38 protein-coding genes, 1 tRNA gene and 1 pseudogene are annotated in these 41958 nt (G+C 39.5%); 33 read left to right on the forward strand and 7 right to left on the reverse strand.

The window, feature by feature from the left end; all coding sequences use genetic code 11:
- The first annotated feature begins 291 nt into the window (after positions 1-291).
- The gene (locus JOD45_RS13480) at positions 292-783 is read left to right on the forward strand and encodes a DUF2062 domain-containing protein (RefSeq protein WP_380897314.1); all 492 of its coding nucleotides are present in this window, start codon (positions 292-294) and stop codon (positions 781-783) included.
- Between the two features lie 20 nt (positions 784-803).
- Here JOD45_RS13480 and JOD45_RS13485 read toward each other — a convergent pair.
- Positions 804-899 (reverse strand) — tRNA-Sec (locus JOD45_RS13485).
- Positions 900-1163: 264 nt separating this feature from the next.
- Between JOD45_RS13485 and JOD45_RS13490 the strand changes: the two genes are divergently transcribed.
- The gene (locus tag JOD45_RS13490) at positions 1164-2009 is read left to right on the forward strand and encodes a DUF72 domain-containing protein (RefSeq protein ID WP_205004464.1); all 846 of its coding nucleotides are present in this window, start codon (positions 1164-1166) and stop codon (positions 2007-2009) included.
- A 410-nt stretch (positions 2010-2419) separates the two neighbouring features.
- Here JOD45_RS13490 and JOD45_RS13495 read toward each other — a convergent pair whose 3' ends face one another.
- From JOD45_RS13495 to JOD45_RS13510, 4 genes are all read right to left on the reverse strand, one after another.
- Complete coding sequence (locus tag JOD45_RS13495; RefSeq protein WP_205004428.1) at positions 2420-3430, reverse strand: acyltransferase family protein; 1011 nt, start codon at positions 3428-3430, stop codon at positions 2420-2422.
- A 93-nt stretch (positions 3431-3523) separates the two neighbouring features.
- Complete coding sequence (locus JOD45_RS13500; RefSeq protein WP_205004429.1) at positions 3524-4276, reverse strand: DUF421 domain-containing protein; 753 nt, start codon at positions 4274-4276, stop codon at positions 3524-3526.
- A gap of 81 nt (positions 4277-4357) precedes the next feature.
- Positions 4358-6286 (reverse strand): N-acetylglucosamine-specific PTS transporter subunit IIBC, encoded by a 1929-nt coding sequence (gene nagE, locus JOD45_RS13505; RefSeq protein WP_205004430.1) that lies wholly within the window; start codon positions 6284-6286, stop codon positions 4358-4360.
- An 18-nt stretch (positions 6287-6304) separates the two neighbouring features.
- The gene (locus tag JOD45_RS13510) at positions 6305-7036 is read right to left on the reverse strand and encodes an SIS domain-containing protein (protein WP_205004431.1); all 732 of its coding nucleotides are present in this window, start codon (positions 7034-7036) and stop codon (positions 6305-6307) included.
- A gap of 302 nt (positions 7037-7338) precedes the next feature.
- On the opposite strand from JOD45_RS13510, the gene nagA reads away from it, so the two are divergent.
- The 19 genes from nagA (at position 7339) to JOD45_RS13605 (ending at position 28694) form a co-directional block, all read left to right on the forward strand.
- A complete protein-coding gene (gene nagA / locus JOD45_RS13515) occupies positions 7339-8493 on the forward strand; it encodes an N-acetylglucosamine-6-phosphate deacetylase (protein WP_205004432.1) in 1155 nt (384 codons plus the stop codon).
- 23 nt (positions 8494-8516) lie between these two features.
- On the forward strand, positions 8517-9266 hold the full coding sequence (gene nagB / locus JOD45_RS13520; protein ID WP_205004433.1) for a glucosamine-6-phosphate deaminase: 750 nt from the start codon (positions 8517-8519) through the stop codon (positions 9264-9266).
- Between the two features lies 1 nt (position 9267).
- Positions 9268-9993, forward strand: coding sequence for a GntR family transcriptional regulator (locus JOD45_RS13525; RefSeq protein WP_205004434.1), 726 nt, complete (start codon positions 9268-9270; stop codon positions 9991-9993).
- 247 nt (positions 9994-10240) lie between these two features.
- Complete coding sequence (locus tag JOD45_RS13530; RefSeq protein ID WP_205004435.1) at positions 10241-10693, forward strand: MarR family winged helix-turn-helix transcriptional regulator; 453 nt, start codon at positions 10241-10243, stop codon at positions 10691-10693.
- An 80-nt stretch (positions 10694-10773) separates the two neighbouring features.
- Positions 10774-11250 (forward strand): flavin reductase family protein, encoded by a 477-nt coding sequence (locus JOD45_RS13535; protein ID WP_205004436.1) that lies wholly within the window; start codon positions 10774-10776, stop codon positions 11248-11250.
- A 90-nt stretch (positions 11251-11340) separates the two neighbouring features.
- Positions 11341-12255, forward strand: coding sequence for a 2,4-dihydroxyhept-2-ene-1,7-dioic acid aldolase (gene hpaI / locus JOD45_RS13540; RefSeq protein WP_380897320.1), 915 nt, complete (start codon positions 11341-11343; stop codon positions 12253-12255).
- Positions 12256-12304: 49 nt separating this feature from the next.
- Positions 12305-13807, forward strand: coding sequence for a 5-carboxymethyl-2-hydroxymuconate semialdehyde dehydrogenase (gene hpaE / locus JOD45_RS13545; RefSeq protein ID WP_205004439.1), 1503 nt, complete (start codon positions 12305-12307; stop codon positions 13805-13807).
- A 15-nt stretch (positions 13808-13822) separates the two neighbouring features.
- A complete protein-coding gene (gene hpaB, locus JOD45_RS13550; protein WP_205004440.1) occupies positions 13823-15298 on the forward strand; it encodes a 4-hydroxyphenylacetate 3-monooxygenase, oxygenase component in 1476 nt (491 codons plus the stop codon).
- A 36-nt stretch (positions 15299-15334) separates the two neighbouring features.
- The gene (gene hpaD / locus JOD45_RS13555; protein ID WP_205004442.1) at positions 15335-16321 is read left to right on the forward strand and encodes a 3,4-dihydroxyphenylacetate 2,3-dioxygenase; all 987 of its coding nucleotides are present in this window, start codon (positions 15335-15337) and stop codon (positions 16319-16321) included.
- A 78-nt stretch (positions 16322-16399) separates the two neighbouring features.
- Positions 16400-17410, forward strand: coding sequence for an asparaginase (locus JOD45_RS13560; protein WP_205004443.1), 1011 nt, complete (start codon positions 16400-16402; stop codon positions 17408-17410).
- 12 nt (positions 17411-17422) lie between these two features.
- Positions 17423-18118, forward strand: coding sequence for a copper homeostasis protein CutC (locus JOD45_RS13565; RefSeq protein WP_205004444.1), 696 nt, complete (start codon positions 17423-17425; stop codon positions 18116-18118).
- Between the two features lie 495 nt (positions 18119-18613).
- Positions 18614-20092, forward strand: coding sequence for a CoA-acylating methylmalonate-semialdehyde dehydrogenase (gene iolA / locus JOD45_RS13570; RefSeq protein WP_205004445.1), 1479 nt, complete (start codon positions 18614-18616; stop codon positions 20090-20092).
- Between the two features lie 238 nt (positions 20093-20330).
- Positions 20331-21152: a 5-deoxy-glucuronate isomerase gene (gene iolB / locus JOD45_RS13575; RefSeq protein ID WP_205004446.1), complete on the forward strand. Its 822-nt coding sequence runs from the start codon at positions 20331-20333 to the stop codon at positions 21150-21152.
- Positions 21153-21173: 21 nt separating this feature from the next.
- The gene (iolC, locus tag JOD45_RS13580; protein WP_205004447.1) at positions 21174-22151 is read left to right on the forward strand and encodes a 5-dehydro-2-deoxygluconokinase; all 978 of its coding nucleotides are present in this window, start codon (positions 21174-21176) and stop codon (positions 22149-22151) included.
- Between the two features lie 24 nt (positions 22152-22175).
- Entirely contained in the window at positions 22176-24086 is a 1911-nt protein-coding gene (iolD, locus tag JOD45_RS13585) for a 3D-(3,5/4)-trihydroxycyclohexane-1,2-dione acylhydrolase (decyclizing) (protein WP_205004448.1), read from the forward strand.
- 17 nt (positions 24087-24103) lie between these two features.
- The gene (iolE, locus tag JOD45_RS13590) at positions 24104-25000 is read left to right on the forward strand and encodes a myo-inosose-2 dehydratase (RefSeq protein ID WP_239549280.1); all 897 of its coding nucleotides are present in this window, start codon (positions 24104-24106) and stop codon (positions 24998-25000) included.
- Positions 25001-25016: 16 nt separating this feature from the next.
- Positions 25017-26051: a bifunctional inositol 2-dehydrogenase/D-chiro-inositol 1-dehydrogenase gene (gene iolG, locus JOD45_RS13595; protein WP_205004449.1), complete on the forward strand. Its 1035-nt coding sequence runs from the start codon at positions 25017-25019 to the stop codon at positions 26049-26051.
- Between the two features lie 162 nt (positions 26052-26213).
- On the forward strand, positions 26214-27068 hold the full coding sequence (gene fba, locus JOD45_RS13600) for a class II fructose-1,6-bisphosphate aldolase (RefSeq protein ID WP_205004450.1): 855 nt from the start codon (positions 26214-26216) through the stop codon (positions 27066-27068).
- Positions 27069-27242: 174 nt separating this feature from the next.
- Positions 27243-28694, forward strand: a complete 1452-nt coding sequence (locus JOD45_RS13605; protein WP_205004451.1) for a sugar porter family MFS transporter — start codon at positions 27243-27245, stop codon at positions 28692-28694.
- Positions 28695-28985: 291 nt separating this feature from the next.
- Here JOD45_RS13605 and JOD45_RS13610 read toward each other — a convergent pair whose 3' ends face one another.
- Positions 28986-29144, reverse strand: coding sequence for a hypothetical protein (locus JOD45_RS13610; protein ID WP_205004452.1), 159 nt, complete (start codon positions 29142-29144; stop codon positions 28986-28988).
- A gap of 339 nt (positions 29145-29483) precedes the next feature.
- On the opposite strand from JOD45_RS13610, the gene JOD45_RS13615 reads away from it, so the two are divergent.
- From JOD45_RS13615 to JOD45_RS13645, 7 genes are all read left to right on the forward strand, one after another.
- Positions 29484-29846, forward strand: coding sequence for an RlpA-like double-psi beta-barrel domain-containing protein (locus JOD45_RS13615; RefSeq protein ID WP_205004453.1), 363 nt, complete (start codon positions 29484-29486; stop codon positions 29844-29846).
- A 75-nt stretch (positions 29847-29921) separates the two neighbouring features.
- Positions 29922-30971 (forward strand): hypothetical protein, encoded by a 1050-nt coding sequence (locus tag JOD45_RS13620; protein WP_205004454.1) that lies wholly within the window; start codon positions 29922-29924, stop codon positions 30969-30971.
- Between the two features lie 39 nt (positions 30972-31010).
- Positions 31011-31226 carry a hypothetical protein gene (locus JOD45_RS13625; RefSeq protein ID WP_205004455.1) on the forward strand — a complete coding sequence of 72 codons (216 nt, stop codon included), beginning with the start codon at positions 31011-31013 and terminating at the stop codon, positions 31224-31226.
- Positions 31227-31648: 422 nt separating this feature from the next.
- The gene (locus JOD45_RS13630; protein ID WP_205004456.1) at positions 31649-33145 is read left to right on the forward strand and encodes a sugar ABC transporter ATP-binding protein; all 1497 of its coding nucleotides are present in this window, start codon (positions 31649-31651) and stop codon (positions 33143-33145) included.
- A gap of 1 nt (position 33146) precedes the next feature.
- On the forward strand, positions 33147-34142 hold the full coding sequence (locus tag JOD45_RS13635) for an ABC transporter permease (protein WP_205004457.1): 996 nt from the start codon (positions 33147-33149) through the stop codon (positions 34140-34142).
- A gap of 33 nt (positions 34143-34175) precedes the next feature.
- Positions 34176-35138 carry a sugar ABC transporter substrate-binding protein gene (locus JOD45_RS13640; RefSeq protein ID WP_205004458.1) on the forward strand — a complete coding sequence of 321 codons (963 nt, stop codon included), beginning with the start codon at positions 34176-34178 and terminating at the stop codon, positions 35136-35138.
- A gap of 279 nt (positions 35139-35417) precedes the next feature.
- Complete coding sequence (locus JOD45_RS13645; RefSeq protein ID WP_205004466.1) at positions 35418-36428, forward strand: LacI family DNA-binding transcriptional regulator; 1011 nt, start codon at positions 35418-35420, stop codon at positions 36426-36428.
- Positions 36429-36631: 203 nt separating this feature from the next.
- On the opposite strand, the gene JOD45_RS13650 is transcribed toward JOD45_RS13645, so the two are convergent.
- Complete coding sequence (locus JOD45_RS13650; RefSeq protein ID WP_205004459.1) at positions 36632-36937, reverse strand: DUF3784 domain-containing protein; 306 nt, start codon at positions 36935-36937, stop codon at positions 36632-36634.
- A 410-nt stretch (positions 36938-37347) separates the two neighbouring features.
- Between JOD45_RS13650 and JOD45_RS13655 the strand changes: the two are divergent.
- The 5 genes and pseudogenes from JOD45_RS13655 to JOD45_RS13675 all read left to right on the forward strand — a co-directional run bounded on the left by JOD45_RS13655 (position 37348) and on the right by JOD45_RS13675 (position 41798).
- Positions 37348-38644: pseudogene (locus JOD45_RS13655) on the forward strand (APC family permease).
- 7 nt (positions 38645-38651) lie between these two features.
- The gene (locus JOD45_RS13660) at positions 38652-39197 is read left to right on the forward strand and encodes a bifunctional transcriptional activator/DNA repair enzyme AdaA (protein ID WP_380897317.1); all 546 of its coding nucleotides are present in this window, start codon (positions 38652-38654) and stop codon (positions 39195-39197) included.
- A 290-nt stretch (positions 39198-39487) separates the two neighbouring features.
- A complete protein-coding gene (locus tag JOD45_RS13665) occupies positions 39488-40264 on the forward strand; it encodes a YhfC family intramembrane metalloprotease (protein ID WP_239549281.1) in 777 nt (258 codons plus the stop codon).
- A gap of 495 nt (positions 40265-40759) precedes the next feature.
- Complete coding sequence (locus JOD45_RS13670) at positions 40760-41272, forward strand: hypothetical protein (protein ID WP_205004462.1); 513 nt, start codon at positions 40760-40762, stop codon at positions 41270-41272.
- 250 nt (positions 41273-41522) lie between these two features.
- Positions 41523-41798: a coiled-coil domain-containing protein gene (locus JOD45_RS13675; RefSeq protein WP_205004463.1), complete on the forward strand. Its 276-nt coding sequence runs from the start codon at positions 41523-41525 to the stop codon at positions 41796-41798.
- The last annotated feature ends 160 nt before the right edge of the window (positions 41799-41958 follow it).

Here is a 41958-nt window from a genome sequence, read left to right on the forward strand (position 1 = left end):
TTGTTTCTCGTCAATTCAAGTGTAAAGGATTAAGGAGCTTGCGTGTATTTTTTTGTTTTAATTTTTCTCATACCCCAACAAATATTGTAGAGCCTATTTTTAGTTAGATATCATTTTAACGATTTAAAAAAGGTTTTTGTATTAAAAGCTTTTTTGGTATTGTAGGTTATAATAGAAAGGACTATAATTTGTTTCTGCTTTATTTAGATGAGGTTGTTGCGGGGGAGTGTTTTTGTGAAAAAAAGAGGTAAAAAGTATAATATATACCAGAGGTTCTATAGAAGTTTTAAATTGAATTTTATCAAGCTCTTGCGCTCGCCAGGAGGGGCTAAAAAAGTTGCTTTAGGATTTGCCATTGGATTTGGTTTAGAAATGTTAGTGATTTCAACGGCTTGCTTAATATATATTCTCTTGTTTCCGTTGGTTAAATTGGCCCGCGCCTCACTTCCAGCCGCAATTATTGGCAACGTCATAGGAAAATTAACATTTCTCCCAGTGCTGCTTATCCCATTTGCAAAAAAAATCGGTGCTTTTGTTTATCCGATTAATAATGGCAACGACAACGTTCAGGAACACTCATTATTGGACGTTTTAGAAGGTGACTTTTCTGTTATTAAAGATCTGCTTCACGGGGGCATGCATATATTAATTGGCATGACGATCTTTGGCATTATCTTTGGGGTTATTTCCTACTACATTATAAGTTATCTATATAATAAAGAGAGAGAAAGACGAATGACAAAGAAACGGAGTAAGACGAAGAGGAATATTTCAATGCATTAAAAAATGAAATAAAGGGTTAGTGGCGGGGCTGTGTGGGAATCGAACCCACCAGAGACGTCACGCGCCTCCCACAAGTTTTGAAGACTCAGGCAAGCACCAGCTACGCGACCAGCCCCGTATGTCAGGGTTCTGCAAAAATATTTTTCAGAAAAAAACTTAGGGAACTTGGCCATATCCCCCGCAAGGTTAAGTATAGATTAGAATCCCAAGAACGACAAGGGGCTGAGCCGTTGAATTTAAGAATGGAAGTGCCGCATCATTCTAGAGAGAGGAAGAAAAGGCTCCTCCTGCTTAAAAGCAAAGGCTTGTGCTTAGGGGAATGTATGTTGAATCAATCATTGAAATATCGGAGTATGGTGTTGAAAGGAAGGTTTGAAGCAGTGATCTACATTGGTTTGACAGGCTGGGGCGATCATGACAGCTTGTATGAGGAACCGATAACAAAAGCAACAAAGCTCGAAATGTACGCTAGTCACTTTCCGGTCGTCGAGTGTGATAGTTCCTTTTACGCCATTTTACCGGAAAATAGCTATGTAAAGTGGATCAAGGAAACGCCCGAAACATTTTCGTTTATTGTTAAAGCCTATCAAGGAATGACAGGGCATGCCCAACATGACATCCCTTATAAAACGATTGGCGATATGTTTGAAGCTTATATTGCTTCCATTCAGCCATTAATCGAAGCCGACAAATTAACGGCTGTTCTGTTTCAATACCCGCCGTGGTTTAATTGTACGAAGGACCACATTGCTTTATTAAGATATACAAGACATAAAATGGGCGATATACCTGTTGTTTTAGAATTTCGGAATCAATCATGGTTCAAGGGGCCGATGAAGAAAAAAACACTCGCATTTATGAAAGAAGAAGGGTGGATACATAGTATTTGTGATGAGCCGCAAGCGGGCGAAGGCTCTGTCCCAATCGTTTTAGAATCTACAAATTCTGATAAGACAATCGTTAGAATGCACGGCAGGAATATTGCCGGATGGGAAAATAAAGGGCAGCCTAACTGGCGGGATGTTCGATACCTATATCGCTATAATTATCAAGAGTTAAAAGAATGGCAGGAAAGATTACAAGTGCTGCAAAAGAAAACAAAGGATATCTATGTTATTTTTAATAATAATTCCGGCGGCGATGCAGCCGACAACGCAAAGATGTTAATGACGCTGCTGGACATTGATTATGAAGGATTGGCTCCAAAACAATTGAATCTTTTTTAAGCGCATGTTTTTTATTTATGGGTTTAAAAACTCACCTGAACTGCCCTCTGTCAAGTGACAGTGTAAATAATAAAAAATGATCTAAGCGGCTTTAGCTCTATATTCTTCCATAGGGCTGAGGCCGTTTAGTCGTTTTTGATATCTATCGTGGTTGTAAAATTGAACTCATCGCAACAGAAAGTTCTCTGAAAGTCTCGTATTTATGTAAATAATATTTCGCACATTTGAGGCTCCTCAATAAAGATGCCATTGGTTCATTTTCAATACACCTAGCGCGTGACATACTATGCGTATCTCAGGAATGCGCTATAAGATCTTTTAGACATAAAAATAGCGCCCCTCAGGCATCAAGATTTTATTTTTAATCTATCTGCCAAGGGGAGCCAAATCATTCTCTCCAGGCGGGTTTTTTATTGCGATCTGGTGAATGTATTATTGCGTTTTATCTGCGGGAGCTTAAGTTCAACGAGCGGTTTTGCAAATTCCCGCACCGGCTTGCTGGCCAGCAATAAAACAATGACAATGGACAGAATGAACAAGGCAACATATTGGCTTTTATGGCCGATGCTATTGTAATAAGGGCTTAAATTGATCGTCTTAATAAAGAATCCATGCAACAGGTAAACATAAAGGGTATTTTGCCCAAGTTTAGTAAAGGATTTCTTTGTCTTTGGCATTAAAGCCATCACGCAGAATGTCGTCAGGAATGAACCGGCATAGAAGACTAATCGGAAAATGCCATCGGTCCAAGTCTTAATGCCCATATCCGCATAAGAGCTGTCGCCAAGAAGCCACTCGGTCCAAGCATCCGGGAATACAAAGTAGCAAATCATAAAGATACCGGCAAGAATTGGAACGGCGGCAAATTTATTCACCGATTTTCGAAGTTTAACAAAATGTTCATTTTTAAGAAGGTAGCCGAGATAGAAAAACGGGAAGAATACGAATGTTCTTTCAATGCTTAAATAAGATCCGAATACGTCAAAGTAACCGATGGCGGCACCAAGCAAGATTGCGACAGGAAATCCGTATTTTCCTAACTTTGAAAATGGAATGATCGCTAAATGCCAGAAAAATATACTAATTAAGAACCAAAGCGACCAGTGCGGATCAAGCAGCGTTAATTTAAGGTGATCATCGTAGCCTGTAAAATAATAGTAAAATGAATAAATCACTTGGAAGATAAAATAGGGTATTAAAGTCCGTTTAATTGTTTTTTTAATATATCCCGGTTTATTAAATCCTTTGCAAAAATATCCGGAGATAAGGATGAAGGCCGGCATGTGAAATAAGAAAATGAATATATACAAAGCAAATAATATATGATGGTTGTTCTTTAATGGACTGATGATATGACCAAATACAACCAGTAATATTAAAATGAATTTTGCATTATCGAAATAAAAATCACGTTTACCCAATCATTATCCTCCTTTCAAGTTGTCTTGATTCGAACATCACAACCAATTATTTCGAAAAATTTTTTAACATATTGACGGTCTGAGAGCAATTTATCAGCTGTACGTCACGTCTTTTTGATCCACATAGAGATGGTTTTGATCATCGATTTGACATAGAATAATATTTTCAATACTCGTATAGCCATTGGCTTTCAAAAGTGTTTTCAGCCAATCTTCGCTTTTATGCAGGGCATCCAGGGAATCTTTAATGATCTTGCCGTCTATCACTAAATTATAAGCAAGCCCTCGCCCTTTTACATTGATATTTAAGTCCTTTTTCGTTGCACTCATCGCCGAAGGATGTTTGAGAACAGATAACGTCCCGTCTGTTTCCACTATGGCGGCATCTACTTCATCGATGTAGAAAGTGTCTTTCTTTCTTAGCATCATAAGCAGATCGTTAACATTAAGCTTGATTTTTCTTAATTGATCTTCTAATATTTTTCCTTTTCTTATCACTATAGTAGGTTCTCCGTTGACAACTTTTCGAATGATAAGGTGTTTCATGACGGCATGCCCTAAAATAAATGACAAAAAGGCAAATAACGATATCGATAGCATCGTTTTTAAAACCCCTAAATCAGGGGTCATGATACTGCTTCCGACAAGGGCTCCCAAAGAAATGCCCGCGACATAATCAAAAACAGTCATTTGTGAAATGAGTTTTTTGCCAAGGATTCTAGTCCAGATAAAAAGGGTAATAAAAATGATAATTGTACGGCTTAAAATGTCTATATAACCCATTATAAATTCATTCCCAGTCTTTAGAATGTTTAATCTTACTATTGTATTACAATATTTTTTCATCTTTATTAAAGGTTTATACAAAAAGGGGCGCCAAAAAGTCAGTTGCCTTGACTTTTTGGCGCCTTTGCCTCTAATCGAGCTTTACTTTATATCAATAATGTCTTTTTCACCAAAGTTGACCTTGCCTGTTTTATTCAATTTAATCTCTTTACCTTCCGGCAGGTTTGTAAATACAATAGGTGTCACGACTGAAGGAACTTTTTCTTTAATGCCTTGCAAGTCAAACTTCATCAGCTTTTGCCCTTGCGTAATATTTTCTCCTTCTTGTACTAATAGATCAAATCCTTCACCTTTTAGATTTACCGTGTCTAAACCAACATGGATCAAAATTTCCAATCCATCTTCTGATTCTATGCCGATGGCGTGCTTAGTAGGGAAGAGCGTTTTAATTGTACCGTTAACTGGTGAAACGAGTTCACCTTCTTCAGGGTTTACAGCAAATCCATCACCCATCATTTTTTGCGAGAATACTTGGTCAGGCACTTCGCTGATCGGCATTATCTCACCTTTCAGCGGTGAAGCTATTTGATTCATATCGACACAGGTTTCGCTGTCTGCATCTGTGTTTTCTATATTTTCATTTTCAGTCTCATTAGCTTTTGTTTCAAGCTGTGACGGATCAAACCCGGATTGTACAAGGCGCTTCATCGCATCAGCGACAAATTCAACACTTGTACCGACGATGATTTGCAAGTTTGTTTTATTTAATTTAACAACACCGCGTCCGCCGTGGCGTTTAATCGCAGCTTCGTCGGCAAGACTTGAATCTTTAACATTTAAGCGAAGGCGGGTTGTACAGTTATCAATATTTGTAATGTTGTCGCGTCCGCCGATATCGCTTAAGAAACGGGCTGCCATCACTTCATATTTATCATCCATGTTGACGCCTGCCAGTGCTTCTTCATTGCCCTCTGTATCTTCTTTCTCGTCATCTCGTCCCGGTGTCTTTATGTCCATGATTTTGATTAAGAAATAGAAGACGATAAAGTAAATAACAGCATATACAATACCTACCAGAAGCAGAAGCAATGGTTTTTGCGCAATCCCGAAATTAAGAACATAGTCAATAGCGCCTGCAGAGAAGCCAAAGCCGTCATGAATGCCCAAAAGGTACGTGATAGCCATTGAGCTGGCTGTTAACAATGCGTGAACACCATAAAGAACCGGGGCGATAAACATAAACGTAAATTCAATCGGCTCTGTAACACCAGTCAGAAATGCGGTTAAAGCAATCCCTGCAAAAAAGCCTGTCACTTCTTTTCTCCGTTCCGGTTTGGCAGCTGCTATCATTGCAAAACAAGCCGCAGGCAAACCAAACATAAAAATTGGGAAGAAACCAGCTAGTAGAAGCCCTGCGTTCGGATCGTGAGCAAAAAATCTGTTAATCTCACCGTGAACGCCATGGTAATCTCCAAAAACAAACCAGATGAAACTATTAAGTACATGGTGAAGGCCTAATGGAATTAATAATCGGTTGAGGAGACCGTAAATAGCGGCTCCAACAGAACCTGCATCAATAATCCAGTTGCCGACAGCATTAATTGCATTTTGGACATATATCCAAAAAGAACCAAAAATTAAGGCTAAGATTAACATCGTTACAGCGGTTATGATTGGAACAAACCGTCTGCCGCCGAAGAAAGACAGCCAGTCAGGCAATTTAATATCATGAAATCGATTATATAAGAGACCGGCGACAACCCCTGTAATAATACCGCCTAAGACATCCATATTAATATCTTTGTTAATGGCATGAACACCAGCGGTTAAAACAAAATAGCCAACCACGCCGGCTAAAGCGGCTGCGCCATTATTATCTTTGGCAAAGCCAACCGCAATGCCTATCGCAAAAATAAGTGCAAGATTAGTAAAGACAGCCTGGCCGGCATCCATGATAAATTTAATATTGAGTAAATCAGGCTGGCCAAGGCGGAGAAGAATAGCGGCCGCAGGCAAAACAGCGATTGGCAGCATCAGCGATTTACCGATTTTTTGTAAGAAGCCTAACATTAATCATATCCCCCCAAATTAAGACAAGTTCGGAATTCTGTCCTTATATTTTGTAATTAAATGTTGATTATGCGCATCAGCGCCCTTAATATTTCCGCTCATAAAAATCGGCGGCTTAAGGTTTTCATCAGCAAGATAATCAATCGCTTCTACAATAATGCAGTTAATGATGGTTGTTCCAATAACGGTTGAAGTCGGTCCAAAAGCTTGTCCGATCCGCTCGTCTTTTATAATCGCATCTCCCGGCGCTGAGTGATTATCGATAACGAGATCAGCAATTTCATACAATTTCTTTTTCGAATGGTGCCTTGACTCCGATTGTTTAGAATAAGCTGCGGATGTTAAGGCGATCACCCGGGCCCCTTTATTTTTGGCATAAAGCGCTGCATCAATTGGGACCCCATTAATGCCAGATGTTGAAACAACGATGAATACATCATTTTTGTTAATGTCATACTTTTCGAGATAGGGCTGGATGAAATCGTTTTGCCTTTCGAGCTGAGATGATCGTGCAGCCCCTTTATGGAGCATTAAATCTTCAATAAGTATCGGATGAACGGGAACTAAACCGCCGGCACGATAAAAGATTTCTTCGCCTATAAGATGAGAATGCCCGCAGCCGAAAATATGAATCAAGCCGTTGTTTTTTATAGAATCTGCAATATATTTTGCGGCTTTCTTTAAGGTTGATTCGTCATTTTTTACTTGCTGTAACAACTCTTCAATACAGGAAAGATATTGATTAAGCATATAATCCTCCTTTCAAAGCGAGTCACATTTTTTTAAACAAATGAGGAAGAATATAGAACTATATTCATGGTCACTTTGACACCGCTTACTTAAACGTATATTATCATAAAGGAATATAGATGTCTATACCAACGAATTTTAAAATGATAATATATATAAGTGTGATAATCATGGATAATTCTGTTATAATCGTCCCGTTTTTTTCAATTTTAAAAGGTTTGGGTGAATTATAGATGTCTAGACAACATAATATTATAGTGCTACGATAAAATAAACGAGGTTAATGGATAGGGGGAATAACCATGCTCATCAAAGGTTTGAAAATCTTTAAAGAAAATGAAGTTATTGATAAAGGATACATCGAAATATCAGGCGGGAAAATAAAAGATATCGGTGAGCAGTGTCAAATAAAAGACAATGAAACAATAAGTTTTCCGGAAACCTATAAATGTCTGCCAGGAATGATTGATGTCCATATCCATGGTGCAAACGGATCGGATACAATGGATGCGACCCCCCATGCGTTAGAAAATATTGCCCAAACATTGCCCAAAGAAGGCACAACGAGCTTCCTGGCTACCACAATTACACAGGAACATTCAGCAATTGAACGGGCTTTGGAAAATGCCGGAAAGTACATTAACGACCAACCGGATGGAGGTCAAGCTGAAGTTGTCGGTATTCACCTTGAAGGACCGTTTATCAATCCCGAGAAAGCTGGTGCTCAACCCCTTGAATATATCATAGAAGGGGATATTTCTCTTTTCAAAAAATGGCAAGATATGTCGAACGGCAATATTCGTCTTGTCACACTGGCTCCGGAAAGAAAGAATGGTTTAGCGTTAATTAAATATCTGAGCGAAAACCAAGTAACAGCATCTATAGGCCATTCAAACGGCACGTATCACGATGTTGACCAAGCGATTAAAGCCGGCGCAACACATGTTACACATTTGTATAACGGTATGAAAGGCCTTCATCACCGCGAACCGGGCGTTTTAGGGGCAGCGCTTTTGCGTCATGAATTATATGCGGAAATGATTGTTGATGGTTTGCATATTTGCCCGGAAATGGTCGATCTTGCTTACCGGCAAAAGGGCAGTGACCGGACGGTTCTTATTACGGATGCCATGAGGGCAAAATGTATGAAGAACGGCATTTATGACCTAGGCGGCCAAGATGTTCGTGTTGAAGACGGCAAAGCGACTCTAGCGAATGGCTCGCTTGCCGGAAGTGTATTAGAAATGAAACAAGCTATAAAAAATATTTTGGCGTATACAGATGCGACGCTGGTTGATGTAATGAAAATGGGAGCTGTCAATCCTGCGATCCAATGCGGTGTATTTGATAGAAAAGGAAGCGTTGAAATCAATAAAGACGCCGATCTCATTATTTTAGATGAAAATAATGATCTTGTGATGACGATTTGCCGCGGGGCGATTGCTTATCAACGATAATTTATAATAGAGGGTGAGTTGAAATGAAGATTATTCAAGCAGAAAATTACAAGGACCTTAGCGAAAAAGCGGCTAAGTTTATTATAGATTACGTTCGGAATAAGCCTGATTTGGTGCTCGGTTTAGCGACAGGCGGCACACCGGAAGGCACTTATGAATATATGGTCGATGATTTTAAAAAGAATAAAACGACATATAAAGATGTAAAATCAGTCAATTTAGACGAATATGTCGGTCTTTCTCCAGAAAATCCAAATAGTTATCATGCTTACATGTATAATCATTTGTTTAAGCATATTGATATTCCAGAAAACCAACGCAATATTCCCAATGGTGCAGCTGATGATCTCGAAGCTGAGTGTAAACGGTACGATCAGCTGATCGCATCATTAGGCGGCGTTGATCTCCAATTATTAGGCATTGGCCACAATGGACATATTGGTTTTAATGAGCCGGGAACATCTTTTGAAAAAAGAACCCACCTTGTTGAGTTAACAAGATCAACAAGACGGGCGAATGCAAGATTTTTCAACACCATTGATGAAGTGCCGACGCACGCGCTGACAATGGGTATTAAAGCCATCATGGAAAGTAAACATATCCTCTTGATTGCTTCAGGCAAAGGTAAAGCTGAAGCGATGAGAAGATTAATCTGTGAAGAAAATATCAGTGAAGATTTTCCAGCATCCAGCCTGCAAGATCATTCTCATGTTACAATAATAGCAGACAAAGAAGCGCTTTCACTTGCTTACAACTATGAAAGGAGAGCATGAGATGATCGATCGCGAGTCGCCAGTGCCAATTTATTACCAAATAGAAGAATATATCAAGCAACTAATCGAAACAGAAGCACTTAATCCTGGTGACGCCATTCCTTCCGAAAGAGAATTTACTGAGCAATTTAAAGTCAGCCGGATGACAGTAAGACAAGCTATTACCAATTTGGTGAATGAAGGTTATCTTTTTAGGCAAAAAGGCAAAGGAACATATGTATCCAATCAAAAAATAGAACAAACGCTTCAAGGATTAACAGGCTTTACTGAAGATATGAAAAAAAGGGGACTGAAGCCAGGCAGCAAAATTTTAGATTTTAAATTGGCTCCCGCAGAATTAAGTGTTGCCAAGCAATTATATATCAATGAACATGATCCTGTATATGAAATAAAAAGGATTCGTCTCGCGGATGATTTGCCGATGGCTCTCGAAATGTCATATCTTCCTGCGAATCTTATTAAAGGATTAACAGAAGAAATTGTTAACAACTCCCTTTATGAATATATAGAAGATAACCTTCAGCTGAAAATTGACTATGCGACTCAAGTTATAGAATCTTCACTGTCACACGAGGATGAAGCAAAGCTTTTGCAAATCCCTAAAAATGCACCGATTCTTTTAATCCAAAGACAAACTTTTCTAGATAACGGCCAGCCTTTTGAATTAGTAAAATCTAAATATCGCGGCGATCGCTATAAATTTGTCGTTGATATGAAGAGAGTGTGATTGGAAGAGGGCTGTCCATTTCTAAAATGAAGCAAGTGGAGAAAATGAATTGTTTTTCTCCACTTGCTTTTTTCCTTCATCAATTGATGGGCTAATCCCGGTCCCAATTCGGGAATAAGCTCCCGCGTTAAATTCTGATATATCAATATTATCTATTTTAAATAAATTAATAAAATAGTTTGACAAATAAAGATGTTAAGCATATAATTGTCTTAACAAGTAAATATCAAATAAAAGAGGGTTAACGATGTTTAATTCACTTGATGTATCGATTGGTTACCCTACAGTATTAACAGGCCGCAGAATTGTGCACTTTCTATATAGCCATCTGCGTCTGTATGATATTACACCGGAACAATGGACGATATTAAGATACTTAGGGGGTCAAGACGGCATAACACAAAAAGAACTGTCGCAGAAATCAGGGAAAGACCAGGCAACTGTCACACGAATCTTGGACATATTGGACCGCAAAGAACTTATCGTACGCCAATCTAATGCCAGCGACAGACGGTCGTTTTTAGTTTATTTGACTGAAGAAGGGAAAGCGCTTCGGGATACAATTGAACCGATCATGCAAGAAATATACGAGAAAGTGTTTAATGGCATACCTGAAGAAAAGCTGGAAATATTCCTAGAAGTATTAAATCAAGTGAACGAAAATTTAGAGTATGAATTAGAAAAGCAAACGGTCAGATAATTTTAAAGCGCTTTCCGGCTGCTGCGATTTAAAAAGTTTAAGTTCTTTATTTCTTTTTGATATTTAAGGAGGTTAACCGAATGGACGATCGGACTTTTAGAGATGCAATGGGGAAATTTGCTACAGGTGTGACGGTTATTACAACGGTTTTGGGAGATGAAGTTCACGGCATGACGGCGAATGCATTCATGTCTGTTTCGCTCAACCCGAAACTCATTACGGTATCTATTGACGAAAAAGCCCACATGCTTAAGAAACTGGTGCAATCCGGCAAGTTTGCTGTAAGTATTCTTTCTGAAGATCAGATAGAAATGTCAATGCATTTCGCCGGACAAAAGGAAAAACAAGACGTCGAATTCGATTGGATTTCCGGCGTTCCCGTCATCAAGAATGCTTTAGCCAATATTATTTGCGATGTTTATGATACTCACAAAGCCGGAGACCACACTTTATTTATTGGAGAAGTGATGGATCTGAATATCTCTCAAGGCAACCCGCTTACTTTTTACAGCGGAAAGTACGGCAGAAATTTGCTTAATCAAGGGCAAGCGGTTTAATTGAAGGGAGTGATTAACAGCAGCGGGTAATCATCCATTGTCGAAACACTTTTAACTCAAAAACTATATATAAAGGAGATGATGAATTTGATCGATCTTAAAACGGCACGCGAAAAACTTAGAGGTTCAATTGCGCCGATTATCACGCCGTTTGATGAGAACGGTGAATTCGATCAAAGCACTTTTGAATCATTGATTAACTGGCATATTGAAAGCGGTTCCCACGCTATTTCTGTAACAGGAACAACTGGAGAACCAAGCTCTTTAACAATAGAAGAACGTGAAAAAGTCATGGAAACAGCTATCAAGGCAGCCAAAGGCCAAGTACCGGTTGTTCCGGGAACCGGGTCTACAAACCATAAGGAAACACTTCACTTAACTCGTCTTGCTCAAGAAATGGGCGCAGACGCAGCACTCGTTATCGTACCTTACTACAATAAACCTTCGCAGCATGCCCTGTACAAACATTTTAAAACGGTTGCAGATTCAGTAGATATTCCCATCATTGTATATAACATCCCAGGAAGAACAGCGGTAAATATGGACGTTAAAACATTGGCCAGATTGAATGAAGATTGTCCTAATATTATTGGAGTGAAAGAATCAAATAAAGACTTTGAACACGTGAACCGCGTGTTGTTGAATTGCGGAAAGGATTTTCTTCTCTACTCAGGCATTGAGCTGCTTTGTTACCCAATGCTTGCGATTGGCGGGGCCGGGTCTATCAGCGCAACAGCAAACATCGTCCCAGACAAAGTGGCAGAATTACATAATGCATGGTTTGAAGGCGACGTGAAGCGGGCGCAAGACTTACATTATGAATTAATGCCTTTAAATGATGTCTTGTTCAAAGATACAAATCCTGCACCGCTGAAAGCTGCTCTTGGCATGATGGGTAAAATCACGCCAAAACTGCGTTTGCCGATGGATTTGCCGACAGAAGAACTGCAATCGGAAATTCGTTCAGTTTTGTCAAATTATGTAGATTTATCTGTTAAACAATAATAAAACAGAAATCTTTTAGAAATTAAATCAAGAGGAAAGAGGGAGAACCTTGAGTCAGTTAAAAGTATCCGACGTTAAAGTTAAAGAAAAGATTCCGCTTTTCATCAATGGCGAATTTGTAGAATCAACAAATAATAAAACTTTTGACAACCTTAACCCGCTGACAAACGAAAAACTTAATGTTGTTTATGAAGGAACGAAGGAAGATATCGATAAGGCCGTTAAAGCTGCCGATGCCGCATTTCACGGACCGTGGCGCACAATGAAACTAAAAGAAAGGTTAAGCATCATTCATAAGATTGCTGACCTGATTGATGAACATGTTAAAGAGATTTCTAGATTGGAATCTATTGATACCGGACTGCCGATCAGACAAACAAAAAATATGGCTCATCGGGCTGCAGAAAACTTCAGGTTTTACGCAGAAATGGTATCAAGCCACATGGTTGGCGAAGCCTATCAGGTTGATCAAGATTATTTGAATTATACGATTCATAAACCGGTTGGCGTAACAGGGATCATCACACCATGGAACTCACCGATAATGCTGTCAACTTGGCGAATTGCTCCTGCGCTTGCGACCGGCAACACAGTCGTGCTAAAACCGGCTGAATGGACACCGCTGACTGCTGATAAATTAGCTGAAGTGATGGATCAAGCCGGCTTGCCTAAAGGCGTTTTCAACGTTGTGCACGGATTTGGCGAAACAGCCGGAGCCTCTCTTGTTGCTCATCCTGCTGTGAAACTGATTTGTTTCACAGGCGAAACAGTTACCGGTTCAGAAATTATGAAAAACGGCGCCGATACTTTAAAACGCTATTCTATGGAACTTGGCGGCAAATCACCGATTATCGTTTTTGATGATGCTGACTTAGACCGGGCGCTTGACGCTGCCGTTTGGGGAATCTTCTCATTTAACGGCGAGCGCTGTACAGCGAATTCGCGCCTATTCCTTCATGAATCTATTAAAGATGAGTTTGTTAATAGATTAAAAGAAAGAGTTGAACATATTGTCGTCGGCGATCCGCTTGATGAAAAAACCGATGTCGGACCATTAATCCATGATAAACACTACCAAAAGGTTAAAGGCTTCCTAGATGAAGCTGAGAAACAAGGGCTCGAGATGTTCAGCGGACAACTGCCTGCCGAATATCCCAACGGTCATTTTGTTCCGCCAACTGTTATACTTGATGTTTCTAATGACTCAATATTTGCGCAGCAGGAAATTTTCGGTCCGGTATTAACCGTCATGACATTTAAAGAGGAAGAAGAAGTCATCAAATGGGCAAATGATGTGAAATACGGACTCGCCGGCTATGTATGGACAAAAGACATTCAGCGCGGCCACCGCATTTCGCAGGCTATTGATGCCGGAATGATTTGGATTAATTCACAAAATGTCCGCGATCTCCGTGTGCCGTTCGGAGGGTCGAAATACAGCGGCATTGGCCGTGAAGGCGGACATTATATTTTTGATTTTTATACAGAAAGGCAAGTTATTCATGTTGCTTTAGGAGAACATCATATTCCGAAATTCGGGGTTGAAAAATAAGGGGGAGGATCAGCGATGCCAGCACGTACAGGCGAGCAATATATTCAAAAATTAAAGAATGCTGACAACAATGTTTATATTCATGGTGAACGAGTGAAAGATGTCACAGAACATCCGGCATTTAAAAATGTTATTCAATCAATGGCGAGATTGTATGATATCCAATATGAAAAACCCGAAAAAATGTTGTATAAATCCCCGACAACCGGCGATCAAGTCGGCCTGTCATTCATTCAGCCGAAAACCATTGATGATCTTATTGCCCGCCGGGAAATGATCACCGAGTGGGCCCGCTTTACCGGCGGTATGATGGGACGTTCCCCTGATTATCTAAACACTGATCTTATGGCTTTCGGAACAGCAAATCAATTTTTCGCTGAAGGCGATCCGATGTTTGCGGAAAATATTAAAAATTACTATGAATACTGCCGCGAAAATGATATCGCTTTAACGCATACACTCATTCATCCGCAAGTAAACCGGGCGAAAGCACAGCATGAGCAAAAAGATGCCAATGTTGCGCTGCATATCGTTGAAAAAAATGATGACGGCGTTGTCGTTGAAGGCGTTCGGCTTTTAGCCACACAAGGCGCCATAACTGACGAAATTATGGTGTTCCCTTCAACGGTTAAAAGAGCCGGAGAATTAGACGATCCATACTCACTGGCCTTTGCCATTCCGAATAATACACCTGGTTTGAAATTAATGAGCAGGGAGTCATTCGACTACGGAAAAAATCATTGGGATCATCCGCTTGGTTCGCGTTTTGAAGAAGGCGATACAATCGTTTATTTTGATCATGTTCTTGTTCCATGGGATCGTATTTTTGTGCTTGAGAATTCTTCAGTTTGCAACCGGACATTCGGGGAAACCAATGCTGTTGTTCATTCTTCACATCAAGTGATTGCGAAAAATGTTGTTAAAACTGAGTTCGTTCTTGGTGCAGTTTTGAGCTTAATGGATGCTATCGGCATCGATCAATTCCAGCACGTTAAAGATAAAGGTTCAGAAATCATGATTGCTTTGGAAACAATGAAATCGCATTTGTATCGCGCTGAATATAATGCAAAAATTGACAAATGGGGGATGATGACTCCGGATTTTGCGCCGCTTGATGCTGCAAGAAACTGGTATCCTCAAGTCTATCCGCGTCTTGTTGAAATACTTAGAATCCTTGGCGCATCTGGAATGATGGGGATTCCAACACAAGCTGATTTCGAAAATGAAGAAATTGGCCCAATCCTTCACCGGGCTGCCCAAGGCAAGAATCTCGAAGGCTACGAACGTGTCCAGCTGTTCCGGCTTTGCTGGGATTTGACAATGAGTGCTTTTGGAACACGGCAAGTTCACTATGAATACTATTTCTTCGGCGATCCAATTAAGATGCACATGACCTATTTTGATAATTATGATAAACAACCATTTAAAGATATGATCAGCGAATTTTTAGACCGTGCAAAATCTACAAGACCGAAATACGCAAAAGCTTAATAGACATGATAAATTGTGCGGAATGGGGGATGGCGGATGAATGCTAATATCATACGTACGGCTAGAACGATCATAAATGCGGCTGATCTTGATGCTGCCAAAGATTTCTATGTCAATGCATTGGGATTCATTGAAACGGAAAATGACGGTGAACACTTATACTTACGCGGACTGGAAGAGTACCATCATCACAGTCTCGTTCTGAAAAAATCTGCGCAAACAGGCGTTCAAGCTTTAGGTTTTAAAGTTTGGTCAAAAGCGGATTTAGAAACGCTTGCGGACTACTTTGAAAATATCAAATGTCCTGTCAAATGGTTTGACAAAGGTGATCAGTATGCGCTTGGCGAAGCTATAAGAGTGATGGATCCTCATGGTCTTCCGCTAGAATTTTACTATGAAATGGAAACGGTTGAGAGCTGTTTGCGGCGGTATGATCAATATAAAGGTGCTAAAGTGCAGCGCATCGACCACTTTAACTGCATGGTTCCGGATGTTGAGTCTGTGCATCGTTTCTTTATCAATGAATTAGGATTCAGATGCTCGGAATATACAGTGACTAAAGATAATAAAATGTGGGCCTCATGGATGTACAGAAAACCGACTGTTCATGACTTAGCGCTTACCAACGGTCATGGGCCAAGGCTTCATCATTTTGCCTATTTCTTAAGCGAACCGAACAGCATATTAAATATTTGCGATATTCTTGCCTCGCTTGGATACAGCAGCTCCATTGAGCGTGGACCGGGACGCCACGGCGTATCGAATGCTTTCTTCTTATACTTAAAAGACCCTGACGGAAACCGCATCGAATTATATACGGGCGATTATTTTACAGGCGACCCCGATTTTAAACCATTAAAGTGGGATTTCGATGACCCGCAAAGACAAACGCTTTGGGGGCATCCGGCGCCTGACAGCTGGTTTGAAGAAGCCTCGCCATTCCTTAATGTCTATACAGGAGAACCAGTAGATACTAAAGATTCTGTAGGCGTTCAAAAGAAACCGAATTATGCCAAATCATAAAGAAGTATAGGCTTGCTAAATGCAGGCCTATACTTTATTTTTATCAGTAGACTGACTGAAAAAAGGACGGTGATTGGAATGGGGCATCCTGTGTTAGTCAACGAAAGGCGGGGAAATATTATAGAAAATATTCATGAAGGCATCATATGCGGGGTTACAGATAACAGAGAATTGGCTTTTCATATCGGCGATGCCAATACATACGTTTATTACCGATCTGCAGCAAAGCCGCTTCAGGCGATTCCGTTATTTAAAGAAAATATTGATAAAAAGTATCGCCTGACAGACCAAGAAGCGGCGCTTTTTACTGCGTCACAGCGTGGAGAAGATTATCATCTTAAAGCGCTTGAGAGCGCCTTAGAAAAACTTGGACTTGATGAAAATGATTTATGTTGTCCGCCGTCTTATCCTTTAAATGAAAAACCAAAAGAACAATACCTTAATCACAATCTTAGCAGAAGAAGACTTCTCCACAATTGTTCGGGCAAGCATCTAGGGTTTCTTGCATGGTGCAAAGAAAAGGGCATGTCAAAAAGTGGATATTGGGACATCAATCACCCCCTTCAGACACTTATTCATCACACACTCAGCGAACTTTCTGAATGCCCGAAAGAAAGCATCAAAATAGCGGTTGACGGCTGCGGGGTACCTGTTTTTGCATTGCCGCTAAAACATATGGCTTTGTCTTATTTGAAGCTTGCTTGTCCTGATTTGATTAAAGATACAGAGACACGAGAGGCAGTCCGGCGAATGACGGCGATTATGAATCATGCGCCAGAAATGGTTGCATCACATCAATTTATTTGTACGGAACTGTTAAAGGATGACAATATTGTGGCTAAGGGCGGGGCTCAAGGCGTCTACTGCCTAGGCTTAAAAAAGGAAAGAACAGCAGTTGCTTTAAAAGTATACAGCGGTTCAGAAGCTGTATGGCCGAATATCATCGCCCGCGTTCTTGAGCAATTGGATTATGAAAATAAAAAGACGATTAACCGTTTAAAACAATTGAAACCTAATAAGATAATAAATGATAGCGGATGGGTTGTCGGTCAGATAGAAACGCCATTTAAATTGAACAAGGCTATATAAGAGGTGAAAAGTATGATAATAGAAGTCATTGCAACAAACCTGCAGGATGCTGTAGACGCCGAACGATATGGCGCGGATCGCATAGAACTGGTAAGTGCGATAAGTGAAGACGGCTTAACGCCAAGCTTCGGATTAATTAAACAAGTTGTAGATAAAGTTAATATTCCCGTCCAAGTGATGATTCGCCCGCATAGTCATTCATTTTCTTATACAGCTGATGATATGGCAGTGATGCTTCAGGACATTGATATCGTAAAAGAAATCGGGGCGGCCGGCATTGTTGTTGGTGCGTTGGATGATAGTGGAGGCATTGCTGATGAACAGCTTCATCTGCTACTAGAGAGAGCGGGAAATTTATCAGTTACTTTTCATCGGGCTTTTGATCATGTCGCCGATCAGGAAAAAGCATTGGAACAATTAACAGCCTTTTCGCAGATTGATAGAATTTTGACATCAGGAAAAGCTCAGACAGCTGATAAGGGAAGCAAACAAATTAAAAAACTTGTCGATCAAACACGTGATTCACATATCAAAATTCTTGCCGGCAGCGGATTAAAACCCAAAGGACTTAAAGATTTTATTTTATCAACAGGTGTTCAGGAAATACACTTGGGCAGCGGTGTGCGCAAAGACAAAAGCTATCTTAAAGGCATCGATCCGGATAGATTAAGCCTCGTTAAAGAGATTTGTTCTGCATTAAGCATATAAATGAGTCATTGCCAATTTGACGCAGATGTTCATTTTTTAGTTAAAAGCACAAAGCCGTTCTCGGCAAATTCCAATGGTTTAGGCTTGGCCAGTTGTCAGCAAATGTTACTGGCCAAGCTGTTTTTTAAAGCAAAGAGGAGGTGTCGTATAGAAAAGTCTATTCAGAAACGGCTGAATTTATGATTTTTATATAGTATCTTAATGTTTTAAAATGATTGACAAAAGATATGAAATGTTTTATAGTTCCAATATAAACTAAAAATACATTTTAAAATAAATGTAATCGATTGCAGGAGATTTTCCCAAAAAGAATAGGAAACTAGAATCATATATAAATATCAAAAAAAGCGTTTACAAAAAATCGTGATTATTGTATGGTTATGATAAGAGTAAAAATCACTTAAAATTTTTAACTTTTTATGTAATCGATTACAACACAGTTGCATTCATTTAACATGAAAATGTCAATAAATAATGCTCAAGGAGGCAGAAATCATGGCAGTTGCAGAAACTTTAACGGGAGAAAAGTTGAAAAATTATATTAACGGCGAATGGATTGAAAGCAAAACAACTCAGTATGAAGATGTCTATAATCCGGCAACAAAGGAAGTTATTGCAAGGGTTCCGATTTCAACAGTAGAAGATGTCGAACATGCGGCAGAAGCGGCGAAAGCGGCATTTGAGAAGTGGAAAAGGGTTCCGGTTCAAAAACGGGCAAGAATTTTGTTCAACTACCATCAATTATTGCTGGAAAATAAAGATGAACTGTCCCGCCTTATTACAATTGAGAACGGCAAAAGTCTTCCTGAGGCTGAAGGGGAAGTTCTTCGGGGTCTCGAAAATGTAGAATTTGCATCAGGTGCGCCGTCTTTAATGATGGGAGATTCATTATCCACAATAGCTACGGATATTGAAGCAGCAAACTATCGTTATCCAATCGGCGTTGTCGGCGGCATCGCTCCTTTTAATTTCCCAATGATGGTACCGTGCTGGATGTTCCCGATGGCTATTGCTTTAGGCAATACATTTGTATTAAAACCATCAGAAAAAACACCGCTGTTAACAAAGAAATTAGTGGAATTATTCACAGAAGCGGGTCTTCCAAAAGGCGTATTTAACGTTGTTTACGGTGCGCACGACGTCGTTAACGGCATTCTAGATCACCCTGAAATAAAAGCGATTTCATTTGTCGGCTCTAAGCCGGTTGGGGAATACGTCTATAAACGTGCGAGCGAGAATCTAAAGCGCGTTCAAGCATTGGCAGGCGCCAAAAACCATGTGATTGTCCTAAATGATGCCGATGTAGAAGAAGCGGTAACAAATGTTATTGGCTCAGCGTTTGGATCGGCCGGTGAACGCTGCATGGCTTGCTCTGTTGTTACAGTAGAAGAAGGCATTGCTGATAAGTTTTTAGCCAGACTGACAGAAAAAACAAAAGATATTAAGATGGGCAACGGTTTAGACGACGGGGTTTTCTTAGGACCAGTGATCAGAGAAGAAAATCAAAAACGGACAATCGGCTATATCGAAAAAGGCATTGAAGAAGGGGCAACGCTTGTAGTCGATGGCCGTGAACGCGTATCAGATGAAGGATTCTTCGTTGGACCGACCATCTTTGATCATGTAACCACTGATATGACGATTTGGAAAGATGAAATTTTCGCTCCGGTATTATCTATTGTTCGCGTAAAGAACCTAAAAGAAGCCGTTGAGACAGCTAATAAGTCGGAATTTGCGAATGGCGCATGTATTTTTACATCAAATGCATCATCTGTCCGTTATTTCCGTGAAAATATTGATGCAGGTATGCTAGGCGTTAATTTAGGGGTTCCTGCACCAATGGCATTCTTCCCATTCTCCGGGTGGAAATCATCATTCTTCGGCACTTTGCATGCCAACGGCAAAGACAGCGTAGACTTCTATACACGCAAAAAAGTGGTCACAGCTCGTTATAAAGCGCCTAGTTTCGAATAAGTTCAACAGATTAATAGATGATGAAGAAGGTCAGAACAGAGAAAGCGGCATTTTTATTTCTTGTTTTTTCTCTGTTCACTGGTCTCCTTCTGCTAAAGGGCAGCTTCCATCGGTGGAGGGTTCATATCCTCTGCTGATGGCAAGTTGAACGGAGGGGCGCGGAATCCTCGGTTCACGAAGTTTTTTCGGCAGGAGTCTAGGCACGGTTATCCGGGATAAAAACGAGGAGGTCATAATGATGAGTCAACTGCTCCAAAAACCAAAAGAAAGTGAACTGTCACAAGGTATCAAAATTGTTCATGAAGTCACACAAGAAAATTCACCGCTAAAATATGTTGAATTTAAAATAGTAGATTTAGCCCCAGGTGCTAAATATGAGGAAACATTAGGAAAGAAAGAATGCTGCATTGTAGCATTAGCAGGCAAAATGAATGTCACAGATAAAGAACAGACATTTAACAATATAGGCACCCGCGATAGCGTGTTCGATAAGATACCTACAGACAGTGTGTATGTTTCCAATGACCGCAGTTTTGAAATAGAAGCTGTGAGCCAAGCTCGCATTGCGCTTTGCTATTCGCCTTCAGAGAAACAATTGCCGACAAAACTGATTAAAGCGTCAGATAATGGCATAGAAAATAGAGGAACCCGAAATAATAAGCGATTAGTTCACAATATTTTGCCGGATTCTGATCCCTCTGCGAATAGTTTGCTAGTTGTTGAAGTATATACAGAGAGCGCCAATTGGTCAAGTTATCCGCCGCATAAACACGATCGGGATCATCTGCCGGAAGAGTCATTTTTAGAGGAAACCTACTATCATGAATTGAATCCGCGGCAAGGCTTTGTATTCCAGCGTGTTTATACCGATGATCGTTCACTTGATGAAACAATGACTGTTGAGAACGGCGATGTCGTTTTAGTCCCGGAAGGCTATCATCCGGTCGGCGTACCTGAAGGTTATACGTCTTATTATTTAAATGTTATGGCGGGGCCGAAGCGCATCTGGAAATTTCACAACGATCCTGACCATGAATGGATATTGGAACGCAAATCATAATGAAAGGAGTTGTCATTGAACATGAAATTTGAATTTAATCAGGATAGGGAATTTGACATGATTGCGATTGGCCGCGCTTGCATTGATTTAAATGCTGCAGACTACAATTGTCCAATGGAAGAGACAATGACTTTTACAAAATATGTAGGCGGCTCGCCGGCTAATATTGTTATAGGCGCCTGTAAACTCGGGCTTAAAACAGGATTTATAGGAAAAATCTCCGATGACCAGCATGGACGTTTTATCGAAAAATATATGAGTGATGCCGGCATTGATACATCAAATATTGTTGTTGATAAAGAAGGCCATAAATCTGGATTAACATTTACAGAGATTAAGAGTCCGGAAGATTGCAGTATTTTAATGTACCGGGAAGAAGTCGCTGATTTGTATTTAAAGCCATCTGAGATCAATGAGGATTACATAAGAAGAGCGAAAATTCTGCTAGTATCGGGTACAGCCTTAGCAAAAAGCCCATCCCGTGAAGCGGTGCTAAAAGCGGTTGCTTTAGCTAAAAAGAATGAAGTGAAAGTGGTTTTTGAATTGGATTACCGCCCGTATTCATGGGCTTCCGCCGAAGAAACAGCCGTATATTATTCGTTAGTTGCGGAACAAGCGGATGCGGTCATCGGCACCCGTGATGAATATGACGTTATGGAAAACAGATTCAATGGAAAAAACGAGGAAACCATCGAGTATTTATTTAAACATTCACCTGAATTAATTGTGATCAAACATGGTGTCGAAGGTTCTTTTGCTTATACAAAATCCGGAGAAACATTCAGAGGCCAAGCTTATAAGACAAAAGTATTAAAAACGTTTGGCGCAGGCGATTCCTATGCATCAGCATTCCTGTATGCATTAGTCAAAGGCAAGGGCATTGATACCGCCTTAAAGTTCGGCAGTGCATCAGCCGCCATTGTGGTCAGCAAACACAGTTCTTCTGAAGCGATGCCAAATGTGGAAGAAATCGAGGAGTTAATTTCAGTCAACGCTTAATGAGAGCGGTCAGGGGGGAGAAATTTGAAAACAGTCAGATTAACCGCAGCACAAGCTTTAATCAAATTTTTAAATCAGCAATATATTCATGTTGATGGTCAAGAATTTCCTTTTGTTGAAGGCATCTTTAATATTTTTGGACATGGCAATGTTCTCGGGATCGGTCAAGCGCTTGAACAAGACGCCGGTCATTTGAAAGTTATTCAAGGAAAAAACGAACAAGGAATGGCGCACGCAGCGATTGCTTTCAGTAAAGAAATGTTTCGGCAAAAAATTTATGCCGTTACAACATCTGTGGGGCCGGGTTCAGCGAATTTGGCTGCAGCAGCGGGCACGGCGCTTGCCAATAACATTCCAGTATTGTTCTTGCCTGGCGATACTTTTGCGTCACGCCAGCCTGATCCGGTTTTACAACAAGTTGAACATGAACATAGTTTGGCCGTTACAACCGGCGATGTTCTGAAACCGGTATCACGTTATTGGGACCGCATCACTCGGCCGGAACAATTAATGTCAAGTTTGATCCGCGCTTTTGAAGTCATGACAGACCCGGCAAAGGCGGGACCAGCGACAATCTGTCTTTCACAAGATGTCGAAGGCGAAGCCTATGATTTTGAGGAGAAATTCTTTGAAAAGCGCGTTCATTATCTCGATCGCAAAGCACCTACGGACCGTGAATTGAATGGGGCGGCCGACCTCATTAAGCAAAGCAAAAAACCGGTCATTATTGTTGGCGGTGGCGCCAAATATTCCCGCGCACGCGACATATTAATGACGCTTTCTGAAAAGCACAATATCCCGTTAGTCGAGACACAAGCCGGCAAATCAACAGTAGAAGCTGGATTTAAAAATAATTTAGGAGGCTTGGGGATTACAGGTACGTTAGCGGCCAATAAAGCCGCGCGTCAAGCTGATTTAATTATTGGCATCGGCACCAGATATACAGACTTTGCCACTTCGTCAAAAACCGCTTTTGACTTTGATAAAGCAAAGTTTCTGAACATTAATGTCAGCCGGATGCAAGCATATAAATTAGATGCTTTCCAAGTTGTCGCCGACGCAAAAACAACATTAGAGAAATTAGCGCCTATGCTGGAGGGCTATGTGACAGAATTCGGCAGCACCATTGCTGAACTGAAAGAAATTTGGTCTATTGAACGTGACCGTTTGCGAAAAATTGAATTTAACCGGGAAAATTTTGATCCGGAAATTAAAAATCATTTCCCTCAAGAGGTACTAAATGAATATGCCGACGCTTTAAATACCGAATTCGCACAAACGGCAGCATTGCTCACTGTTAATGAAACGGTTGATCCTGACAGTACGATTATTTGCGCTGCCGGATCGCTGCCAGGTGATTTGCAGCGCCTGTGGAACTCGGAAGTGCCGGATACTTATCATCTTGAATACGGCTATTCCTGTATGGGGTATGAAATATCAGGCGCATTAGGCATCAAGTTAGCCAAGCCTGATAAAGAAGTTTACGCCATGGTAGGAGACGGCAGCTTTCTCATGCTGCACTCTGAATTAATTACTGCGATTCAGTATCATCAAAAAATCAATGTGGTTCTCTTTGACAATTCCGGATTCGGCTGTATCAGCAATTTGCAAATGTCTCACGGCAGCGGCAGTTATTTCTGTGAATTTAGAACGCATGATCATCAAATTTTAAATATTGATTATGCTAAAGTTGCCGAAGGCTACGGCGCTAGGACTTATCGTGTTAATACGCCTGAAGAATTGAAAGCGGCTATAGAAGATGCGAAGAAGCAAGATGTTTCTACTTTAATAGAGGTCAAAGTCCTTCCAAAGACAATGACAGACGGCTACGCCAGCTGGTGGAATGTCGGTGTCGCTGAAGTTTCGAATAAAGAAGGTATTCAAAAAGCCTATCAACTGAGACAAGAAAAACTTAAAACGGCAAAACAATATTGAGCAAAAGAGGAATAATCATGGAACGAGAAATTTTATGGGGCATTGCTCCTATTGGCTGGCGCAATGATGATGTACCGGAAATTGGCGCGGAGAATACATTATCGCACCTGTTAAGCGACATTGTTGTGGCAGGTTTCCAAGGGACCGAGGTCGGCGGCTTTTTTCCCGAAGCCAAGGTATTAAATAGAGAGCTCGAGCTTCGCAACTTAAAGATAGCGGGACAATGGTTCAGCAGTTATATTATTAGAGACGGCATTGAAGAGGTTTCCCAATCCTTTGCCGAACATTGTGAATTTCTAAAAGAAGTTCATGCAAGCGTGGCTGTGGTTTCAGAGCAGACTTACAGCATTCAAAGCGTTGAAAAAAACGTTTTCTCTGAAAAACCGCACTTTTCGGATGAAGAATGGGAAAAACTGTGCAGGGGATTAAATGAGCTTGGAAAAATTGCGGAACGTTATGAGCTGAAATTAGTTTATCACCATCATATGGGCACAGGCGTACAAACAGAAGAAGAAGTCGACCGCCTTCTCGCCAATACCGATCCAAAAGTGGTGCATCTCCTGTATGATACCGGGCATATTTACGTCTCTGACGGAAATTATATGACAATATTAAATAAGCATATTGATCGGATTAAGCACGTTCATTTTAAAGATGTAAGAAAGGACGTATTAGATCAGTGCCGTAACGATGGCCGGTCTTTTATACAGTCTTTTTTACAAGGTCTGTTTACAGTGCCGGGCGACGGCTGCATCGATTTTACGAAAGTGTATCAAACATTGCTTGATGCGCGGTACGAGGGATGGATAGTCATTGAAGCGGAACAGGATCCCAAGGTCGCTCATCCGTTAGAATATGCTTTGATGGCAAGAAAATATATTGATGAAAACTTATTGTTAGTAAGCAGCAAATAACCGGGGTGAAAATGGTATGACCTTAAGATTCGGCGTTATCGGCACAGGTGCGATTGGCAGGGACCATATAAGAAGAATGACGAATACACTATCCGGCGGGGAAATTGTTGCTGTCACAGATGTTAACCAGGAAGCGGCAAAACAAGCCGTCGGCCAATTTAAATTAAATGCTGAAATTTACCCGGATGATCAATCACTTGTTAATGCGGAAAACGTTGATGCCGTCCTTGTCACAAGTTGGGGGCCCGCACATGAACAAAGTGTATTGGCAGCCATTAAAGCGGGAAAATATGTTTTTTGCGAAAAGCCATTAGCTGCTACAGCGGCAGGCTGCATGAACATTGTCGAAGCGGAAATAAAGCATGGCAAGCGCTTAGTGCAAGTTGGATTTATGCGCCGATACGACAGCGGCTACGTGCAGTTAAAAGAAGCTCTTGACAGCAATATGATCGGCGAGCCGCTAATCATTCGCTGCGCTCATCGAAATCCAAGCTGTGCTGAAACTTATTCAACAGATATGGCGGTTACTGATACTTTGATTCACGAAATCGATGTTTTGCATTGGTTGATTGACGATGATTATAAATCTGTACAAGCGATTTTTCCTAAGAAGACGAAGCGCGCCCTTGACCATTTGCAAGACCCGCAAATTTTCTTAATAGAGACCGAGAGAGGTGTGCATATTCATGCCGAGGTCTTTGTTAATTGCAAATACGGCTATGATATTCAATGTGAAATCGTAGGCGAAGAAGGCATTATAAAATTACCGGAAGTTTCAAGCATTCTTATCCGGAAAAACGCGCAGCTCAGCAAGAATATATTAATGGACTGGAAAGAACGTTTTATTGATGCGTATGACAAAGAATTGCAAAGCTTTATAGATTCTATCAGGGAAACAGGCGAACCGAGCGGGCCGACAGCCTGGGACGGATACATTGCCGCCGTCACTGCAGATGCTTGTGTTAAGGCGCAAAAAACCGGCGTAAGGGAACCGATTGCATTAAAAGAAAAACCGGACTTTTATCAAGATGGATCAGAAAGCAAGCGATAACATAAGCTAAGCAGTTCCCGCCACATCACATGAAAGATTTGGCGTTTTGCGGCAATCCGGCCTGCAGTTAAATTTAACCGATAATATTTAAAAGAGAAGTTGAAGGTTAGATCAAAGTTATGACGATTCCAATCAGTCTCTTTTGAGAAGGAGGCGTTATCAGTGTCTTTAGTATCAATGAAAGATATGCTGTTGAAAGCGAGAGAAAATCATTATGCTGTCGGACAATTCAATATTAATAGTTTGCAGTGGGCACAAGCGATATTAAAAGCCGCAGAAGAAGAACGTGCCCCTGTTATTGTGGCCGCTTCCGACAGGCTCGTTGATTATTTAGGCGGTTTTAAAACGATCGCCGCTATGATTAAAGGCCTTTTAGAAGAAATGTCAATAACCGTTCCGGTAGCGCTTCATTTAGATCACGGCATGAGTGTTGACAGATGTATAAAAGCCATTGATGCCGGGTTTACTTCAGTCATGATAGATGGCTCCCACTGCCCGATTGATGAAAATATTGCCATGACTAAACAAGTGGCAGACTATGCCCGCCCATACCAAGTATCCGTTGAAGCGGAAGTAGGAACAGTGGGCGGTATGGAAGATGGCCTTATTGGCGGAATAAAATATGCCGACCCAAATGAATGCTTGCGAATGGTAAAAGAAGCCGGCATTGATGCATTGGCAGCCGCCCTTGGTTCAGTCCATGGACCTTATCAAGGCGAACCTAAGCTCGGCTTTGATGAGATGAAGCAGATTTCTGAACTGACTGGTGTGCCATTAGTATTGCACGGCGGTTCAGGCATACCGGATTATCAAATCAAGAAAGCTATCAAATTAGGTCATGCTAAAATTAATGTTAATACCGAATGTCTGCAAGCTTGGACGCAAGCTGTTCGTGAAGTGTTAGCAAATGACCGTGACATTTACGATCTCAGAACAATCACGGCACCGGGTAAAGAAGCTGTCGTCGCAACAGTCAAAGGAAAAATAAAAGAATTTGGCTCAAGTTACAAGGCTTAAAAAAGAAGGAGATGTCTTATACAGGGCAAATAAGGCACCTCCTTATGATGCAATCGATTACAAAAACGCTATTTATTTTACTAGTCATTTAATGTTTATAATCATTTTGAAAACGTTTTCCCTCTATATAATTTTTTAAAAATTTCCAAAAAGGTGGTTAAGGGAGGTATTTTGTTGAAAAGTGATGTACAAAGCCGTGATGGCACCACAAAGAAGTCCCGAAGTCAAAAGGCGTTCTTGCGGACCATTACGACAATAGCAACTTTTGGGGGGCTCCTTTTCGGATATGACACGGGTGTCGTCAACGGCGCTTTACCATATATGTCTAAACCAGATCAGCTTAATTTGAATCCATTGACTGAAGGTCTTGTGACAAGTTCATTATTATTAGGTGCTGCTTTGGGAGCGCTGGCCGGCGGCAGGCTCTCTGACCGTAATGGACGCCGTAAAACGATTCTTTCGCTGGCCGTCCTGTTCTTTTTTACCACGTTAGGCTGTACATTTGCCCCTAATGCGGGAATAATGATTGTGTTTCGATTTTTATTGGGCATTGCTGTAGGAGGCGCTTCTGTCATTGTGCCGACCTTCTTGGCAGAAATGTCGCCTGCGGAACACCGGGGCCGAATGGTTAGCAAAAACGAACTCATGATCGTGACCGGACAATTTTTGGCATTCACTTTCAACGCTGCTATCGGCACAACGTTTGGTGAAACCGGACATGTTTGGCGGTACATGCTTGTTATCGCATCGCTTCCAGCGGTCATATTATGGTTTGGGATGCTTATTGTCCCTGAAAGCCCGCGCTGGCTTGTTTCAAAAGGGAAAATTGGCGAAGCCTTGCGTGTTCTAAGTCAAATACGCGAGGAAAAACGGGCTGAATTAGAGCTCAAGGAAATCAAGCAAGCCTTGACTAGAGAGTCGGAAACGGAGAAGGCAGCCATTAAAGATCTGACGGTACCTTGGGTGCGGCGTATTGTATTTATTGGAATTGGCATTGCTCTTTGCAACCAAATTACCGGTGTTAATTCAATTATGTATTATGGCACCGAAATTCTTAGTGAATCAGGTTTCGGAACCAATGCCGCGTTAATTGGCAATATCGCAAACGGCATAATCTCGGTCTTAGCGGTTATTGTTGGTATTTGGCTTCTGGGAAAAGTCAATCGACGGCCTATGTTAATAACGGGATTGGCAGGCACGACAACATCGCTTTTACTTATCGGAATATTTTCAATAACATTAAAAGACTCCGCCGCGCTTCCTTTTATTGTCCTTTCGTTAACAGTTATCTTCCTTGCCTTTATGCAAGGAGCTGTCGGGCCGGTGACGTGGCTGACGCTTTCTGAAATTTTTCCGCTGCGATTGCGCGGAATCGGTATGGGGTTTTGTGTGTTTTGTCTCTGGACGATGAACTTTCTTGTCGGTTTTTTGTTCCCTATATTGCTCGCCCATATCGGATTGTCAGCAACATTCTTTATTTTTGTCATCCTTGGAATAGCAGGCATTCTATTTGTAAGCAAATTTATGCCAGAAACGAGAGGCATAACATTAGAGGAGCTTGAGCAGCAATTCCGCGCCTATGATGTTAGTGACATTCAAGAACCGGCAATGGAAAAAGCCAGATAATCGCCCAAGCTGTTTATTATAAGTTATTAATCATAACTTTCGTAAGCGTATACAAAATGAATGTGATCATATACGCCTGTTTCCATAGTGAACGTAAAGAGAGTAAAGCGCAATGTCACAGCGCCGCCAAATGATTTAAAATAGAACGGTGAATAAATTTGAAAAAAATCCGGTAATCGCCTTGATTATCGGGTTTTTATTGGCCTTGCTGCAATGCCTTTAATAACTGGTCTTAATGGGGCGCTTATATGATGGAGAAATTGGCAGGTAAGAAATCGTCATAGCAGGACTTTACCAAACTGCGCCTTGTGAATCTGAAGAATTTTGACAAGTTATATTTTGCGGGAGATTCATCAAACAATCGTATGTTTTTCTATCATCAGCAGCTTGGCTGATTTCTTTCTTATTTTTTGTTTTTGCCATATCATTGATGCTTTTTTCAAAATCCAATCTCGCTTTTATATCATGCAGTTGATCGTCCGAGATCTTAATGTCACAAGAGGGATTTGAACATTTATTGAAGAAAAGCCCTTAGGATTTACATACAAGCAAATATGTAATATACTGCATCACACAGGTCTTAATACCATCGTGCCAAACATAACCAAAAGAAAGATTCAACATTTTTACTCTTTTTTCTCTTAAGGCACATGAGCGATTTAAGGCCTGTCTCATGTCAACCCCTCGTATCTATATGGATGCGGGGATTTTTTTATTGTATGATATAGAAGGTTTTTGAGAAGGTTTGCAGAATATCTGTATGTACTGCTTGAAAGGAGGTGAATTGCAGTGAAGAAAGTCTTAGCATCCTTTACTGTTCTTGCAATCTTGTTATCAGGATCGCTAGCCTTAATCGGGCATTCTCAGGCAAAAACAGTAAAAGGCAATATTACATATTATTACGGTGAAGGCAAAATAGGCGCTCATGGCAAAAAGCTAGCATCTCATGATTGTGCCTTAAAAATAGGTTTTGATAACCCGCCTGCGGGAACAAAAATAAAAGTCGTTTCAGATAAGGGGAAGCAAGCGACTGTTTATAAATGGGACATGGGAAGGCTCCCGAATGCAGTCATCGATGTCATGCCGGGGGTATTTAAAACTTTGGCTGGATCATTATCCTATGGTGTGATACATGGAAAGTACACTTATTAATAAAAACATATAAGATCTAATCAAAAAGTAAAGAGTCCATCTCTTTACTTTTTGATTAAGGAGTGATTAACCTCAATGCGGCTACATAAACGTACAACCATTTTTATAATGATAGCTTTCGCAGTCTTTATTGTCATTCTGTTTTTTCTATACCAGAGGAATGACTCCTCGGTAACCGCTCAAAAATCGGCATCTCATGATGATCAAAAGTTGTTAACTGTATTTACTGATGCTCAATTAGATACTTCTTATTACCTTTTTAACGGTGATAATCAACTGATTGACAAAAGAAAAATGACAGATTATCCTTCAGCGGCACTTGGAAAAAATCATTTATATTTTACATCAAAGGATTCGGAAAATTTCACGCAGCTCTATCAGCTTAATTTAAAAACAAAAACGAAAAAGCAACTATCGCATAAATTTTTATATGTAGATAACCTTCACCTTGATAACGTTCACTCGAGATTATATATGAGAGTGGTTTTGCCTCATCACCAGAACTTTCAAATTGCTGTTTATGACCTTAAAAAAGGCGCTTTTTATGTGTTAGATCCAAAAGAAAAGGATAACAGTGTTGCTTATTTCGATTACAATCCTTCAAAGGATAAACTCCTTGTACTAAACTTTTCCGTACGGGAAGATTATAAAAATACAGATGAGGCCAATAAAAAAGGCAAACCCCCATTGCCGGCGACGATGCACTTGAATCTTTTGGCCGGAGACGGCAAAAAAATTAAAGAAATCCTTGCCGTAAAGAAATCTATTCAAGATGTATCAATGTCACCGTCAGGGAACGAAGCGCTTTTTACTGCTTCAAGCTCGTCCGGCAATACTGAAAAAAGTACGATATATAAAGTTGATCTGAAAACAGGACAAAAATACCCAATCATTTCAGATAATCACGAGTTCACTTTGCTGAAGCAATCATTAGCCCAGTATGCTAACGACGAAAATTCAATTTATTTCCTTGCGGTTTCAAAAAATGCAAGATTAATTCAAGATGAAGGCGGCAGAGAAGCAAAGGAAAGGGCGATCTATTGCTACAACTTAAAAACAAAAGAAATAAAACAGGTCTGGCATAAAAAAGGCGGCATTATTAATAACTTTTCAGTCATTAGATAGAGCTTATTTAACCTTTTGATTGTGAGTTCAGCTGCTGAAATGGCTGTGAAGGGTTTGCCCGGCATAACCACTCGAAATGAAACAGCTATACCTTTGAATTTTTCAAGAAGCCGGTCTAAAATTATTACTGAATTTTACCGTTTTGGAGGATTATTAAAAAGTGATGCATTTTCTAAGACTGCGATTCCCGACTTTGAACAAGTAACTGAATATGTTCAAAGGCTCTGTTTGTCTATGCAGAGTAAATGGGATTAGTCTGTCCTTTTTTAATAATCTTCATTTCATATTTGTGAAATAGTCATTCACCATATGCCGGCAATTTGTTTTTCCGCTTTACTTAACCATCTTTTGAAGCGGGCCTGATTGTCTGATTATGTATGAAAAAATATGTAATGTATAGGGGCTGTCCAAAAAGTCAGTTATATTTTGGACAGCCCCTTTTTTTAAAATGGTTAGAAACTTTAGAATTTTAATTGACTAAAATCCCTTTGTGTTGTATATTATATTTTAATTATATTGACTTTTCTGCAATCGATTGCATTTTTTGATGTTTTGAAAGGTTATATTGAAAATCTTTCATTTTAAATGTAAACGATTGCTTAGAAAGGAGGATAGGAATATAAGCCTTTACCAATTATGTAAGCGTTTTAATTATAAAGTGAAGGGGGTTAAAAAACATGAGCATCCAAGCGCTCTTGGAACTTCGAAACATCAGCAAAAGTTTTTCCGGGAACAAGGTGATCAAAAACATCAGCTTTAGTGTTCTTCCTGGAGAAGTTCATGTATTGCTCGGTGAAAACGGCGCCGGGAAATCAACTTTAATTAAAATGATGACAGGAGCTTATACGATAGATGAAGGGGAGATGTATTGGAACAGCAAGCCTGTGAAGTTTTCCGGCCCTGCGGATGCAATGGAATATGGGATTGCAACAGTCTATCAAGAATTGAATCTCATTCCGGAATTAACCGTCTGCGAAAATATTTTTTTAGGAAGAGAATTAAAAAAAGGCGCACGTCTTTTAGATAGAACTAAAATGCGGGAAAGGGCCAAAAACTATCTAAAAAGGCTTGGACAAAACATTGATCCCGATAAAAAGATCAGCGAGCTGGGTGTCGGCCAGCAGCAATTGGTTGAAATCGCCAAAGCATTTACAGTAGATGCCAAACTGATCATTATGGATGAACCGACAGCAAGTTTAAGTGAAACCGAAACTGAACAATTGCTTCAGACAGTTGATGAACTGATCCGGCAAGGGATCAGTATTGTGTATATATCGCATAAAATTAATGAACTAATGGAAATTGGCGATAGAATTACGATTTTAAGAGACGGTGCGAAAGTCGATACATTAGATGTTAAAGAGACTTCTCAGGATGAATTAATTGAATTGATGGTCGGCCGCGCGCTCGATGAAAAATATCCGAAAAGGCCCAGCCTTTCAATGAAACAAGAAGGGTTGCGAATAGAAAATTTAAAACTAAAGAACAGCCAATCTATCATTTCATTTTCCGCATACCAAGGAGAGATCCTGGGGATATCAGGATTAGTCGGCGCCGGACGAACTGAAATGGCAAGAGCCATTTTTGGTGCGGATGAGAAAAATTCAGGAGATGTTTATGTGTTTGGAAAAAAAGTGAATATCAAAAAACCGAAGGATGCCATCGCGGCCGGCTTTGCTTTCATTACAGAAGACCGTAAAGGCGAAGGCTTGTTTCTTGATCAATCACTGGCCTTTAACATTAATATTGCCAGTATGAAAAACTATAAAAAAGGCATGATGCTCAGCAATCGCGAGCTGCTTCAATCAGCAGGGGCTTACATAAAAGCGCTGAGAGTGAATCCTCAACGAAAGGAAGAACACGCGAGAAATTTAAGCGGAGGCAATCAGCAAAAGATTGTGATTGCTAAGTGGCTTGCAACGAAAGCTAAAATTTTTATTTTTGATGAGCCGACTCGGGGCATTGATGTCGGTGCGAAAGTCGAGGTCTATCGACTAATTAATCAGCTTGTCCAAGAAGGTGCTGTCGTTATGATCATTTCTTCTGAGCTTCCGGAATTAATGGGAATGTGCGACCGCATTCTTGTTATGAATGAAGGAACAATAACAGCGGACTTGAAAAAAGAAGAAGCAAATCAGGAAATCATTATGAAGGCTGCGACGGGAGGGAAATAGAATGGCAAATGTTGCATTCGATGAAAATCAGGAAATCGTTAAAGAGAAAAAAACGGTAAAAGCGTTTTTAAACAAATTCGGCTCATTAATTGGATTAATCCTTCTTTGTTTGATTTTAGCGATCCTTAATCGCGACTTTTTATCTTTAAATAATATCATGAATATCGCAAGACAATCATCAATTAATGCATTATTAGCTATTGGCATGCTGCTGCCGATTTTAACTGCCGGCATAGATTTATCGATTGGTTCAATTTTGGCTTTATCGATCATGTGTATGGGCATTGCAGTTGTTAATATGGGACTCAATCCGATTGCGGGCTTAATCATCTGTGTAGGAACAGGCGCCCTATGCGGTTGGGTGAACGGTATACTATTAACTAAACTGCGGCTGCCTCATCCGTTTATCTCGACGCTCGGCATGATGAACATTGCCAGGGGCTTGGCATTAATTATAACAGCAGCAGCTCCTATCGCCGGTTTCCCTATGGCTGTTCAGTTTCTTGGAAGTTCCTTTGCGGGTCCGATACCTGTCAGTTTCATTTTAGTTGTTATTATCTATATACTATTTCATCTTTTCCTAACACGCACTGCAACAGGAAAATATATATATGCGATTGGCGGCAATCGCGATGCTGCCCATCTGTCGGGGATTAATGTTGACCGGGTGCTCATTCTTGTTTATACATTGAGCGGCCTGATGTCTGGATTAGCCGGTTTGGTTCTTGTAGGACGGGTCAATTCTGCTTTCCCTCTAGCTGGTCTGGATTATGAACTTGATGCCATTGCGGCCGTTATTATTGGCGGAGCCAGTTTCTTTGGCGGTGTCGGCACTGTTTGGGGAACAATGGTTGGAACGCTTATTATCGCTGTGTTAAGAAATGGATTAAATTTAATGAATATTACGTCAGATTTGCAGAAAACCATCATTGGGATCGTCATTATTGCCGCTGTGTTTGTTGATGTACTAAGGCAAAGAGCAAGCAAGAAGCAGTAAGGATTTGTGATGATATTTGAAAGGAGGAAAACGATGAAAAAGCGGCTGTCTTTATCGCTTATATTTTTGATTTTGCTCGGTGTTGTTTTGACAGGATGCAGCAATAATGATGCGAATGTAGAAGCCAAAAGCAAACCTACAATTGTTGTTGTCCTTAAAACATTAAGCAGCCAATACTGGAAGTTCGTTGAAGCAGGCGCAAAAAAAGCCGGGGAAGATCACAATGCTAACGTGATTATTCTTGGTCCTTCATCAGAAGGAAGCATTCTTGACCAAGTTAATTTAGTCGAAGATTCTTTAACGAAAAAGCCGGATGCCATGGTTGTATCTCCATCACAGCCGCCGACGCTTATCCCGGTTTTTAAGAAAGCTAAAAAGATGGGTGTTCCAATATTATTAGTTGATACGGATGCCGATTGGGATGACAAAACATCATTTTTGGGAACTGATAACGTAACCGCTGGCCGTCAAGCTGGAAATTTACTGGCTCAGAAATTAAAGCCCGGTGACAAAGTCGTTTTAATTGACGGAGCCCTGGGAAATACAGCCACTGATGCGCGTTCCAAAGGAGCCAAAGAGGCGCTTGAAAAGCAGCATATTAAAGTCGTAGCCGAACAGCCGGCCGACAGTGATAAAGCGGAAGCAGAAGCGGTGATGTCCAATATATTACAAGTCCATCCTGATATTAACGGCGTTTATTGCGCCAATGATGACATGGCAATCGGTGCAGCGCGTGCCATTCAAGCCCATCATTTAAAAGTTCCAATCATTGGCACGGATGGAACGATTGAAGCCGTTAACTCAATTCTTAAAGGGGATCTCGCCGGAACCATTGCGCAAAAACCGTATGACATGGGTTACCGCGGTGTTGTAAACGCGTTAAGAGCAGCCGGCGGAAAAAGTGTCAAAAAGCGCATCGATACCGGTGTAGCTGTTATTTCAAAAGAAAACGCCAAAAAGGAATTAAGTTTTTTGCAGAAGATACTCGGGCAGTAAATTTTTCGGTTTTAAAATCTATTGGTGCAATCGATTGCAAAACTTGAGGACAGAAGATGGGTTAGGTGATGTTTACCCCTGCCCAACCTATGGTTATTGTGTATGGGAAAATAAAAAAATAAAGCCAACTGATCATTTTATGCCTTGTCATTGTGATGTTAAACAGAACCAATAGGTTTAACATCATTTTTTTTATAAATTTTGTATCTTTTTTACTAAATTAATCATTATTATTTTAAAATGTTATGCAATCGAATACAATAAAATATGGTGATTAAAATGAAAATGAGCGACGTAGCAAAATTAGCGAATGTATCCACTGCAACTGTTTCAAGGGTTCTCAGTCAGCCTGAGAAGGTAAGTAAAGATACTAGAGAAAAAGTTATGAAAGTGATTAAAGAATTCAATTACCAGCCGCATATGGTTGCACGGCAATTTAGAACAAAGGAAACAAAAACAATACTTGTCGTTGTCCCCGATATCACAGACGCTTTCTTTTCAGAAGTGCTGAGGGGCATTGAACATATGGCGGTCCGCAACGGCTATCAGGTGATTTTAGGGGACGCAGAGAATGATCCCAAAAGAGAAAAAGAATATACTAATTTATTGCTTCAGAGGCAAGCGGATGGCATGGTATTGCTGACGGCGAGAATGGATCAACAAGATTTAGAAAATATTTCAAATCATTTTCCGATGGTGCTTGCTTGTGAATATATCGACGGATTAGATGTGCCTACGGTTTCGATTGATAATATCAGCAGCGCTAGAAAAGCGACAGAACACCTCATCCATTTAGGCCATACTAAAATTGCCCATATCACAGGCCCGATGAATGTCGTGCTCAGCCGCGACCGATTAAAAGGCTATCAACAAGCCATGTTAAGCCACGATATAACTATTAATCCGGCATATATTCAAGAAAGCGAGGTTAGCTTTGAATCTTCCTATGATCAGATGATGAAATTATTAGCGTTAGAAACGCCGCCTACTGCTGTATTTGTTTTTAATGACGAAATGGCAATCGGGGCCATTAAGGCGGTCAAAGACAGCGGGCTGAACGTTCCCAAAGATGTGGCGGTCGTCGGCTTTGATAATCTGAAAATGTCATCTATATATGAACCGAATATTACAACCATTCACCAGCCGAAATATGAAATCGGCAGCAAGGCTATGGAATTGTTATTAAAACTGATCAATGGCGAAACCTTGCAAAAGAAAAGATTTGTCTTAAATGATAAATTAGTCGTCAGAGAATCGAGTGGTGCAAATAATAAAAAGGTTACACCCTAAATCTATCATATGATCTGATACTGTGTTTTTTCTCTCAGCGATAATCATTTTTAATTTGATAGGGCTTTGGCTGCGGAAAGAAATCAACCGTGAATCGTTCAACGGTTTATTAGGCCGCTCGTCGGCTTTAGGATAATTTGAAAACAAACATAAGCAGCACAGACCAAGACCATGGTTTGTGCTGCTAAGCATGTTTTGGGCATTTATTTTTCAGATTGACCGCCATTAATGATACTAATCAATGCCACAACAGATATAACTAACAAAATACTAAATATAATGGCTGCTATGTTTCCAAACCAATAAATGAACAATGGCAAAATAGCAATCATCATGCCAACGATAATAACAAAAGCGCCCGCTTGTTTAGCTAATTTTCTTTTGTCTCCTTTATATTTCTCTTCTCGATAGCCTGCTATAAGGAAAAGCATCTTCTTAAACCAGATTAAACATCCCAATAACATTAATATGGCTCCTATAAAAATAGAACCAACAGTATTAGCAGTCATTTTTTCGCACCTCCATAATTTTCCTGTTTAATCCATTATAACAATTGCTATTGAGATTTGAATGGCTTTTTTTTAATGTTTCAATGTTCTTAAGTAACTATGTTCCAAATATTCAATAGTAGCTTCATTGAATTTAAAAAGTAATAGGGGAATGATGATTTAAAAAATCATAAACTAAATTTGGATGGATGAAGGAAAAAAGTTGTCTAAGTTCACTAGTTATGCCTGCTCCAACTATTTGACGCAGAACCGAACAAGAGCTGCTGGCGCAAGATGGATGCATACACATAAGCAGGAAATCAGCGTTAATAACGATATATTTTGGTCGTGAAGGAATTAAACCGCAAAAAACAAGAAGAAATGCCTACCCCTTGATTGATATGCTAAATAAGAAAAAGGGGTGAGGCGTGATGAACAATCCATCTATTGGATTATTTCAAGGCATTGCATTATACATTGCAGCCATTTTGGGATCAGGGGTCCTCTTTTTATCAGAGGTTGCAGCCTCAATAGCAGGTCCTGCGTCCATTATTTCTTGGCTTATCGTGATTTTTATTAGCTTTCCTCTCGCATACTCATTTGCAAGTCTGGCCCGGCAATATCCAGATGCCGGAGGAGCTGCAACTTTTGTTAGAATTTCTTTTGGATATCATTTGGGCTGTATTGTCGGATGGTTTTACTTTGTAACGGCGGCAGTTGGCCAAACGATTGTATCGTTAACCGGCGCTTTTTATGTTAGTGAAGCATTTGGATTTTCACATGTTGAAACTACATTAATTGCCGTCTTTATGTTGTTAATTGCAGGTGTTTCGAATTATTATGGTGTCAATGTTAGCGGTAAAGTAGCGTTGGTTTTAAGTGCTTGTTTATTAGCTCTTTTATTGTTGACTGTCTTTGTGTCATTGCCAAGTATACAATGGAGGCATTTTACTCCCTTTGTTCCGAATGGATGGTTTTCAGTTGGGAGTGCTGTAACGGTGATTTTTTGGTCATTTTTTGGCTGGGAGGCGATTTGTAGTCTGGCCAATCATTTTAAAAGGCCAGAAAAAGATATTGTGAAAGGAACTGCCGTAAGTGCTATTATCATAGGGCTCTTGTTTTTGGCACTAAGTTTTGTGACCATTGGGACAGCAGCGTATGGCAGTAAAGAAACTAACCTCTCGCCTATCAGTATCATAATGGGTAATACATTCGGAGTTGAAGTCAAAGTTGTCACAGCGGTATTGGTATTTATCATTTGCACAGGGACAGCAAATGCATTTGTAGCAAGCTTAACTCAATTAGGGTATGCCTTAAGCAGGGATGGCGCTTTTCCAAAGTTTTTTTCAAAACGGCATACAACTGCTAAAATTCCTAGACGCATGGTTTTATTTGTCATCTGTTTTGCGCAAGCAGGGGTTTTAGTGACGAGGGGACTATCGTTAACGTTTAATGATATTTTGTTTATCCCGACTTCTCTCGGGATATGGGTTTACATTCTTTCTATGGCAGCAGGGGTTAAATTGTTTAAGAAAAACACGCTGGCATGGTGGGCATCATTAGGATCCTTCATTTTATGTTTGCTCGTGATTCCTTATTTTTCAAGTGTATATTTTCGTTCCGGCAATTGTCGCAGCATTATATGTTATTTATAAGCTTTTGGAAAGGAGATTTTTTTCCGATAGGGAGGTTTTAAAATCCAATGAAAAACCTAAACGATATTTCTAAAAACGATATGTGGGAAGCAATAGTTTCGTCCGATCCTGCATATGATGGGATATTTTTTTATGCGGTCAAGTCAACGGGGATTTTTTGCCGGCCGTCTTGTAAGTCTAAAGTGCCGAAGTATGAAAATGTATCCTTTTTTTTAAATGCAGCCGAAGCTCTAAAAGCTGGATATCGACCTTGCAAGAGATGTCGGCCTGATTTAAAATCAAAAAATTATGACCCATTCAAACCGATTATAGATGACACTATACACATTATAGAAAATAATTATGATCAAAAACTGCTGCTGGCTGAAATCGCATCAAAGGTAGGGGTAAGCCGATTTCATTTAGATCGGATTTTTAAGGTCAGGACAGGGTATACCCCACGGCTGTATTTAGAAAAAGTCAGAATCGAGAAGGCAAAGGGGCTTCTTTTAACAACCTCCTTAAATAGCACAGAGGTTGGTTATCAAATAGGCTATCAAAGCATTTCAAGCTTTTATCATGCGTTTAAACGCAGAACGGGACTTTCACCGAGTCAATTTCAAGACAATAGTAACAAAGACTTGTAGGGTCTAACTTGAAATCTTATTCCTTTAACAACCGGGCAGTCAAATCACTTGTAAGAACAATAGCGGATGAATGTAATGAGTTTTGAACCTTTTGGCTGTATGAAAGCTAATTTCATTATATAGGACTTATTTCATCATTTCTTTTCCATTCGTTTACAATGAAAAGTTTCCAATGTTACAATTGATTTATTGAATTTACAAAATTTTTTATTAGGAACCCAAAAAATTATATTCGAAAGTGAAGTGAAAGAGTATTGGTCGGTTCACTAACAATTTCTTCTATAATATTTATGATTGTAGTCTCAATCTTAGTTCCTATTGGTTCATTAATCTATCTTAAAAAAAGAGTAACAATGATACCATGGAAACCTGTTCTAATAGGTGTTTTAATTTTTATTGTTTTCTCTCAAATGCTTGAAAAGTTTTTAAATGTCTATATTTTAAACATAAATCCCTATACTTCAGCATGGTTTAATAATCCTTATTTGTATGCATTATATGGCGGTCTTGCTGCTGGCATATTTGAAGAATTAGGCCGGTTTATAGGATTCTATTATTTATTGAAAAATGATCGGGAATGGAAACATGGCATTGCATATGGAATAGGTCACGGAGGAATTGAATCTATATTAATTGGTGTTTTTGGCGGAATACAATTTTTGACTTTATCCTTTTTGATCAATTCAGGGCAATTTAATACTTTACTTAATTTACATGATAAAAGCGATTCTTCATTATTAATGATAAAGGAACATTTGATAAATCAGCCAACCTTCTTTTTATTAGGGGGAATTGAACGAATCTTTAGTTTTGTTATTCAACTTTCATTATCTTTATTGGTTCTTTATGCCATTCGCAATAAAAAAATTAGATTCCTGTTATATGCAATATTGATCCACACTAGTGTAGACTTTTTTGCGTTAATTTCTCAAAAGTTCCAGCTGAGCCCTTTTTTTGTAGAAGGAATCCTTTTTATTATGATGATTTTTTCTTGGATTCATATTATTAAATCAAAATTATGGTTCTCAAAAACATCCGCTGGCAATTCAAATAATCAAAGTCTTTAACATATTATTGTTTATTTTAAAAAACATGGTTATTTGCTCAAACATTCTGTACCGCATTTATTAAAAAGTATAGAATTGTATACTTTTATGCAGAGTTAGATTGGCTGCCAACAAATTATAAAGGGTTTGCGAAAATATTTTAATGAACTATGGTGAATCATGTGTACTGTAAGGTATTTCCTCTAAAAAATAGGTTCATAAATTCCATACAAGTGCAATTATATAGGGAAAACCTTTCTTTTTTTAATTCTAAAGTTCAGTAAGGGTGTCGCTTAACAGAAATAGCGTATATAATAAACAGTAAATATAAATATAAGTTAAATAAAGTGAAAAAAATAACTTTTTCTATTCAAACATGGGGGAGAGGAAGGTAAGTGAATAGGGAAGTTCAGAAAATAATGGCTAAAATACATATTTCTTAAAATGGATATTAAATACTGATAAATCAAAAAAAGGTAATGTAGACTGACTTAGATACAAGGTAGTGGGGTTAATATGACTATAAATATTAAAGAAGTTTTTAAAACAATGAATGACTTTGAATTAGTAGAAATTTATGGCCAATGGCTAGCTGAACTTAAAGTAAGAAACATGATTAGAACAAATAATGTAGTAGGAGAGTTAGGGGAATATTTAGCTATTAAATATTATCAAGATACTCCAAGATTGCCCAAATTGCAGGCTGCACCAACAGGAACTCAAAATATTGATGCTATCAGTATAAATGGTGATAGGTATAGTATTAAATCAACAACGGGGAATGTGACAGGAGTTTTTTATGGGCTTAATGACCCTCAACATTCTCAAGAAGATAAACAGAAATTTGAATATGTGATATTAGTTAAATTTAATAAAGATTTTTCTTTACAAAAAATTTTAGAGTTGGATTGGGAGACATTTCTAAAACATAAAAGATGGCACAAAAGAATGAGGGCTTGGAATTTATCTATAACTAAAGAGTTAATAAATGATTCTAAAGTAGTTTTTGAATCTGAATCAATTTCATAATTCCATTGTATAAAGAAAAACAGACCTGGAGGATTTTGATACCTTTAAAAATTTTAAATCTACGAAGCTTGTTGTTGATTTAACATGGCATTAATACGATCAGCAGCTAATTTTGAAGCATTATAAACTAAGGCTACAATGTCAAAATGAATTTTGGCACGTTTCCCGGTGCGATATTAGAATTATAGTATAATAACATAGAAAAGCAACGTGGTGTAATAAAAATCACATAGAACCTGGAGATTTAAATATGAGCGATCAATTAACTCAAATTGTGTCATTACTAGATAACCTAAATGGGAAAGTCGATGGATTAAATAAAAGAATGGACATAATGCAAGAAGATATTAAAAATTTAAAGCAAGATGTTAAAGAGATAAGGGATGACGTAAAAGAGTTGCGAATCGAAAGCATTAATGCCGATGAAAAGATTTTAAGTAAGTTAACAAGTTATCAGCAAAGAATAGGTAGCGATATTTCATTTTTAAATAGTGAAGTAGCTGATATAAAATTAAAAGTACACTGATTGAGTAATTAAATCCTTTTAAGTGATTAGAGTTATGTTATAACTGGTATTGAACATTGAGTATATATAATGGACCCAAGAAATTAGACACGAAGAAAGGATATGTTAAGGTAGGTTTATGAAACGAAAAAGATATTCATCCGAATTTAAAGCGCAAATA

Origin of the sequence: Scopulibacillus daqui, from assembly GCF_016908855.1 — a bacterium.
GTDB classification, from domain to species: Bacteria; Bacillota; Bacilli; order Bacillales; family Sporolactobacillaceae; genus Scopulibacillus_A; species Scopulibacillus_A daqui.

Coding starts and splice junctions, on each gene's coding strand:
- hpaB (WP_205004440.1), top strand. CDS start 13,823: ATGCCAGCACGTACAGGCGAGCAATATATTCAAAAATTAAAGAATGCT.
- JOD45_RS13500 (WP_205004429.1), bottom strand. CDS start 4,276: ATGAAAAAATATTGTAATACAATAGTAAGATTAAACATTCTAAAGACT.
- hpaD (WP_205004442.1), top strand. CDS start 15,335: ATGAATGCTAATATCATACGTACGGCTAGAACGATCATAAATGCGGCT.
- JOD45_RS13665 (WP_239549281.1), top strand. CDS start 39,488: ATGATTGTAGTCTCAATCTTAGTTCCTATTGGTTCATTAATCTATCTT.
- JOD45_RS13530 (WP_205004435.1), top strand. CDS start 10,241: ATGTTTAATTCACTTGATGTATCGATTGGTTACCCTACAGTATTAACA.
- JOD45_RS13630 (WP_205004456.1), top strand. CDS start 31,649: ATGAGCATCCAAGCGCTCTTGGAACTTCGAAACATCAGCAAAAGTTTT.
- JOD45_RS13670 (WP_205004462.1), top strand. CDS start 40,760: ATGACTATAAATATTAAAGAAGTTTTTAAAACAATGAATGACTTTGAA.
- JOD45_RS13650 (WP_205004459.1), bottom strand. CDS start 36,937: ATGACTGCTAATACTGTTGGTTCTATTTTTATAGGAGCCATATTAATG.
- iolE (WP_239549280.1), top strand. CDS start 24,104: ATGGAACGAGAAATTTTATGGGGCATTGCTCCTATTGGCTGGCGCAAT.
- JOD45_RS13565 (WP_205004444.1), top strand. CDS start 17,423: ATGATAATAGAAGTCATTGCAACAAACCTGCAGGATGCTGTAGACGCC.
- JOD45_RS13620 (WP_205004454.1), top strand. CDS start 29,922: ATGCGGCTACATAAACGTACAACCATTTTTATAATGATAGCTTTCGCA.
- JOD45_RS13635 (WP_205004457.1), top strand. CDS start 33,147: ATGGCAAATGTTGCATTCGATGAAAATCAGGAAATCGTTAAAGAGAAA.
- JOD45_RS13560 (WP_205004443.1), top strand. CDS start 16,400: ATGGGGCATCCTGTGTTAGTCAACGAAAGGCGGGGAAATATTATAGAA.
- JOD45_RS13535 (WP_205004436.1), top strand. CDS start 10,774: ATGGACGATCGGACTTTTAGAGATGCAATGGGGAAATTTGCTACAGGT.
- JOD45_RS13510 (WP_205004431.1), bottom strand. CDS start 7,036: ATGCTTAATCAATATCTTTCCTGTATTGAAGAGTTGTTACAGCAAGTA.
- nagE (WP_205004430.1), bottom strand. CDS start 6,286: ATGTTAGGCTTCTTACAAAAAATCGGTAAATCGCTGATGCTGCCAATC.
- JOD45_RS13645 (WP_205004466.1), top strand. CDS start 35,418: ATGAAAATGAGCGACGTAGCAAAATTAGCGAATGTATCCACTGCAACT.
- JOD45_RS13675 (WP_205004463.1), top strand. CDS start 41,523: ATGAGCGATCAATTAACTCAAATTGTGTCATTACTAGATAACCTAAAT.
- iolG (WP_205004449.1), top strand. CDS start 25,017: ATGACCTTAAGATTCGGCGTTATCGGCACAGGTGCGATTGGCAGGGAC.
- iolB (WP_205004446.1), top strand. CDS start 20,331: ATGAGTCAACTGCTCCAAAAACCAAAAGAAAGTGAACTGTCACAAGGT.
- nagA (WP_205004432.1), top strand. CDS start 7,339: ATGCTCATCAAAGGTTTGAAAATCTTTAAAGAAAATGAAGTTATTGAT.
- iolA (WP_205004445.1), top strand. CDS start 18,614: ATGGCAGTTGCAGAAACTTTAACGGGAGAAAAGTTGAAAAATTATATT.
- iolC (WP_205004447.1), top strand. CDS start 21,174: ATGAAATTTGAATTTAATCAGGATAGGGAATTTGACATGATTGCGATT.
- JOD45_RS13660 (WP_380897317.1), top strand. CDS start 38,652: ATGTGGGAAGCAATAGTTTCGTCCGATCCTGCATATGATGGGATATTT.
- JOD45_RS13525 (WP_205004434.1), top strand. CDS start 9,268: ATGATCGATCGCGAGTCGCCAGTGCCAATTTATTACCAAATAGAAGAA.
- nagB (WP_205004433.1), top strand. CDS start 8,517: ATGAAGATTATTCAAGCAGAAAATTACAAGGACCTTAGCGAAAAAGCG.
- JOD45_RS13640 (WP_205004458.1), top strand. CDS start 34,176: ATGAAAAAGCGGCTGTCTTTATCGCTTATATTTTTGATTTTGCTCGGT.
- JOD45_RS13625 (WP_205004455.1), top strand. CDS start 31,011: ATGGCTGTGAAGGGTTTGCCCGGCATAACCACTCGAAATGAAACAGCT.